The sequence below is a fragment of the Streptomyces sp. NPDC094448 genome, from assembly GCF_044763775.1.
GTDB lineage: Bacteria > Actinomycetota > Actinomycetes > Streptomycetales > Streptomycetaceae > Streptomyces.
Map to the genome: position 1 here is coordinate 57672 of NZ_JBIWGU010000014.1, position 57671 is coordinate 115342.

44 protein-coding genes, 2 CRISPR repeat arrays and 2 riboswitches (2 of these 48 cut by a window edge) are annotated in these 57671 nt (G+C 73.1%); of the genes, 17 read left to right on the forward strand and 27 right to left on the reverse strand.

The features are described 5' to 3' along the window. The 5 genes from lanKC to ACIQ9E_RS25430 form a co-directional block, all read right to left on the reverse strand. Nucleotides 1–751, reverse strand: partial view of a class III lanthionine synthetase LanKC gene (gene lanKC, locus ACIQ9E_RS25410; RefSeq protein ID WP_403710712.1) — the 5' portion only. 1865 nt of this gene lie to the left of the window's left edge; the window shows 751 of its 2616 coding nt (coding positions 1–751); its start codon is at nt 749–751; its stop codon lies beyond the left edge, outside the window. Between the two features lie 374 nt (nt 752–1125). After that, nucleotides 1126–2223 (reverse strand): calcium:proton antiporter, encoded by a 1098-nt coding sequence (locus ACIQ9E_RS25415; RefSeq protein ID WP_403710715.1) that lies wholly within the window; start codon nt 2221–2223, stop codon nt 1126–1128. A gap of 90 nt (nt 2224–2313) precedes the next feature. Continuing rightward, a complete protein-coding gene (locus ACIQ9E_RS25420; RefSeq protein WP_403710717.1) occupies nt 2314–3963 on the reverse strand; it encodes an AMP-binding protein in 1650 nt (549 codons plus the stop codon). Then, nucleotides 3963–5084: an NAD(P)H-dependent flavin oxidoreductase gene (locus ACIQ9E_RS25425; protein ID WP_403710719.1), complete on the reverse strand. Its 1122-nt coding sequence runs from the start codon at nt 5082–5084 to the stop codon at nt 3963–3965. Before ACIQ9E_RS25425 ends, ACIQ9E_RS25420 begins: the two co-directional genes overlap by 1 nt. 127 nt (nt 5085–5211) lie before the next feature. Continuing rightward, a CRISPR array of direct repeats spans nt 5212–5910; the repeat unit is 28 nt; unit sequence GGAGCACCCCCGCATGCGCGGGGACGAG. A gap of 137 nt (nt 5911–6047) precedes the next feature. Next, nucleotides 6048–6314, reverse strand: coding sequence for a hypothetical protein (locus ACIQ9E_RS25430; RefSeq protein WP_403710721.1), 267 nt, complete (start codon nt 6312–6314; stop codon nt 6048–6050). Nucleotides 6315–6543: 229 nt separating this feature from the next. Between ACIQ9E_RS25430 and ACIQ9E_RS25435 the strand changes: the two genes are divergently transcribed. Continuing rightward, complete coding sequence (locus tag ACIQ9E_RS25435; protein WP_403710906.1) at nt 6544–8373, forward strand: serine hydrolase; 1830 nt, start codon at nt 6544–6546, stop codon at nt 8371–8373. Nucleotides 8374–8438: 65 nt separating this feature from the next. Here the strand turns inward: ACIQ9E_RS25435 and ACIQ9E_RS25440 are convergent, their stop codons facing one another. The 8 genes from ACIQ9E_RS25440 to ACIQ9E_RS25475 all read right to left on the reverse strand — a co-directional run bounded on the left by ACIQ9E_RS25440 (nt 8439) and on the right by ACIQ9E_RS25475 (nt 19018). Beyond that, nucleotides 8439–9446 (reverse strand): hypothetical protein, encoded by a 1008-nt coding sequence (locus ACIQ9E_RS25440; RefSeq protein ID WP_403710723.1) that lies wholly within the window; start codon nt 9444–9446, stop codon nt 8439–8441. Between the two features lie 31 nt (nt 9447–9477). Further along, nucleotides 9478–10254: a 3-oxoacyl-ACP reductase FabG gene (gene fabG, locus ACIQ9E_RS25445; protein WP_403710908.1), complete on the reverse strand. Its 777-nt coding sequence runs from the start codon at nt 10252–10254 to the stop codon at nt 9478–9480. A 218-nt stretch (nt 10255–10472) separates the two neighbouring features. Further along, entirely contained in the window at nt 10473–12008 is a 1536-nt protein-coding gene (locus ACIQ9E_RS25450; RefSeq protein ID WP_403710725.1) for a phytoene desaturase family protein, read from the reverse strand. Between the two features lie 9 nt (nt 12009–12017). Then, nucleotides 12018–12971, reverse strand: a complete 954-nt coding sequence (locus ACIQ9E_RS25455) for a LysR family transcriptional regulator (protein ID WP_403710910.1) — start codon at nt 12969–12971, stop codon at nt 12018–12020. A gap of 508 nt (nt 12972–13479) precedes the next feature. Then, nucleotides 13480–13797 (reverse strand): hypothetical protein, encoded by a 318-nt coding sequence (locus ACIQ9E_RS25460; RefSeq protein ID WP_403710727.1) that lies wholly within the window; start codon nt 13795–13797, stop codon nt 13480–13482. A gap of 51 nt (nt 13798–13848) precedes the next feature. Continuing rightward, the gene (locus ACIQ9E_RS25465) at nt 13849–15081 is read right to left on the reverse strand and encodes a TolB family protein (RefSeq protein WP_403710729.1); all 1233 of its coding nucleotides are present in this window, start codon (nt 15079–15081) and stop codon (nt 13849–13851) included. Nucleotides 15082–15162: 81 nt separating this feature from the next. After that, entirely contained in the window at nt 15163–17436 is a 2274-nt protein-coding gene (locus ACIQ9E_RS25470) for a tetratricopeptide repeat protein (protein WP_403710731.1), read from the reverse strand. A gap of 151 nt (nt 17437–17587) precedes the next feature. Next, complete coding sequence (locus ACIQ9E_RS25475; protein WP_403710733.1) at nt 17588–19018, reverse strand: hypothetical protein; 1431 nt, start codon at nt 19016–19018, stop codon at nt 17588–17590. A gap of 134 nt (nt 19019–19152) precedes the next feature. Next, nucleotides 19153–19227, reverse strand: a riboswitch (cobalamin riboswitch). Between the two features lie 109 nt (nt 19228–19336). Next, nucleotides 19337–19466, forward strand: a riboswitch (cobalamin riboswitch). A gap of 126 nt (nt 19467–19592) precedes the next feature. On the opposite strand from ACIQ9E_RS25475, the gene ACIQ9E_RS25480 reads away from it, so the two are divergent. The 7 genes from ACIQ9E_RS25480 to ACIQ9E_RS25510 all read left to right on the forward strand — a co-directional run bounded on the left by ACIQ9E_RS25480 (nt 19593) and on the right by ACIQ9E_RS25510 (nt 28870). Then, nucleotides 19593–22340 carry a prenyltransferase/squalene oxidase repeat-containing protein gene (locus ACIQ9E_RS25480; protein ID WP_403710735.1) on the forward strand — a complete coding sequence of 916 codons (2748 nt, stop codon included), beginning with the start codon at nt 19593–19595 and terminating at the stop codon, nt 22338–22340. Beyond that, complete coding sequence (locus tag ACIQ9E_RS25485; protein WP_403710737.1) at nt 22337–23263, forward strand: hypothetical protein; 927 nt, start codon at nt 22337–22339, stop codon at nt 23261–23263. Before ACIQ9E_RS25480 ends, ACIQ9E_RS25485 begins: the two co-directional genes overlap by 4 nt. Before the next feature lie 14 nt (nt 23264–23277). Continuing rightward, nucleotides 23278–24558, forward strand: a complete 1281-nt coding sequence (locus ACIQ9E_RS25490; protein ID WP_403710739.1) for an energy-coupling factor transporter transmembrane component T — start codon at nt 23278–23280, stop codon at nt 24556–24558. After that, nucleotides 24555–26210, forward strand: coding sequence for an ABC transporter ATP-binding protein (locus ACIQ9E_RS25495; protein WP_403710741.1), 1656 nt, complete (start codon nt 24555–24557; stop codon nt 26208–26210). The genes ACIQ9E_RS25490 and ACIQ9E_RS25495 overlap by 4 nt, the downstream gene beginning before the upstream one ends. 95 nt (nt 26211–26305) lie before the next feature. Further along, entirely contained in the window at nt 26306–27157 is an 852-nt protein-coding gene (locus ACIQ9E_RS25500; protein ID WP_403710743.1) for an ECF transporter S component, read from the forward strand. Nucleotides 27158–27292: 135 nt separating this feature from the next. Then, nucleotides 27293–27700: a YciI family protein gene (locus ACIQ9E_RS25505; protein ID WP_403710745.1), complete on the forward strand. Its 408-nt coding sequence runs from the start codon at nt 27293–27295 to the stop codon at nt 27698–27700. A 15-nt stretch (nt 27701–27715) separates the two neighbouring features. After that, complete coding sequence (locus ACIQ9E_RS25510) at nt 27716–28870, forward strand: RNA polymerase sigma factor (RefSeq protein ID WP_403710747.1); 1155 nt, start codon at nt 27716–27718, stop codon at nt 28868–28870. Between the two features lie 105 nt (nt 28871–28975). Here ACIQ9E_RS25510 and ACIQ9E_RS25515 read toward each other — a convergent pair whose 3' ends face one another. Further along, nucleotides 28976–29794, reverse strand: coding sequence for a hypothetical protein (locus tag ACIQ9E_RS25515; RefSeq protein WP_403710912.1), 819 nt, complete (start codon nt 29792–29794; stop codon nt 28976–28978). Nucleotides 29795–30058: 264 nt separating this feature from the next. Here ACIQ9E_RS25515 and ACIQ9E_RS25520 point away from each other — a divergent pair, with 264 nt between their 5' ends. Continuing rightward, nucleotides 30059–30805 carry a rhomboid-like protein gene (locus ACIQ9E_RS25520; protein WP_403710749.1) on the forward strand — a complete coding sequence of 249 codons (747 nt, stop codon included), beginning with the start codon at nt 30059–30061 and terminating at the stop codon, nt 30803–30805. A 333-nt stretch (nt 30806–31138) separates the two neighbouring features. Here the strand turns inward: ACIQ9E_RS25520 and ACIQ9E_RS25525 are convergent, their stop codons facing one another. Next, nucleotides 31139–32215: a winged helix DNA-binding domain-containing protein gene (locus ACIQ9E_RS25525; protein ID WP_403710751.1), complete on the reverse strand. Its 1077-nt coding sequence runs from the start codon at nt 32213–32215 to the stop codon at nt 31139–31141. Between the two features lie 23 nt (nt 32216–32238). Further along, nucleotides 32239–32970: an alpha/beta fold hydrolase gene (locus ACIQ9E_RS25530; RefSeq protein ID WP_403710753.1), complete on the reverse strand. Its 732-nt coding sequence runs from the start codon at nt 32968–32970 to the stop codon at nt 32239–32241. 79 nt (nt 32971–33049) lie between these two features. On the opposite strand from ACIQ9E_RS25530, the gene ACIQ9E_RS25535 reads away from it, so the two are divergent. Both ACIQ9E_RS25535 and ACIQ9E_RS25540 read left to right on the forward strand, forming a co-directional pair. Then, the gene (locus tag ACIQ9E_RS25535) at nt 33050–34024 is read left to right on the forward strand and encodes a helix-turn-helix transcriptional regulator (protein ID WP_403710755.1); all 975 of its coding nucleotides are present in this window, start codon (nt 33050–33052) and stop codon (nt 34022–34024) included. Nucleotides 34025–34426: 402 nt separating this feature from the next. Next, nucleotides 34427–35185, forward strand: coding sequence for a hypothetical protein (locus ACIQ9E_RS25540; RefSeq protein WP_403710757.1), 759 nt, complete (start codon nt 34427–34429; stop codon nt 35183–35185). Nucleotides 35186–35208: 23 nt separating this feature from the next. Here the strand turns inward: ACIQ9E_RS25540 and ACIQ9E_RS25545 are convergent, their stop codons facing one another. Continuing rightward, on the reverse strand, nt 35209–36399 hold the full coding sequence (locus ACIQ9E_RS25545; protein ID WP_403710759.1) for an acyl-CoA dehydrogenase family protein: 1191 nt from the start codon (nt 36397–36399) through the stop codon (nt 35209–35211). A 177-nt stretch (nt 36400–36576) separates the two neighbouring features. On the opposite strand from ACIQ9E_RS25545, the gene ACIQ9E_RS25550 reads away from it, so the two are divergent. Beyond that, the gene (locus ACIQ9E_RS25550; RefSeq protein ID WP_403710761.1) at nt 36577–37635 is read left to right on the forward strand and encodes an enoyl-CoA hydratase/isomerase family protein; all 1059 of its coding nucleotides are present in this window, start codon (nt 36577–36579) and stop codon (nt 37633–37635) included. A 237-nt stretch (nt 37636–37872) separates the two neighbouring features. Here the strand turns inward: ACIQ9E_RS25550 and ACIQ9E_RS25555 are convergent, their stop codons facing one another. The 8 genes from ACIQ9E_RS25555 to ACIQ9E_RS25590 all read right to left on the reverse strand — a co-directional run bounded on the left by ACIQ9E_RS25555 (nt 37873) and on the right by ACIQ9E_RS25590 (nt 51758). Beyond that, the gene (locus ACIQ9E_RS25555; protein ID WP_403710763.1) at nt 37873–42024 is read right to left on the reverse strand and encodes an amino acid adenylation domain-containing protein; all 4152 of its coding nucleotides are present in this window, start codon (nt 42022–42024) and stop codon (nt 37873–37875) included. Between the two features lie 328 nt (nt 42025–42352). Next, nucleotides 42353–42919, reverse strand: a complete 567-nt coding sequence (locus ACIQ9E_RS25560; RefSeq protein ID WP_403710765.1) for a hypothetical protein — start codon at nt 42917–42919, stop codon at nt 42353–42355. A gap of 10 nt (nt 42920–42929) precedes the next feature. Continuing rightward, the gene (gene htpX / locus ACIQ9E_RS25565; RefSeq protein ID WP_403710767.1) at nt 42930–43844 is read right to left on the reverse strand and encodes a zinc metalloprotease HtpX; all 915 of its coding nucleotides are present in this window, start codon (nt 43842–43844) and stop codon (nt 42930–42932) included. Between the two features lie 101 nt (nt 43845–43945). Beyond that, the gene (locus ACIQ9E_RS25570) at nt 43946–46012 is read right to left on the reverse strand and encodes a SpoIIE family protein phosphatase (RefSeq protein ID WP_403710915.1); all 2067 of its coding nucleotides are present in this window, start codon (nt 46010–46012) and stop codon (nt 43946–43948) included. A 258-nt stretch (nt 46013–46270) separates the two neighbouring features. Next, nucleotides 46271–49816: a phosphodiester glycosidase family protein gene (locus ACIQ9E_RS25575; protein WP_403710769.1), complete on the reverse strand. Its 3546-nt coding sequence runs from the start codon at nt 49814–49816 to the stop codon at nt 46271–46273. Between the two features lie 103 nt (nt 49817–49919). Beyond that, nucleotides 49920–50317: direct repeats of the CRISPR family, unit length 29 nt; unit sequence GGGACCATCCCCGCGCGTGCGGGGAGCAC. Nucleotides 50318–50414: 97 nt separating this feature from the next. Continuing rightward, nucleotides 50415–50612, reverse strand: a complete 198-nt coding sequence (locus ACIQ9E_RS25580) for a hypothetical protein (protein ID WP_403710771.1) — start codon at nt 50610–50612, stop codon at nt 50415–50417. Next, on the reverse strand, nt 50606–51154 hold the full coding sequence (locus ACIQ9E_RS25585) for a hypothetical protein (protein WP_403710773.1): 549 nt from the start codon (nt 51152–51154) through the stop codon (nt 50606–50608). The genes ACIQ9E_RS25580 and ACIQ9E_RS25585 overlap by 7 nt, the downstream gene beginning before the upstream one ends. A gap of 352 nt (nt 51155–51506) precedes the next feature. Then, nucleotides 51507–51758, reverse strand: a complete 252-nt coding sequence (locus tag ACIQ9E_RS25590) for a DUF6158 family protein (RefSeq protein ID WP_403710775.1) — start codon at nt 51756–51758, stop codon at nt 51507–51509. Between the two features lie 359 nt (nt 51759–52117). Between ACIQ9E_RS25590 and ACIQ9E_RS25595 the strand changes: the two genes are divergently transcribed. Further along, a complete protein-coding gene (locus ACIQ9E_RS25595) occupies nt 52118–52918 on the forward strand; it encodes a VOC family protein (protein ID WP_403710778.1) in 801 nt (266 codons plus the stop codon). Nucleotides 52919–52929: 11 nt separating this feature from the next. Here the strand turns inward: ACIQ9E_RS25595 and ACIQ9E_RS25600 are convergent, their stop codons facing one another. Next, nucleotides 52930–54132 (reverse strand): aromatic acid exporter family protein, encoded by a 1203-nt coding sequence (locus ACIQ9E_RS25600; RefSeq protein ID WP_403710917.1) that lies wholly within the window; start codon nt 54130–54132, stop codon nt 52930–52932. 308 nt (nt 54133–54440) lie between these two features. Between ACIQ9E_RS25600 and ACIQ9E_RS25605 the strand changes: the two genes are divergently transcribed. The 4 genes from ACIQ9E_RS25605 to ACIQ9E_RS25620 all read left to right on the forward strand — a co-directional run bounded on the left by ACIQ9E_RS25605 (nt 54441) and on the right by ACIQ9E_RS25620 (nt 56829). Then, on the forward strand, nt 54441–55487 hold the full coding sequence (locus ACIQ9E_RS25605; protein WP_403710780.1) for a PHP domain-containing protein: 1047 nt from the start codon (nt 54441–54443) through the stop codon (nt 55485–55487). A 193-nt stretch (nt 55488–55680) separates the two neighbouring features. Beyond that, on the forward strand, nt 55681–56043 hold the full coding sequence (locus tag ACIQ9E_RS25610; protein ID WP_366258601.1) for a DUF2089 domain-containing protein: 363 nt from the start codon (nt 55681–55683) through the stop codon (nt 56041–56043). 11 nt (nt 56044–56054) lie between these two features. Next, nucleotides 56055–56318: a hypothetical protein gene (locus ACIQ9E_RS25615; RefSeq protein WP_403710782.1), complete on the forward strand. Its 264-nt coding sequence runs from the start codon at nt 56055–56057 to the stop codon at nt 56316–56318. 79 nt (nt 56319–56397) lie between these two features. Then, nucleotides 56398–56829, forward strand: coding sequence for an SHOCT-like domain-containing protein (locus ACIQ9E_RS25620; protein ID WP_403710784.1), 432 nt, complete (start codon nt 56398–56400; stop codon nt 56827–56829). A gap of 278 nt (nt 56830–57107) precedes the next feature. Here the strand turns inward: ACIQ9E_RS25620 and ACIQ9E_RS25625 are convergent, their stop codons facing one another. Further along, nucleotides 57108–57671, reverse strand: partial view of a universal stress protein gene (locus ACIQ9E_RS25625; RefSeq protein WP_403710786.1) — the 3' portion only. Its footprint extends 336 nt past the window's final position; 564 of the gene's 900 nt are visible here — the last part of the coding sequence; its start codon lies off the right edge, out of view; it ends in the stop codon at nt 57108–57110.

Below are 57671 nucleotides of genomic sequence, written 5' to 3' on the forward strand. Positions count from 1 at the left end.
GGCTGTCGCGGGCCCGGTAGACGCCGCCGCCGTTGGAGAAGTGCAGGGCGGCTTCGATCTCGTACGGTGTCCCGGTGGTGCCGAGGGCCTCGCGGGCGTCGAGATGCGGGCGGAGGAAGGCGGGCGGGGTGACCCAGCCCGGTATGCGCAGGAAGGGGCCGCGCGGATCCGGGACGAGGGTCCCCTCGGGGTCGGCGACGGCGGGCACGGGGCGGCCGTCGGGGCCGAGGCAGTAGCGGGCGGCGAAGGCTCCGTACCGTACGTAGACCGGTCCTTCGCCGAGCCGCAGGTCGCTCAGGACGTACGGCCCGTGCTCACCGTCGAGGAGTCCGGTCAGCGCCTCGCAGATCTCCTGGAAGGAGTCCTCGGCGGGGGGATAGACGGTGATGAACTTGCCGCTGCCCGCGCGGTCGGCGTACTTGGCGTTGCGTACGTGGAGGAGGCGGGGGGCCGGGACGAACTTGTGCGGGATCCGGTGGGCCAGACAGTGGTCGTGGACCCGGCGGAGGACGGAGGCGGCGTTGTCGGCCGCGGCCGAGACGTGGATCTTCCAGCCCTGGGCGGGCAGTTCGGCACCGGCGGGGTAGAAGCTCAGCCAGTCGCCGCTGCGGTGGGTCTCCCAGCCCTCGGGGGCGGGGTGGCGGGCCGGCTCGAAGAGGGAGGCGTCCGGGGTCGCGGTGCCGTCGGCGCGGTGCGGTGCGTCGTAGAAGTCACCGTCCGTCTGGCAGTACACGCCGTACTCCGGATTCACCTGGCCTCCTTCACGGATCGTCGGTGCGGTACGGGCTGCCGCCCGAGGGGGTCCGCCGCGGGGGCCGGCCGTTCGCCGGGGGCTCCGTGGCGTGACAGAGATTTCCATCCGGGCGGCGGGGCGGGACAGTCACTTATGTCATGTCTAGTTCATGCGCCGTTCGCATATGCGGTGTGTGCGTTGCACACGCACGCTCAACGGAGCCTCCGCTTCCGGTCGGAGCCGGGGTACGGGAGGGGCCGGGCAGCGGGAATCGACCAGGTCACGGGCCGGAGACAGGAAAAGGCACCCGGGCGGGCGCGGGGCTGAAGGGCTTCCGGTCCCGGGGCGGGGCAGCGGAGAAGGACCTCAGGGGAGGGCCTCGGAAGAGGGCCTCAGGGGCTGAACGAGAGGAAGATGAACGCCGCGAAGAGCACCAGATGCACCCCGCCCTGGAGGAGCGTGGCCCGGCCGGGTACCACGGTCAGCGCGCTGACCACCGCGGTCAGCACCAGCAGGACCATATTGGTCGGCCCCTCACCGAGGATGAGCGGACCGGACAGCCAGATACTGGCCAGGGCGATGACCGGGATGGTCAGTCCGATACTGGCCATGGCGGAGCCGTAGGCGAGGTTGAGGCTGGTCTGCGTGCGCTCGTTGCGGGCGGCCCGGACCGCCGCGAGGGTCTCCGGCAGCAGCACCATCAGGGCGATGACGACCCCGACCGCGGAGACCGGCAGCCCCGCCGCGTCGATGCCGCGTTCGATGGAGGGCGAGATGAGCTTGGCATTGCCGACGACCCCCACCAGCGCCACGATCAGCAGGGCCAGACTGACCCAGGTATCACGGATGCTCGGCGGCTCGGCGTGCTCGTCGGGGCCGCAGGGCGAGCCATCGGGCCGTACCGGGAGGAAGTAGTCGCGGTGGCGTACGGTCTGGACGCCGATGAAGAGCCCGTACAGCAGCAGCGAGGCCACCGCGGCGAAGGCGAGCTGACCGCCGGTGAACTCGGGACCCGGCTTGCTGGTGGTGAAGGTGGGCAGGACGAGGGTCAGCGTGGCCAGCGCGCAGCCGGTGGCCAGGGCACCGCCGGTGCCCTCGGCGTTGAAGAAGGCGACCCTGTTGCGCAGGGTGGCTACCAGCAGGGAGACACCGACGATCCCATTGCAGGTGATCATGACGGCGGCGAAAACGGTGTCCCGGGCGTAGGTGGAGGCCTTGTCGCCGCCGCCGATCATCAGCATGACGATCAGTCCGACCTCGATGACGGTCACCGCGACGGCCAGCACGATCGACCCGAAGGGCTCGCCGACCCGGTGGGCGACGACCTCCGCATGATGGACCGCGGCCAGAACGGCGGCGAACAGACAGATCGTCAGGATCGCCACCACGAATCCGGGCAGCTCCCGGCCCCAGGCAGCGGCGAGGGCGATCACCGCGAGCACCGGCGCCAGGGTGGTCCACTGCGACAGAAGCGCTGTGCCCGATTTCATGAGACCACGCTGCCACCGCGGGGGCGGTGGCGCGCGCGGGGTTGCGCCAACGGTGGCGCGCGGCCGGGCAGGGTCCGGGCGGGTGCGCTGTCACAGGGGCCGCTGGTGCCCCTCCCAGTACGGGTCCCGCAGTCTGCGCTTGTACAGCTTGCCGTTGGGGTCGCGGGGCAGGGCCGCCGTGAAGTCGATGCTGCGGGGGCGTTTGTACGAGGCCAGCAGCCCGGCGCAGTGCGCCAGCAGCTCCCCCGCCAGCGCCTCGCCGGGCTCCGCGGCCGCGGCGGGCTCGACGACGGCCTTGACCTCCTCGCCCCGGTCGGGGTGCGGCACCCCGAAGACGGCGGCGTCCGCCACCGCCGGATGCGCGAGCAGCGCGGCTTCGATCTCCGCGGGGTAGATATTGACCCCACCGGAGATGATCATGTCGATTTTGCGGTCGCGGAGGAAGAGGAACCCGTCGTCGTCGAGGAGTCCGAGGTCGCCGACGGTGAACCAGTCCCCGATACGGTTCTTCTCGGTCTTCTCGTCGTCGCGGTGATAGCGGAAGCCGCCCGTCCGCATGGTCAGGTAGACGGTTCCGACGGTGCCGGGCGGCTGCGCGTTCCCGTCGTCGTCGAAGATCGCGATCTCGCTGATGGGCCAGGCCCTGCCGACGGTGCCGGGCTTCTTCAGCCAGTCCGCGGCGCCGGCGAACGTACCGCCGCCCTCGCTCGCGGCGTAGTACTCCTCGACACAGGGGCCCCACCAGTCGATCATCGCCCGCTTGACCTGCTCGGGGCAGGGGGCGGCGCCGTGGACGGCATGGCGCAGCGAGGAGACGTCGTACCGGCTCCTGACCTCGTCGGGCAGGGCGAGGAGCCGGTGGAACTGGGTGGGGACCATATGGGTGTGCGTGCAGCGGTGGTCCGCGATCAGCCGCAGCATCTCCTCCGGCGTCCATCCGTCCATCAGGACCAGGGGGTGCCCGATATGGAGGGACGCGGCCGCGAACTGGAGCACGGCGGTGTGATAGAGCGGCGAGCAGACCAGATGGATATGCCCGTCGAAGGGCCGGATGCCGAAGAAGCGGAGGAATCCCCCGAGATGGGCCTCCTCGGGGGGCCTGCCACTGAGGGGACGGCGGATACCGCGGGGCCGTCCGGTGGTTCCGGAGGTGTAGTTCATCACCCAGCCGAGGCGGCGGTCGGCGGGCGGGGTGTCCGGCTGTCCTTCGAGGAGCAGATGGTACGGGCTGAAGCCGTCGATCGCGCCGACGGCACGGCGGGCCGCGGGCGGCAGGCCCGCCAGCTCGGCGGCCTCGGCGACCGGTCCGGCGAACCGTTCGTGGGCGATGAGGACCCGGGCGCCGGAGTCGGTGAGGATATGCGCGATCTCGGGGGCGACGAGATGGTGGTTGACGGGGACCAGGTACATCCCGGCCTGGGTGGCGGCGAGATGGGCGGTCAGCAGTTCGGCCCCGTTGGGAAGGACGGCGGCGAAGGCGTCGCCGTGGGTCAGTCCGGCGGCGCGCAATGCGTGGACGAGCCGGTTGGCGGCGGCGTGGAGCCGTCCGGCCGTCCAGGTCTCGCCGCCGGGGGTCACGAGGACGGTCCGGCCGGGGTCGGCGGCGGCCTGGGCCCAGAAGCCGTTGGGCGGCGCGGGGGCCTCCGGGCGCCGGACCGGCGGATGCTGCTCGGCCGGGCTCCGGCCGCCCGCACCGGTTGCGGCGGGCGGTTCCGGCGCTCCGGCGGGGGTACGGGGCATCAGCGGTCCCTCCCCGCGATGCGGTTGACGCGGTCCACGGCCGTCTCGAACTCCCGGGTCAGCTCGTCGACCAGTTGCCGTACGGACCGTTCCGAGGTCATCCGGCCGACGATCTGCCCGACCGGGGTGCCGAGCAGCGGGGCGACCTCGTACCGCTGGATCCGGGACACGGCCTCGGCGACCAGCAGTCCCTGGAGCGGCATGGGCAGCGGTCCGGGCCCGGCCGGGTCGTCCCAGGCGTCGGTCCACGCGGTGCGCAGTTGCCGGGCCGGTTTGCCGGTCAGCGCCCGGGAGCGGACGGTGTCGCCGGAGCCGGCGGCGAGGAGCTTCGCGGTGAGGGCCCGGGAGTGGAGGTCGGCCTCGGTGGCGGTGAGCCAGAGCGACCCGAGCCACACCCCCTGGGCACCGAGGGCCAGGGCGGCGGCGATCTGCCGTCCGCTGCCGATGCCACCGGCGGCCAGGACGGGCAGCGGGGCGACGGCGTCGACGACCTCGGGGGTGAGCACCATGGTCGCGATCTCCCCGGTATGGCCGCCTGCCTCGTACCCCTGGGCGACGACGACGTCGATCCCGGCGTCGGCGTGGTGGCGGGCGTGGCGGGCGCTTCCGGCGAGCGCGGCGACCCGTACGCCCCGCTCGTGCGCTCGGGCGACGACATCGGCGGGCGGCGAGCCCAGCGCGTTGGCGAGCAGCCGGATCGGATAGTCGAAGGCGACGTCGAGCTGTCTGCGGGCGACCTGCTCCATCCAGCCGGTGATCCGCCAGCCGGAGGCCTCGCCGTCGGGGAGTCCCGGGACGTCGTGGCGGGCGAGTATCCCGTCGACGAAGCGCCGGTGTCCGTCGGGGATCATCGCCTCGGCATCGGCTTCGGCAAGGGTCCGGTTGCCGGGCCCCTCGGCGGGTTTCGCGGGCATGACAACGTCGAGCCCGTACGGCTTTCCGCCGGTGTGCTTCTCCATCCAGTCCAGATCGCGCCGGAGGTCGTCGGGCGCGGTGTAGCGGACGGCACCGAGGACACCGAGACCGCCGGCCCGGGTGAGCGCGGCGGCCACCGCGGGGAACGGCGTGAAGCCGAAGATGGCGTGTTCGACGCCGAGGGCTGTGCTCAGCTCCGTCTCCATGGGCGCAGGATGCCGTAGGGGCGCGGAGACGGGAAGACGTTTTCTGATGCTGCGTCAGATTGCAGGGAGGGGGCGGGACCGGCCGGATGCCGAGTTCACCGATTCAACGCGGGACCGACCTGGTCGGGGGCGTTCCCCGCATGCGCGGGGACGAGGGCGTGCCCATCGCGTCCGCCAGCCGCGCCACCGGAGCACCCCCGCATGCGCGGGGACGAGGAAACCTCCGGCCGCCGCGAACACCGAACCGGCGGAGCACCCCCGCATGCGCGGGGACGAGACCACCCCGGGCGCCGCGACCGGGCTGCTCTACGGAGCACCCCCGCATGCGCGGGGACGAGGCGGCCTTGAGTGCCTGCTCAACCTCGTACCGGGGAGCACCCCCGCATGCGCGGGGACGAGGTCGGCCGGGCGCGGGCCTGGATCCAGCTGCTCGGAGCACCCCCGCATGCGCGGGGACGAGTTTCCGGCGCCTGGCTTGGTGGGCAGGTCTTTGGGAGCACCCCCGCATGCGCGGGGACGAGTGTACTGGACTGCTATGGGCCGCTCACACTGGAGGAGCACCCCCGCATGTGCGGGGACGAGAAGCGGCTGGCAAGTTGCAGTGCATCGTCGGGGGGAGCACCCCCGCATGTGCGGGGACGAGCACCCGTACGGAGCCGTGTCACGGTCGTCGCAGGGAGCACCCCCGCATGTGCGGGGACGAGGCCACCGTGTCCGTCCAGATGGAGCGGCGCCGGGGAGCACCCCCGCATGTGCGGGGACGAGGCCCGCTTCTTGCACGCCTCCGAGCAGTAGATCGGAGCACCCCCGCATGTGCGGGGACGAGGCTTCCTCACCAGCGGTTTTGTCAGCGATCAAGGCCACTTTCATTCAGTTGCTTCAGAGGTGGCCGCCTTGCAGCGGCCCGGTCTCCAAGGATTCCACGGGGCCGACTCCCCCGTCGAGCCACCCCCCGGGGATCAGTTACCCGACACGTTCGAGCCCCGCCGCCGAACGTTCCCGGGCGTACAGCGACATACCGCCCCCGTCCTCCTCCCGACCGACCGGACAGGGCGGGAGCGGCAGCCGGACGGCGTGTTCCTCCAGTAGCTCGATATGCGTGTCGTCCGGGTTCAGGAAGGCGCGCAGACGACCCGGGGCGCGCGGCGAACCCCGGATGAACTGCCATGCGCCCGCCCGGTCCGCGACACCCCGGGCAAGGGACGGAGCCAGGTCGAACTCCCCTGTCATGGCTGTACGGATATACGCGGCCATACGGACTCCGGAGGCCGGAAGCCCCGTTGCGGACCGCCAGGAAGGTCTTGGGGAGGATCGACCATCACCCTGCCCGGTTTCACGATCCGCCCCGTTGACAGCGGCAACTCACTGAAAGAACGTTTCACTACCGCTCGGCACGTCGAAAGATACTTTCGGCGGCAGAGGTTTCAGTGACGCGGAGACGCAGAGACGGGGCGTGCGGGTGACGAAGGACGCGGTGGCGGACGGCAGCGGGATCAGCCGGCGGAGACTGGGCGGCGGGGTACTGGCGCTGGGCGGTGCCCTGGCGCTCGCGCCCGTACCGTTCGCCCGTGCGGCCCCGGCACCCGCCGGTACGGGTACGGCAGCCGTCCGCCGCGCCCGGCCCACGCTGCGGCGCGGCAGCCCCGCCCGCGCCGGGCTGATCGCCGCCCGGCTCGACGACCTCGTCGCCGACGCCGAGTCCTACCTCCGCCCCTCCCCCACCCGCCCCCGGCCCTGGTACGCGGGCGCCGTGCTGCTCGCCGGGCGCGGCGGCACGGTGGCGCTGCACCGGCCGATCGGGCTGGCCCGGCGCTACGCCGCGTACGACGAGAAGACCGACACCGCGGTGGAGCTGCCGCAGCACGAGCAGATCCCGATGACCGAGGACACCGTCTTCGACCTCGCCTCCGTCTCCAAGCTGTTCACGTCGATACTCGCGGTGCAGCTCGTCGAGCGGGAGGCGCTGGAGCTGGACGAGAAGGTGGCCGCGTATTTGCCGGAGTTCGGGGCGGCGGGCAAGGAGGCCGTCACCGTACGGCAGTTGCTGACCCACACCTCGGGATTCCGGTCGTGGATCCCGCTGTACCGGGAGCCGACCCGGGAGGGAAAGCTGCGGATGCTGTGGGCCGAGCGTCCGGCGTCCGCGCCCGGTTCGGCGTACCTCTACTCCGACCTCAATCTGATCTCCCTCCAGCTGATCCTGGAGAAGCTCACGGGGCGCCCGCTGGACGCCCTGCTGCACGACGAGATCACCGCTCCGCTCGGGATGCGCCGCACCCGCTTCAACCCGCCGCTCTCGTGGCGCCCGGCGATCGCGGCCACCGAGGACTCCCGGCCGCCGTGGTCGGGGCTGGACCGGGGCATGGTGTGGGGCGAGGTCCACGACGAGAACGCGTACTCCTTCGGCGGCGTCGCGGGCCACGCGGGTGTCTTCTCCTGCGCCTGGGACCTCGCGATCCTGGCCCGTACGCTCCTCAACGGCGGCTCCTACGGCCGGGCCCGCATCCTGCGGCCCGACTCCGTCGAGCTGATGTTCACCGACTTCAACACCGCCTTCCCCGGGGACGAGCACGGCCTCGGCTTCGAGCTGAACCAGCACTGGTACATGGGCGCGATGGCCACGCCGCGGACCGCCGGGCACACCGGTTTCACCGGGACGAGCCTCGTACTGGACCCGACGACGGACTCCTTCCTGATCGTCCTCGGCAACTCCGTGCACCCGGTGCGCACCTGGCGCTCCGGCAGCGCGCCCCGGGTCGCGGCGGCCGACCGGCTGGCGCGGGCCGTTCCGGTACGTCCGGCCCACGGCCGTACCGCCTGGTTCTCCGGAATGGCCTCCGGCACCACCGCCACCCTCGCACTTCCCCCGCTGCCCGCCTTCGGCGGCGGCGCGGCGCGCCCGCGGCTGCGCTGCTCGCTGTGGTGGGACACCGAGCCGTCGGCCGACACCCTCTTCCTGGAGGCCACGTCGGACGGCGGCGCCACCTGGACCGCCGTGCCGTTCCGCACGGCCCGCGCCGGGGCCCCGGACCGCGAACACCCGGCGGGCACGGCGACCGGCTTCTCCGGGCGGTGCTGGCACCGGATGACGGCCGACCTGTCCTCCTGGAGCGGCACCGGCGGCCTGCGGCTGCGCTGGCGGTACACCACCGACCAGCGGTATGTGGGGCGGGGCGTGTACGTGGACGGGATACGGGTCGAGGACGGACACCGGACGGTCTTCGACGAGGCGCGGTCTGCGGACGCGGCCCGGATCGAAGCGAACGGCTGGACGCCTTCGGAGGACTGAGCCAAGGGAAAGACCGAACCGGCGCAGGCTGAGCCGACCGGGTGGTCGGCCGCCGGGCCGGGTAATCAGCCGCCGGGCCGGGCGGCGGCGAGAGTCCCGGGTCCGGTACCGCTCAGCGGATCGGTGGCCCAGGGCCACTGGTGGGTGTCGTAGGGGGCGACGGTGGGAAGCGCCGCCTTCCTGCCGCGCCGGGCCATCTCGCGGCGGACGGCATCGCGGGCGGCGTCGCCCATGAGTTCCACATCCATGATCCGGCCGTTTCCGAAGAACGCCCGCCCCAGTTCGCGGTCCGTGACGACCCGGGTCAGGAGGTCGAGCATCCGGTCCGGGGACGTGGTGAACTCCGGTGTCTCGAAGAGGAACAGCCGCTCCCCGATCGCCTCCTCCCCGAGATACTGGGCCAGGATGGTGAAGAGGACGTTCTTGCACCGCGTGACGTACAAGGTGTTCGCGGCCGCGTACACCCCCTCGAAGGAGCCGCCCAGCCGCTTCTGCCACCGGTCCAGCACAGCGGTCCAGTGGCCGACCTGGACGGCGGCGGCCCGCTCTACCAGGTGGAGTACGAGCGGCGCGCAGGCGCGGGCAAAGCGCGCGGCGTCGGCTTCATGGGCGCGCGTACCGGAGTCGAGGCGCGCAAGGAGCCTGTCGCAGAGGCCGAGGAGGGTCCGTCCGATCCGGGCGTCCTCGGGGCCGAGCCCGCTGAGGACCTGGTCCCGGGTGCCGTGCGCCATCGCAGCAGTGAACCGGGCAGACGGCTCTCCGGCAGACGGCTCCCCGGCGGCCGGGACGGGCGCCGCGGCGAGTTCGAATACGGCGACGGGCGCGTGCGCAAGCCCCTTCAACTGCCGGTATTCGGCGGGCACGGACGGCGCATGGGCAACCGGCCGGCCGGGGGTGCGCAGGCACATCCGACCGCCTGCGCCGTCGAAGAGGGCCAGCACCACGGGCGCCGAAGCAAGGAGCTGCTCGCGCCGGGCCGCGGCCGCCGCGGCGTAGACATCCTGCATCGTGTCGGCGAGTCCGGTGGCGACCGGTCCGTCTCCGACGCGTCCGCGTTTCGTACGCTTCCCCATCCCGTGCTCCTTCCACTCGGCGACCGGCTTCTCAGGCGAGGGCGTCGAGGGATTCGGGAAGCGTCTGGCCGCCGTCGACGGTGAGGGTCTGGCCGGTGATGAACGACGCCTCGTCCGAGGCGAGGAACAGCACCGCATGCGCGATATCGGCGGTCTCGCCGAGCCGGCCGGCCGGAATCGACGCGGTCATCCGCCGCAGATAGTCCTCGCCCAGCTCGGCCAGGCCCTCGGTGCGCACATTGCCGGGCAGGACGGCGTTGACGGTGATCCCGGCCGGCGCCAGCTCCAGTGCCGCGCTCCGCAGGAATCCGAGCTGACCGGCCTTGCTCGCCCCGTAATGGGACCAGCCGCTGTAGCCGGTGACGGGACCGGTGATGGAGGATTTCAGGACGATCCGGCCGCGCCCGGCGCGCTCCAAGGCGGGCAGGAACGCCTTCGTCACCAGGATCGACCCGCGCAGATTCACGGCGAGGACCTCGTCGACATCGGGGGCCGTCAACTCCCGCAGCGGCTTGCCGGGGAAGATCCCGGCGTTGGCGCAGACGACGTCCAGCCTCCCGTGGCGCCGCTCGACCTCCTCCGCCAACGCCTCGGCGGCATCCGGATCCCGCAGGTCGAGCGCCAGCCCGGTGACCCGGCCGCCTGTGGCGGCGGCCAGCTCCTCGGCGGCCTTCCCGGCGGTCGCCGCGTCCCGGCCGGTGACGGCCACGGCCGCGCCCCGGGAGGCGAACAACTCCGCGATACCCCGTCCGATTCCACGGGTCGCACCCGTCACCACCACGGACCGCTCGCGCCACTCAGTGCCCATGTCCCGCTCCCGTACCTCGTCCGGCTGTTCGACTCTCCGCGCGCCCGTCGCCACGGACACGACCATGATCGTCACGGTAGGGGTCGTCGCCTCGGTAGCGGCCGGGAACGGGGCAGGACGGCTGAAACTGGCCGCACCCGGCGCAGCTCTCCGCCGCGGTGCCGGAGCCCGGCCTGCCACCCGTCTCCGGGCCGGGCATTCCGCCGTGCGGCCCGGGTTCAGCGGCCGAGGGCCGCCATGGCCGCGTTGTGTCCGGGGATCCCGCTGACACCACCGCCGCGTACCGCGCCCGCCCCGCACAGCAGGACGTTGGCGTGCCCGGTCTCCACACCCCAGCGGCCGGTCTCCTCCGTGGCGTACGGGAAGGCGAGGTCGCGGTGGAAGATGTGCCCGCCCGGCATGCCGACCTCCCGTTCCACGTCGAGCGGGGTCTTCGCCTCGACGCACGGTGCCCCGTCGGCGTCGACGGCGAGACAGTCCGCGAGGGGTTCGGCGAGATGGGAGTCCAGTTCGGCGAGGGTACGGGCGAGGAGTTCCGCACGCGTGCGGTCGTTGTCCCCGGCGAACAGGCGTGCGGGCGTGTGCAGGCCGAACAGGGTGAGCGTGTGGTGCCCGCGGGCGGCGAGACCGGGCCCGAGGATGGAGGGGTCGGTCAGCGAATGGCAGTAGATCTCCGACGGGGGCGCGCTCGGCAGCCGCCCGGCCGACGCCTCCCGGTAGGCGGTCGCGAGCTGCTCGTACCCCTCGGAGATATGGAACGTGCCGGCGAAGGCGTCGCGCGGGTCGACCGATGTGTCCTTCAGCGCGGGCAGCCTGTGCAGCAGCATGTTCACCTTGAACTGGGCGCCCTCGGGCGCCGGGCCGGGCGGCTCTTCACCGAGCAGGCGGGCGAGTTCGCGCGGGGCGGCGTTCACCAGGACGTGGCGGGCGGCGACCGTACCGTCCCGGCCGTCCGCGGTCCAGCCGATCTCGGCGGTGGTGCCGTCGGTGTCGATCCGGGTGACCTCGTGGCCGGTCAGCAGTTCGGCGCCCGCGGACCGGGCAGCCGCGGCGAGGGCGTCGGTGAGGGCACCCATACCGCCGACCGGGACGTCCCAGTCGCCGGTTCCGCCGCCGATGACGTGGTACAGGAAGCAGCGGTTCTGTACCAGACCGGGGTCGTGGGCGTCCGCGAAGGTGCCGATCAGGGCGTCGGTCAGCACCACGCCCCGGACCAGGTCGTGCCGGAACCGCTCCTCCACCGCGACTCCGACGGGCTCTTCGAAGAGCGTGCGCCAGGCCGTGTCGTCGTCGATGCGCGACCGGAGTTCCCCACGGGTCGGGAGCGGTTCGGTCAGGGTGGGGAACACCCGCTCTGCGACCCGTCCCGTCATTCCGTAGAACGCATTCCATGCCTCGTACTCGCGGTCTCCGCCGGTCAGCGCGGCGAAGGAGTCCCGGGTCCGGCCGGCCCCGACGAGCAGTCCGCCGGTGCCGGACGGGGTGTAGGAGGAGACCGTCCTCTTCCGTACGGCGAAGGCGAGGCCGAGGTCGCGGACGATCGTGTCGGGCAGCAGGGACACCAGATACGAGTAGCGCGAGAGGCGGGCGTCGACCCCGGCGAAGGGCCGGGTCGAGACGGCCGCGCCACCGGTGACCGGGGCCCGTTCGAGGAGGAGTACGGAGCGGCCCGCGCGGGCCAGGTAGGCGGCGGCGACGAGGCCGTTGTGGCCGCCACCGACGATGACGGCGTCGTACGAGGTCTGTGCGGGCATGCCCGGACCCTAACCCGCCGGGGCCGGGCGCGGGACCCTCGGCCCGTCCGCACGGGGTGCGGCGACGGGGCGCCGCGGAGTACGGCGGCCGGTGCCGCGGGGTACGGCGTCGTGGAGGGCGTCGAGCAGGAACAATACGGCCGGATGGCCACCGGGCGCGGTCCGCAGCGCGGCGTGGACCGGCCGGACCGGGCCGGGGTTGCGCACCCGGCGCACGACGACCCCGGGATGCCGGGTGCCGAGACCCAGCTGCGGGACGAGCGCGATGCCGAGGCCCGCGGCGACCAGGCTCTGCACGGCGGCCTGGTCCTCGCCGGTCACCACGATCTCAGGTCCGGGGGCCGGGGCGGCGTGGTGCAGCCCGTCCGGTCCGGGTCCGGCGGAGCTGATCCACGGTTCGCGGGCGAGTTCGTCGAGGCCAACCGTGCGGCGGGTGGCGAGGTGGTGTCCGGCGGGCAGGACGGCCCGGTAGGCGTCGTCCATCAGATGCTCCAGCCGCACCCCGTCCGGTACGGCGTCGGGCGGGCCCGGCGGGCGGGTGACGACGGCGAGGTCGACCAGTCCGCGGGCGACGTCGGCAAGGGCGGAGCCGTCGTCGGCGGGCCCGAGGTCGATCCGTACCTCGGGATGCGCGGCCCGCAGCCGCGCCACGGCGGGCGCGACGAGCCCGGCGCCGGAGCCGGGCGCGTACCGCACGACGAGCAGTCCGGTGCGCCCGGCGCGGAGATCGGCGAGCGCGGTCTCGGCCTCGGCGAGCTGCCGCCCGATGAGTACGGCGTGCTCCGCGAGCAACCGTCCGGCGGCGGTGGGCCGCACCCCTCGTCCGACCCGCTCCAGCAGTGCCGTCCCGGTCTGCCGCTCCAGCGCCGCCACCTGCTGGCTGACGGCGGACGGCGTGTACCCCAGCCGGGCGGCAGCCGCGGTGACCGAACCTCCTGCGACCACAGCGCAGAGCACCCACATACGCCTCACGTCGAGCACACGGCAGAGCTTAGGCCCCCGAAGCCGTGGGTGCACGAATCGGGGTCCGTGGCGGAGGAGGGGTCGGTCGGGGGCGTACGACCGTACGGGGAGGGGGAGTTCGGCCCTGATCGACCGCCTCCGGGGCGGGAGGTCCGCCCCGGACGCGGGAGCCCCGCGGGGCGGGGAGCACCAGGAGGCCACCTCGTCCGGTGTCAGGAGCCGGGGACCATCCCCGCGTCCGCGGGGAGCGCACCGGCGGGTCCATCCGGCGGCGAGGAAGTCCCGGGTCCGGGCGAGTGCCTGCTCGACTCGGGCGGTGGTCATCCATCCGGTCGCCCTGGCCGGGGGCAGGGTGATCCCGGCCGTGCCGTTCGCCCGGCGCGCCGCGGGTGAGCCCCTGAACGGGTCCTCCGGCGTGGGCCGCAGGACCGGGCCCCGGGGCGGTGCCGCCGTGGGGCGTGCCGACTCGGCGGCGACCGGCTCGGCCGTCGTCCGCGGCCCCCGTCTGTCACATCCGGGACGCCAGGATCAGGATCAGCAGGGCGGGCGGTGCCAGCATCGTGGCCAGGTGGGCGAGGAGGGCCCGGATCGTGCCCAGCGCGGCGAAGAGGAGCAGACCGCCCGCGAGCCAGCAGCCGAAGATCCGGGCCGCCGACCCCTGGACGGCGGATTCCTGCTCGCGGGTGCGCACCTCGAAGCCCGGCAGTACGCCGACCGCCATCGCCAGCAGCATCGTGAGCAGTACGACGTTCCCGATCGCGACAGCGGCGGCGGTCCGCCGGTCCGCCCGGCGGATGCGCCGCCGGAGCCTCAGTACAGCGTTCATGGGCACGGCAGCCTAAGGCATGGGCAGAACCTTCGGATGATCACGGGGGGTTCAGGGTGCGGGTGAAAGGGTCCGCAGGAAGACGTCCCCTGTGGCGTTGGTGTCGCCGGAGACGAGATTGCCGGCACGTGAGACGAAGGCAACCATGCCACCGTCGTTGGTGATCGACACCCGGCCCGGGAAGGAGTGGTCGGAACCCGGGCCGCCGTCCATCGCGGCGCTAGCGTTCCGCACCTCACCGGTTTCCAGGTTCCTGATGTGGAGCTGCCGCGGTCCGGCCGAACCGGGGAGGCCCGCGGTGTAGAGAGCGAACCGGCCGTCGGCGCTCAGCGAGCCGTCGCCGGCAGCGGCCCCGGGTCCGGTGGCCGGGATCGGCCGGGTGGTACCCGTTGCCAGATCGCGGATGAAACTCCGTGAGTACTGGTCGTCCGCCGTCACCGGACTCGCGTCGAAGAGGTTGAAGAGCACCAGGTTGCCGTCCGCACTCAACGACAGCCCGCCCAGCCGCCGCTCGGGCGTCGGCCCGTTCTCCGAGACGTCCACCGTCTGCCGCTGTCCGGTGCTCCGGTCGAGGAGGTGGACATTGCCCTGGGAGGTGCCCTCGGGCAGGTATCGGAAGGAGGTGTACGCGATGCGCTGCCCGTCGTCGCTGATGACGGGGGCGCCCGCGTAGTAGGTGGCGGCCGAGGTGTTGGGGTGACTCACCCACTGCGTCGTACCGGCCTGAAGGTCCCGTACGTACACCCTTGCGGCCTCCGCTGCCGTCGACCCCTGCGGGCGGTACGTTACGAACACGACATAGCGTCCGGAGCCGCTGATCCGGGGGAACAGCGGGCTGCCACCGGTGAATTCACCGAGACCGACGTCCACCCGCTGTGTGTGGCCCGTGGACAGATTGCGCACATGCAGTCCACCGTGTGCCGTGATCACCATCAGGTTCTCCGATGCACTGAAGTCGTGTACATCGGCCGGGTGGCCCTGGGAGGTCACCAGCTCCACTGTCCCCGTCTGCCGGTCACGCAGGTACGTCCCGTGCCAGCCCACAGGTGCGACCGGACCGGGCAGCAGGTTCCGCGCCCGCGACATGAAGGCGACATAGCGGCCGTTCCTGCTGATCACCGAGACGAACGACGGCCCGTCGCCCTGCGTCCCGTCCGCGGCCGCACTGATCCGCTCCGTCGCCCCACCGCTCACGGGGGTGGCAGTCGCCGTCCCCATCGGCAACAGCGCCGCCAGCAGACAGGCCCCCGCCGCAGCCGTCACCGCGCGTAAGATCCGTCTCATTCGTCCTCCAGGACACTCACGGCCCCAGCCCCCTGGCGAGGCCTTTCCACGATGCAACCGCACCCCGTCCGGGACGGGCAATCACCCCGGTTGTGTACAACCCTGGACGGGGTTCGCGCGTCCGGGCGCCCGGGGCGGGGGTTGCTCATGCCCCCGCCGCTCCCGGAGGGCCGCCACCCTTCGGTACAGCTCCACCGCCTCCTCGTGGCGCCCGAGCTGTTCCAGGCAGTGGGCCTGGTCGTTGCGGCTCGCCAGGGCGTCCGGGTGGTCCGGGCCGAGGACGCGGTCGCGGGTGTCGGCCACCGAGGTGTAGACGGTCAGGGCCTCGGGCCAGCGGGCCAGCCAGCCCAGGGCGACGGCGACCTCGCGCCGGCTGACCAGGGTGTCGGGGTGGTCGGGGCCCAGGGTCGTGGCGCGGCGGGTGCTGATGTCGCGGGCCTGTTCCAGGGCTTCCGGCCAGCGGCCCGTACGGCCGAGGTTGACGCCGAGGCCGTGGCGGGCGCGCAGGGTTTCGGGGTCGTCGGGGCCCGACAGCCGGGTGCGGTCGGCGATCAGGGCGGTGTAGAGGTCGACGGCTTCGGCGGCCCGGCCGAGGCGGCCGAGGCCGATGCCGACCTCGTAGCGCGCGGCCAGGGTGTCGGGGTGGTCGGCGCCGAGGGCGCGGGTACGGGCGGCGGCGACCTCGCGGTACGCGGTCAGGGCCTCGGTCCAGCGGCTGAGCCGGCCGAGGGCGTAGGCCACCTCGTAGCGGGTGACCAGGGTGTCGGGATGGTCGGCGCCCAGGATCCGGGCGCGGGCCTCGGCGACGTCGCAGACCATCCGGAAGGAGTCTTCGAGGCGGCCGAGCCTGCTCAGGTTGAACGCGAGGTTGTGGCGGCAGCGCAGGGTGTCGGGATGGTCGGGGCCCATGAGGTGTTCCCGGGCGGTGAGCACCTCCGTATAGCGTTCGTGTGCCTCCAGATGGCGGCCGAGCAGTCCGAGGACGTACGCGGTCTCCTGGCGGGCGGTCAGAGTGTCGGGATGGTCGGCGCCGAGGGCGCGTTCGCGGCCGTCGGCGACGCGGCGGAAGGCGTCGAGCGCATCCTCGGCGCGGCCGGTGCGGCTGAGGGTCAGGGCGACCTCGTAGCGGCTGGCGAGGGTGTCGGGATGGTCGGCGCCGAGGGCGTGTTCGCGTTCGGCGGCGACCGCGCGGTGGACCTCGCCGGCCTCCTCCCAGCGCCCGAGCCGGCCGAGGCTGAGCCCGGCGCTGTGGCGGCCGGCGAGGACGGCCAGGGCTTCCGGTGACGGGGTGGGGCGCTCGCGCCGTACCGGCTGCCCGGCGGGCGCGGGGCGGACGGCGGCGGTTCCGGTGGTCCATTCCCCGGTCAGTCCGGCGGTGTGGTCGGGCAGGACGGGCCGGAGCGCGGTGGCCGTCGCGCGGTGGCCGCCGGTCATCCGCCGGCCCCAGACGGGCAGGGGCACCGGGCCGGCAGGCCCGGCGGTGCTCCGGGCGGGTGCGGTGGGCAGGCCCTGGGGGCCCGTTATCCGCAGGCGCAGATCGCGGGCGTCGGCGGGGCGGCCTTCGGGGGTCTTGGCGAGCAGGTCGAGCACGGTCCGCTGGACGTGTTCGGGGATTTCGGGCCGGTGGACGCGGAGCGGCTGCGGGACGGTGTCGCGGTGGCCGATGAGGACGGCCCAGGCGTCGTCGTCGTCGAACGGCGGGACTCCGGTGGCGATCTCGTAGAGGACGCAGCCCAGGGAGTAGAGGTCGCTGCGGTGGTCGACGTGTCCGCCGCCGATCTGTTCGGGCGACATGTAGTGGGGGGTGCCCATGGCGATGCCGGTGCCGGTGAGCCGGGACGAGGTGCCGATGTTCTCGCCGAGTCGCGCTATGCCGAAATCGCAGATCTTCACCGTGCCGTCGGTGAGGCGGACGATGTTGGCGGGTTTCAGGTCGCGGTGGACGATGCCGCGTTCATGGGTGTACGCGAGGGCGTCCGCGACCTGGACGGCGATCTCGACGACATCGTCGACGGGCAGCGGTTCATGGGCGTTCTCCTCCAGCAGCTGGCTGAGGTTGCGTCCGTCGAGCAGCTCCATGACCAGGAACAGCACGCCTTCGTACTCGCCGAAGTCATGGACGACGGTCACTCCGCGGTGCTGGAGCGCGGCGGCGACGCGGGCCTCGCGGCGGAAGCGTTCGCGCAGGACGGTGGAGAAGGAGGCGTCGTGGTGGGGGCCTGCGGGCTTGAGGCATTTGACCGCGACGCTGCGTCCCAGGGACTCGTCGACGGCGCGCCACACCTCGCCCATGCCGCCGCGCCCGATCACCTCCTCCAGCCGGTACCGGTCCTGAATCAGCCTGGACTCCGCCATTGCCTTCCGTCGCCCCCGTCGGTCTTTCCGCTCCCCGGAGGTCCAGTATGGCGGGGCGGCCCGGCGGTGTGTACGGGCCGGTGGGCGGAGCGGGCGGGGCGGCAGAGGTACGGGCCGGGGCCGGCCGGCCCCGGCCCGTACCCGCTCCGGATCAGGAGCCGTAGCGCAGGGCGATGGTGTCGCCGATGCCGATGACCCGGTCGCGGGCGGCCGCGGTGAAGGCGGATCCGTCGACGCTCGCCTTCCAGGTGCTGCTTCCGCTGTTGGCCGTGCCGTTGACGGCGGTGACGGTGCCGGTGCCGGAGGACGGGGTCACCGAGGTGACGCAGCCCGCCGGGGTCGCGGCGCCGGCCGCCGCGTCCAGGACGGCCCCGAGGGTGGTCGTGCTGCCGGTGGGCGTGAAGGCGACCGAGCAGACCTTGAGCGCACCCGTACCGTCGTCGACGGTGAGGGCGAGTTCGGTGGCGGTCCCGGAGGTGAAGGCGCTCTGGGCGACCCAGCGGGGGGCGCCGCCGGTGGGGATCGGCGGGGCGGCGGTGAAGCCGCCGCCCGCGACGGCCCGCAGGGCGTCGGTGGAGGAGTAGGCGGAGGGGCTGCCGTCTGCGGGCTTGTAGCGGAAGCCGCCGCCGGGGTTGAACTGCTGGGCGATGAGGAAGTCGACGGGGGTCTTCCCGGCGGGGGTGAGGAAGTCGCCGGTCTGGGGGTTGATACCGCAGGCGTTGAGGCCGGAGACGGCCCAGCCGTTGGAGCTGGAGTTGATGCCGTACATGGCGGTGAACGCGCCGGATGCGTTGACCAGCTTGTTCTTCAGGAAGGTACGGGCCTGGACGATATCGGGGTCGGTGGCGGGCACGCCCGCGGCGCAGAGCGCGGCCATCGAGGCGCCGGTCATGTCGACGTCGCCGGGTGCGGCCAGCCGGACGGGGTCGCCTTCGGCCTTCTGGTAGTCCCAGCCGCCGTCGGTGTGCTGGTTGGCGCGGATGCGGGTGACGATCGTGTCGAGGAGGGCCTGCGGTACGCGCTGTCCGCCGGTCTGGGTTCTGGCGCCGGCGAGCGCCAGGCCGGCGAAGACGGTGCCGTTGTAGTTGGCGCTGTTGCCGAAGTATCCGGCCTCGGCGGTCTGCCAGTAGCCGTAGACGTCGGCGATGAGGTTGCGGGAGGCGGAGACCCGGGCCGGGTCGATTCCGGCGGCGTAGGCGTTGAGGGTGCCGCGTTCGTAGTCGGTGACGACCGGGGTCGCGGACGGCCAGGCGGCGGTGGCGAGGAGGTTGCGGTAGACGGTCCGGGCGTTCTTGGTGGTGTCGCCGCCCGGGGCGACGTCCACGACGGCCGTACCGGCGGCGGCGAAGGCGCTGAACGCCCATTCGCTGGAGAGTCCGGAGCCCGCGTAGGAGCCGTCGGCGGCCTGGAGGGTCTTCAGATAGGCGACGCCGTTGGTCTTGGAGGTGGCTATCTGGGCGGGGGTGGAGGTCGCCGTGGCGGGCAGTGTCGCGGCGGCGAGGGCGGCGGCCGCGGCGGTGGTGGCGACCAGGGCGCGCAGTGCGGCGCGGGGCATCGGTGCGGTGGTTGCGCTACGGGGCATGTGGCCTGCTCCTGTGATGGGGGACGCCGGCCGGGCGCACCGTCCGCCGGGCCCGGGGCTCACCGGGGCCGTGGGGGCCGCTGGGCCGCCGTCCGAACGCGAGGTAACGGCTTCCTGAGTGGTGCGAGCCGCATGGGCATTCGGACTCGGCACGGTTTCCGCCGTCCCACACCGTTGCGCGTCAGTTCCGGATTCACACCGGATTCCCCCATGTGACAGCCCTGGACGGTACCTGAGGCGCAACTGCCGCGCCACCGTGCCGGTTTCACCGGAGGCCCCGCGGGGCGGTGGGATTCAGGTCACCTTGACGCCCCCTTCGGCCACATGTTCCAATCCGGCTGATACATGCTCATGTCCAGGGGAAGCCGGTGGAAATCCGGCGCTGACCCGCAACCGTGAGTCCGCCGGGCGGCGGACGAGCCGGACTGCCTGGGACGGGCGCTCGATGCAGCGAGAAACGCCGTCGCGGACTACGGCGTGGTCGACCGGCCTCCGGCGGAGTGACGCACTCCGGCCCGTGCGGGGCCGCCCCCGCCACGTGCCGTGCCCGCGCGGACGAAAACGGGGGGCCGGGGTGGGGACGAACCAAGGGACAGACGGGCGCGGCGGCCGGTGGCGGAGCCCGCGCTCCTGGGCGGCCGGGGCGGTGGCGCTGCTGGTGCTCTGCTCGGGCGGGCTGTACGCCGCCGCTCCGCCCGCGGCCGCCGACGCGCCGGAGAAGTGCACTCCGTCGAAGGGCGCGATCGTTGCGGTCGACTTCGGCGCGTTCGAGGGGCCCGTGGTCCGCGGCTGCGACCCGACTCCGACGACGGGGTACGAACTGCTGAAGACCGGCGGGTTCAGCACCGCGGGCACCGAGCACGACGGTCCCGCGTTCATCTGCCGGATCGGTCATGCCGCGGCCCCGGACGGCAAGCAGTTTCCGACGCCGGACCGGGAGAAGTGCAAGGACACCCCGGGCGCCGACGCCTACTGGTCTTACTGGGTGGCGGCGAAGGGCACCAAGGACTGGCGCTACAGCAGTCTGGGGGCAATGTCCCGGCAGCTGAGGCCGGGCGATGTGGACGCCTGGGTGTTCGGTGCCACGGAGATCGGGGGCGGCGGTGCGAAGCCGTCGTTCAGCCCGGACCAGATCCGGGCGGGCAACGGCCCGGCGGAGGTCCGCACCCGGGCGGCGGGCGGCTGGGTGCAGCAGCGGCTGACCGGCGGCGAGCGGGTGGAGACCTCCCCGGGCGAGCCCAGTGACCTGCTGACCGTCAAGGCGGCCTATGCCCTGGCCGCTACGGTGGGCAAGAGCGCGGTCCTGGACCGGGTCTCGGCGTATCTCCGCGGCCGTACCACCGCCTATGCCTATCCGCAGGGCACCGACCAGCCGCCGAACGCGGAGGCCGCGGCCCGGCTCGCACTCCTGGCGAAGATCGTCGAGAAGGATCCGCGGGACTTCGGCGGCCATGATCTGATCGGCGGTCTGCTGGCGGCGGTCTGCCCCGAGCCGGCGCCCGGAGCCCCACAGGAGGGCTGCTCGGCCGCGGGCGACTTCCGCGGGGCCGGGACCACCGAGGCACAGGCGATGGCGGTGCTGGCCCTGGTCCGTGCGGGGGTGGAGCCCCCGGAGTCCGCGGTCGCCCGGCTGACCCGGCTGGACTGCCCCGGCGGAGGTCACGGCAGCATGCTGAACCCGCCCGGCCAGTACTGCGACGGCGAACCGGCCGCGACCGCGTGGATCGCCCTGGCGCTGCACGCGGCGGGCGGCTTCGACGGGGCCCTGGCCGAGACCCTGGAAGAACTCAAGGGACAGCAGCGGGCGGACGGTTCCCTCCCCGGCTACACCGACAGCACCAATGCCGCCGATGTCACCACCACGGCCCTCGCCGCGCAGGTGCTGCGGGCGACGGGCGACAAGGCCCGCGCGGACAAGGCCGTCGCCTGGCTGGCCGGCCGGCAGTTCCCGCTCGGTGGTTTCAGCTCCGACGAACTCGCCCTGGAACCGCATCTCTACCCCACCGAACCGGCCGCGCTGGCGGGCACCGGCACCGATCTGCTGAACCTGGTCGCCAAGGTGATCCCGGCGGATCCGGAGAATCCGGCCGAGCCGGGCGGGCCGGACCCCGGCGGCCCCGGCCCCGGTCCCGGCAAGGGCCCCGACCTGAAGAAGGGCGTGGCCTATCTCACCGCCCCGAAGCAGCTGGTCCGCGGCCGCTACTACCCCGTACCAGCCACCGGGCGCGCCGATTTCGGACTGACCATCGACGGTGCCTTCGCGCTCGCCGCCACCGGGCACGACAACGCCAAGCTCCGCGGGATCGTGGACTTCCTCGACCAGGGCGGCAAGGACGGTGAGGGCCGCAGCCTGCACAGCTGGACCCTGACGGGCACCCAGCACGCCTCGGGCGGTTCGATCGGCAAGGCCGCGCTCCTCGCGCAGACGGTCGGCCGTGATCCGCGGGCGTTCGGCGGCCGTGATCTGATCGCCGCGCTGGCGGAGGAGACCTGCGCCGCAGCGGGTCAGGGCTGCGACGCGAAGGGCAACTACCGCAACGCGAGGTCCGTGTTCGGCCAGTCGCTGGGCATCATCGCGCAGGTGCGGGCGGATGAGCGGGAAGCGGCCGCCGTCCCGGTGGAGTATCTGCTCTCCCTCCAGTGGCCGTCCGGCGCCTTCCCGAGCGTGATCCCGGTGAAGAACTCTTCGGACCAGGAAGTGGACTCCACGGCGATGGCCGCCATGGCGCTCCACCTGGTGGGCGGCGAGAAGGCCGACGCGGCCGTGGCGCGCGCCCTGAAGTGGATCGCGGGCAGGCAGCTCGCCGACGGCGGCTTTCCGGGCGCGTCCGGGAATTCGGTCAACTCGGCGGCGCTGGCGATTCAGGGGCTCGCGCTCGACGAGCCGGAGTACCGCGACCGGATCGCCCGTGCGCAGGTGTTCCTGGCGGGCCGGCAGAACACCGACGGCGGATTCGACGTCGCCGTCGACGAGCCCGGTTCCGACGTGAGGGCGTCGGCGCAGGCGGTCGGCGGTTCGACCACCGTCTCGTTCGCGGTGCTGAAGCGGAGCCTGGCGGGCACGTCCCCGCAGCCGGACCCCGGACCGGGCCACGATCCGGACGGCGGCGCCCCGCCGCAGATCGTCACCCCCGGGGAGGGCTCCGGCGGAACGGACGGCTCCACAGGTGCCACGGGCTCCGGAGGCTCCGGCGGGGGCCGGCTGGCCTCGACCGGTACGGACCCGATGCCGTTGGCCGGTCTCGCGGCCGCCCTGCTGGCCGCCGGTACGGCCGCGGTCGTCACGGCCCGCCGCCGGATGTCCGCGGGGAGCCGCGGATGACCCGGGTACGGTTCGCCCGCGCGGCCGCGGCGCTCGCGCTGACGGCCGCCGCGCTGGGGGCTCCCCTGTCCCCGGCCGTAGCCGATCCGCAGCCGATGGGCCGCTGCACGACCTCGTCCGGTGCGGTCCTCGCGGTCGACTTCAGCCGCTGGGGCGGGCCCGTATACCGCTCCTGCGGTACGACTCCGACCACCGGCTACGAACTGCTGAACCAGGGCGGCTGGCGGACCGCCGGCACGGGCCACGACGGCCCGGCGTTCATCTGCCGCATCGGCTACAGCGGCCACCGGGGCGGGAAGATGTTCCCGCCGCCGGACCAGGAGGACTGCGTCCTCACTCCCCCGGCCTCCGCCTACTGGTCGTACTGGCACGCCGATCCGGGCGAGAACACCTGGGAGTACAGCACCCTCGGCGCCATGCTCTACAAGCCGAAGCCCGGCAGTGTCGACCTGTGGATCTTCGGTGGGACGGACATCGGCGGCACGAAGGGACGGCCGAAGGTCACCCCTGATCAGCTGCGGGCGCACAACACCCGGCCGGTGGGCGGCGCACCCGCGCCCACCGCGAAAGCACCAGCGGTACCGCCGGGTACGGACACCGGCCCGGCTCCGGTCCGTACCACCGCACCCCCGACCCCCTCACCTGCCACCACACCGTCCGCCGCACCCTCCACCCGCACGCCGACCAGCGCCGCCCCGTCACCGTCCCCGTCGCCGTCCACCGCTGCTCCGTCGCCCACCGCGTCGGCGCCGGACGCGGTGGCCGCCGCGAGCGGGGCCCCGAAGGTCGTGGACGCGGCCCCGGCCACCGACGCCCACCACGATTCGGGGTCGGCGCTGCCCGTCCTCGCCACGGTGGGCCTGGTCGTGGTGCTCGGCGGGGCGGCCGTGGTCACGGTCCGGCGCCGCCGGCGCACGGATTAGACGGAGCCGCCCACGTGTTGCGCAGCGCCACCGGCCCCGCGCCGGACCCGGGCGGCCGGAGGCTGCCCAGGACCCTGCACCCCGTCGCCTGGTGGATCTGGGCGCTGGCGCTGGCCACCGCGGTCAGCCGGACGAACAATCCGCTCCTGCTGTTTCTGGTCCTGGCGGTCCTCGGCTACGTCGTCACCGTGCGCCGTACCGAAGCGCCGTGGGCCAGGGGCTTCCACTACTACCTCTGTCTGGCGCTGATCGTGATCGCGATCAGAGTGGTGTTCCGGGCCGTCTTCGGTACCGGGATCACCCCGGACGACCACTTCCTGTTCTCGCTGCCGACGATCCCGACACCCGACTGGTACGCGGGCATCCAGATCGGCGGTCCGGTGTCGCTGGAGGCGCTGCTGTCGGCGGCCACGGAAGGGCTGCGGCTCGCATGCATGCTGTGCTGCATCGGGGCGGCGAACACACTGGCCAATCCGAAGCGGGCGCTGCGGGTGCTGCCGGGCGCGCTGTACGAGCTGGGGGTCGCGGTCACGGTGTCCATCAGCGTCGCGCCCCAGCTGGTGCAGAGCGTCCGGCGGGTGCACCGGGCCCGCCGACTGCGGGCGGGCCGGACGAAGGGGCTCCGGGCGCTGCGCGGGATCGTGGTGCCGGTGCTGGAGGACGCCCTGGAGCGGTCGCTGCGGCTGGCGGCGGCGATGGACTCGCGGGGCTACGGCCGGGCCGGTTCGGCGACACGCCGTTCGCGGCGGCTGACGGGGGCGCTGATGCTGCTGGGGATGTGCGGTCTCTGTGCCGGGGCGTACGGTCTGCTCGACGCGACGGCACCGCGACCGCTGGGGCTGCCCGCGCTGGCCGTCGGCGCCCTGCTCTGTCTGGCCGGGCTGCGGCTCGGCGGCCGGCGGGTGACGCGGACGCTGTACCGGCCCGATCCGTGGCGGTTTCCGGAGTGGGCGGTCGCCGGGTGCGGGGTGCTCTCGGCCGTGCTGCTGTTCAGCGGGACCGGGTTCGACGCGGCGGAGCTGAACGCGTCGCTGTATCCGCTGGGCTGGCCGTCCCTGCCGCCGGTCCCGGCCGTGGCGATCCTGCTCGCCGGGGCCGCCGGATTCCTGTCGCCGCCGCCGTCCGCCGTACCCGCGGAGGCTTCACCCCGCGCCGCCGCAGGTGCCTCGGCCGAGGCTTCGCCACGGGCCGCCACCGCTGCTTCCGCCGAGGCTTCGCCCACCGCCGCCGGTGCTTCCGCCGAGGTTTCCGTCCCGCGCGCGGTCGCGCGCCGCACCGAGGATTCCGCCCTGTGATCACTTTCGACGAGGTGTCCGTCGTCTACGACGGTGCGCCGGAACCCGTACTCCGCCATGTCTGTACGACGGTGGAGGAGGGCGAACTGTGCCTGGTCACCGGGCATACGGGGGTCGGGAAGTCGACTCTGCTGGGGGCCGTCAACGGGCTGGTGCCCCATTTCACCGGCGGCACCCTGCACGGCCGGGTCGTCGTCGACGGCCGGGACACCGCACACCATCCGCCGCGGGAGCTGGCCGATGTGGTGGGCGTGGTGGGCCAGGATCCGCTGGACGGCTTCGTCACCGACACCGTCGAAGAGGAGCTGGCCTATGCGATGGAGCAGTTGGCGGTGCCGCCCGCGACGATGCGCAAACGGGTGGAGGAGACCCTCGACCTGCTGGGTCTGGCGGAGCTGCGCCACCGGCCGCTGTACGAGCTGTCGGGCGGGCAGCAGCAGCGGGTGGCGATCGGTTCCGTACTGACGGCCCATCCCCGGGTCCTCGTCCTCGACGAGCCGACGTCCGCGCTGGACCCGACGGCGGCGGAGGAGGTGCTCGCCGCCGTCACCCGGCTGGTGCACGATCTGGGGGTGACGGTGCTGGTCGCCGAGCACCGGCTGGAGCGGGTGGTGCAGTACGCGGACCGGGTGCTGCATCTGCCCGGAGACGGGCGGGTCGTGTCGGGGCCGCCCGCCGAGGTGTTCCGGGATTCGGGTGTGGCGCCGCCGGTGGTGGACCTGGGCCGGGTGGCGGGCTGGTCTCCGCTGCCGCTGTCGATCCGTGACGCGCGCCGGGCGGCGGCCCCGCTGCGGACCGCGCTCGCCGCCGCCGTGCCCCCGCCGGCCCGGCCCGCTCCCGCGGGCGGCGGGCACGGCGGATCGGTGGTGCTCGCCGCCCGGGGGGTGACGGTGAAGCACCGGAACGTACCGGCTGTGCGGGAGGTCGCCCTGGAGCTGCGGGCGGGCGAGGTGACTGCGCTGATGGGCCGCAACGGCTCGGGGAAGTCGTCGCTGCTGTGGGCGCTCCAGGGGTCGGGGCCGCGGCAGGCCGGAACCGTGGAAGTCTTCAAGGGGGGTACCGCCGCCGATCCGAAGAAGCTGCCCGCGGCCGGGGCCCGGCGGCTGGTCGGCCTGGTGCCGCAGACGGCGACGGACCTGCTCTATCTGGAGAGCGTCGCGCAGGAACTGGCACAGGCGGACCGCGAATCGGCGCCGGACGCGGGAACGGCCGTACCGGCGCGGGAGATCCTCGACCGGCTGGTACCCGGTATTCCGGGGAGCGCGCATCCGCGGGATCTGTCCGAGGGCCAGAAGCTCGCCCTGGTCCTGGCGATCCAATTGGCCGCGGCGCCGCCGGTGGTGCTGCTCGACGAGCCGACGCGGGGGCTGGACTACCGGGCCAAGGAGCAGTTGACGGGGATCGTGGACGGGCTGGCGCGGGAGGGCCGCGCGGTGGTGGTGGCCACGCACGATGTGGAGTTCGTGGCCCGCGCGGCGGACCGGGTGGTGGTGATGGCCGAGGGGGACGTCGTCGCCGACGGGCCGACTCCGGAGGTCATCACGGCGTCTCCGGTGTTCGCCCCGCAGGTCGCGAAGATCCTGGCACCGCTGCCGTATCTGACGGTGGGACAGGTGGCGGCGGTAGCGGGAGAGCGGAGGACGGCGGGATGAGCGGCGTTCCTACGGAACCGGGACCGGGACCGGGTCCGGAATCAGGACGGGGTCCGGGACGAGGACCGGGACCGGGTCCGGAACGGGAGTTTTCGGTGCCCGCCGCACCCGCCGCACCCGCCGCACCCGCCGCACCCGCGATCAGGATCGGCCCGCGCGCCGGAATCGTGATCGCCCTCGCCGCGCTTCTCGGCCTGGTGGCCTTCTTCTGGCCGTTCGTCGTCGCCCCCGGCACCTTCGCCTCCCACTACGCTCCCCCGCTGATCTTCGGCGTGCTGCTGGTCCTGGTGCTGTCCGTGGTGATCTCGGAGATCGCCGAGGGCGGGATCGACTCCAAGGCACTGGCCATGCTGGGCGTCCTGTCGGCCGTCAACGCGGCGCTGCGCCCGCTGGGGGCGGGCACGGCGGGCGTGGAGACGGTGTTCTTCGTCCTGGTGCTCGCGGGCCGGGTGTACGGGCCGGGCTTCGGCTTCACCCTGGGCTGTACGTCGCTGTTCGCGTCGGCCCTGATCACGGGCGGGGTCGGCCCCTGGATGCCGTACCAGATGTTCGGCTGTGCCTTCGTCGGCATGCTGGCGGGCCTCCTCCCGAGGGCCTCGGGCCGCCGGGAGGTCCTGATGCTCGCCGTCTACGGTTCGCTCTCCGGCTATCTCTTCGGCTTTCTGCTCAATCTGTCGTTCTGGCCGTTCTCCGTCGACCCGGGCAGTTCGATCGCCTATCTGCCGGGGCTGCCGTTCACCGAGCAGTGGCAGCGCTACATCGCCTTCGATATCGCGACATCGCTGGGCTGGGACACGGGCCGGGCGGTCACCAACTTCGTCTGCATCCTGCTGGCGGGCCCGGCGGTCCTGACGGTCTTCCGCCGCGCGGCCCGGCGGGCCCGTTTCCGGGCACCGGTACGGTTCGCACCGCCGGGCGCGCCGCGGCAGGACGGCCCGGGGGCGTGAGCGCCGGGCCGCGGGCACCCGGGCTGGTCCGTACGAGGCAAAAAACTTCGCCGGACCATGTCGAGAATCCGTGGCCCGCTCCGTCCCCGGGGTGAACGCGGCCAGAATGGCCGCACCAGCACCAAGGAGACCGTCATGGCGAAGTACCTGCTTCTCAAGCACTACCGCGGCGCACCGGCCCCGGTGAACGACGTGCCCATGGACCGGTGGACGCCGGAGGAGATCTCGGCGCACGTGCAGTACATGAACGACTTCGCCGCTCGTCTGGAGGGGACCGGCGAGTTCGTCGAGGGGCTGGCGCTCGCTCCGGAAGGGGCCTGGGTCCGGTACGACGGCGAGGGGCGGCCGCCGGTCACCGACGGACCGTTCGCCGAGACCAAGGACCTGATCGCGGGCTGGATGGTGATCGACGTCGACAGCTACGAGCGCGCCGTGGAACTGGCCGGGGAGCTGTCGGCCGCGCCCGGTGCGGGCGGGAAGCCGATCCACGAGTGGCTGGAGGTCCGCCCCTTCCTGAGCGCCCCGCCCACCATCACCGACTGACCCACTCCCACGATCATGGACGAAGCACTGCTCCGGAGTCTCACGCCGAGCGTGATCGGCGTCCTCGTCCGCCGTGGAGCCGATTTCCCGGCGGCCGAGGACGCCGTGCAGGAGGCGCTGGTCGAGGCGGTCCGCCGCAAGGAGGCCGGTGAGCCCGGTGCGGAGCCGGTACGGGATCTCCGGGGCTGGCTGACGACCGTGGCCTGGCGCAAGTTCCTCGACGCGGCGCGGGCGGACGCCGCCCGGCGCCGGCGCCAGGACCTGCTGTACGAGGAGCCGGCGCCGGGACCGGTGCCTTCGGTGGACGACACCCTTCGGCTCTACTTCCTCTGCGCCCATCCGTCGCTGACGCCGTCGTCGGCGGTCGCACTGACGCTCCGCGCGGTCGGCGGGCTGACCACCCGCCAGATCGCGCGGGCCTATCTGGTGCCCGAGGCGACGATGGCTCAGAGGATCAGCCGGGCCAAGCGGACGGTGTCCGGGGTCGGGTTCGACCGGCCGGGGGATGTCTCCACCGTGCTGCGGGTGCTCTATCTGGTCTTCAACGAGGGCTACTCCGGCGATGTGGACCTGGCCGCCGAGGCGATCCGGCTGACCCGGCAGCTCGCGGCCGCGATCGACCACCCGGAGGTGGCGGGGCTGCTCGCCCTGATGCTGCTCCACCACGCCCGGCGGGCCGCCCGGACCGCGCCGGACGGGGCTCTGGTGCCGCTGGCGGAGCAGGACCGCGCCCGGTGGGACACCGCCCTGATCGGCGAGGGCGTCATGATCCTTCAGGCCGCCCTCGCCCGCGACCGGCTGGGCGAGTACCAGGCCCAGGCCGCGATCGCGGCGCTCCACGCCGATGCGCCCGGCGCCGGGGAGACGGACTGGGTGCAGATCGTCGAGTGGTACGACGAGTTGGTACGGCTGACGGACAGCCCGGTCGCCCGGCTGAACCGGGCGGTCGCGGTCGGTGAGGCGGACGGCCCGCGCGCCGGGCTGAAGGCGCTGGCGGAGCTGGACGCCGCCCTCCCCCGCTACACGGCGGTGGCGGCGTACCTCCATGAACGCGACGGCGACCGGACGACGGCGGCCCGGCTCTACGCGGAGGCGGCCCGGAGCGCCACCGATCTGGCCGAACGCGACTATCTGACCCGCCGGGCGGCCCGGCTCAACGCCCTCGGGTAGCGGGTGCGGGGCGAGCGGTCGCGGCGTTCCCGCCGTACTTGGCCCCGGCCCCGGCCCGGCTCCGGCTCCGGGTGGGCCACCGCCCCGGGACGGCTGCCGGCCCGGCTAGGCCCCCGTATCGCCGAAGCGCGACAGGGCCAGCGCGCCCGTCACCGCGGCCGCGAATCCGGCGACGGCCACCCATTCGAGGCCCGCGTGCGGCCGGTCGCCCAGCCAGAGGACTCCGACCACGGCGGGCCCGGCCGATTCCGCGAGGATCATGCCCGCCGTCGCCACGATCACCGAACCGCGCTGGAACGCGGAGGTGAGCAGGGTGAACCCGGCGGCTCCCCCGAGCAGCAGCGCGTAGAGGGCCGGATTGCCGAAGAGCCGGGGCAGGGCGGGGGAATCGATCAGCCGGACCGCGACCGCCACCACGCCGAAACCCGCGCCCGCGCCGATGCCGAGCAGCAGCGCGCGTGGTCCGTCGGGGATCCGGCCCGCGAGCGCGCCGGCGAGGAGCACCGCCACCGCCGCGCCGAGCAGGCACCAGCGCAGCGCGGCCGGGGCGGGCCGGTTCCCCTCCGCCCCGGAGGCGAGGGCGATCATCGCGAGACCCGCGCAGACCATGCCGACCGCGCTCCACTCGGCGAGGGTCAGCCGGGCCTTGAGCAGCCAGGCGGCGACGACGGCGGTGACGGCGAGGCCCGCGGCCAGCGCGGCACCGACCGCGTAGAGGGGAATCGTCCGAAGGGCGACGATCTGGAGGGCGAACCCGGCGCAGTCGAGTACGAGTCCGGCGGCATAGGGGCCTTGGCGCAGGGCGCGCAGCGGCAGTACGGGGTCCACGCCGGAGCCGGGTCCGGACGCGACGGAGCGCGCCCCGATGGCCTGGAGGACGGAGGCCGTACCGTAGCAGCAGGTCGCAGCGAGTGCGCACACCATCCCCAAGGACACGGAACGACTGTAGGGGCCGGGCGCCGTGAGACGCCGGGGGCAGGGCCGACGGCGGGGCGGGGGCCACCCGTACGGGGTCTGCGGAGGGGTCGGGGAGGCCCGCGGCCCGCCCGTCGAAGGGGGGCCGTCCGCCCATCGAGGGGGGCTGTCCGCCCGTTCTTCCGCTCCGGCGGCCGGTGGCCGGCGCCGCCCTCCGCGCGACATGCCGTTTCAATCAGCGGGTTCCGGGCCCGGTCATGGGGGGATGTGTCCATGCGCGTGTTCTCCCGTCTTCTCTCGAACCACAGGGCCAGGGCCCTGGCCGCCGCCGTCCGTACGGGTGCCGCCCGGGGCCGGGCCTATGTGCGCAGCGCCCCGGGCACCTATCTCTGGCTGGCGGTTCTCTTCGTCACCACCGTCCTCGTCCATTTCATGTCGCCGGAGTTCGAGACCGAATTCCTGCGGCATCGTTCGACCAATATCGAGCAGCTTTCGACGGATCCGGTACGGGTGCTGATCTCCAGCGCCCTGTGGATCGACGGCGGAGGCTGGCTCTCCTATGCCGTGCTGTACAGCGTCTTCCACGCACCGGCGGAACGCTGGCTGGGCACCCTCCGCTGGCTGGTGGTCGCCCTCGCCGCCCATGTGCTGGCCACGTACGCCAGCCAGGGCACTCTGCTGTGGGCGATCCGTCATGGTCTGGCGCCGGAGTCCGCGGCCGACACGCTGGACTTCGGGGTGAGCTATGCGCTGGCGGGCGTCGTCGGCGTGCTGGTCTACCACATCGCGGCGCCTTGGCGGTACGTGTATCTGGCGGGGGTACTGGTCGTGTACGGGCTTCCGCTGGTCACCGGACACACCTTCACGGACCTCGGCCATTTCGTCGCCGTGCTGATCGGTCTGGCCTGCCTGCCGCTGACCTGGGGCCGGGGGCCCGCGTGGAACCCGATGGACACGGTCCGCCGGGTACGGGACGGACTGCACCGGCGGAAGGAGCCCGGCGGCGGGGCAGGGGGGTGACCGGTGCCGTGCCGATCCCGTGCGGGGACGGCCCGGCACCGGCGGGTGGGGCAGCGGGGCCGGCCGGTGGCCGCCGGCGGCCGCAGGGTGGTCGGAAGAAGCGGCGGACGAGTACGTCGGACGTGCCGTTGGTGTCGCCGGGCGGATGCGCCACTTCGCCGACGGGTGACCGCGGCGGCCGACAAGGCGGAGCCGTTCGATCCGTTCGGCCAGTGGATCGGCATCGCCCCGCTCCGCGCGCAGGACCTCGCCGCCGCCGGCCTCGGCCGGGCCGCCTGGCCAACCGTGCGCGCCTGCGCGGCCGCTCGCTTCTTGGATCAGGATGCGGCTCGGCTATGCGGTTGGCCGCAGAAAGCCGACGACGGCCTCCTTCTCCCTGTCGATACCCTGCTGGGTCCGAGGCGGGACAGGTTCGAACGCATCCACCTGGATGGAGCGCGCCCCGGAGCCACGGGTCCAGGTGGCGACGGCCAGGCCGTCGGCGATGACGGTGGGCCGGATGAGGCCGCCTCCGGGCCGGACGCGGGCCTGGTGGAGAGCGGGGACGGACATCTCGCGGGTGCAGTAGCCGATCAGGTAGTTGTCGTAGGCGGGCAGCATGCGGACGTCCGGGGTACCGGACGAGTCCGGGAGTTCCCTCATCCGCCCGGCGAGCACGGTCAACGCGCCGTACTCGGTGATCGCGCCCGATTCCGCCAGCAGTTTCCAAGCCCTGCGGGCCCAGCCGACCGGCAGCCCGGACCAGGCGGCGAAGTCCTCCGGGGTGGCGGGGGCGTGCGCGGCAAGGTAGCGGCGGGCCAGCTCGGCCAGAGCATCGTCGCCCTCCCACTGGAAGCGCGCGGTGGCGGGCAGCCAGTCTTCGAGCGGTACATACGTGGCTTCGCCGGCGCGCTGTGGGCCGTGGCAGAGGGTGCCGGTGAGTGCTGCGTGGCGGATCAGGTGGAAAGACGCCTGCCCGTCCGACGGGATACCGAGGGTGGTGAGGTGTTCGGTCAGCTCGGCCCGGGTGAGTGGTCCGTGCGCGGCAAGGACCCGCCGGATGAGATGGTCGGCGCGCCGGCGCAGATCATCGTCCAGGCCCAGCTGCTGGTAGCGGCGGCTGGTTGCGGCAAGGATCCGAGGGGCGAGCAGTTGCAGGACCCAGTGGGCGTCGTCGCTGGGGATGGTGTGCAGGGTGCCGCGCAGGTACCAGTTGCGGACGATGCTCCGCTCGTCCTCGTACGCGGTGCGGATGGCCTGGGCGGTGATGTTCGGCCCGCGTACCCGGATGCCCAGGTCGGCGGCCGTGGCGTCTTGGGCCTGGATGGCGAAGACTCGTCGGACGACCGCCTCGGCAGAGGCCTCTCGTGCCCCGCCGGCCAGGGCCTGCGCACAGGCCCGCAGCCGACGGACGCTTTCGTGGTCCGGCATCGTGTGCGTCTCGGCCGGCGCGGTCAGGAGACGGCCGCGTCGAGGATGGCGGCGAGTTCGGCGGGCGCGGAGAGCATCGGCCAGTGTCCGGTGGGCAGGTCGAAGCGCCGCCACGGCGGCTGGTTCAGGTAGGCCAGCATCGGCACCCCGGCTGCCAGCAGTCCCGTGAAGTCATGGCAAGCGACCAGGACACGGTCCACATCAGGGCCGGGCTCGGCCGGCCCGGTGAGAGGCTGGGTGAAGGTGCCGAACGGCTGCGGGGTGGCACCCGCGCGCAGTACGTCCCGCCGGCCCTCATCGAGCCCGTCGAGGCTGCTGGACAAGCCCAGGACCTCATACGGCGGCATCGGCAGCCGCCACCCGCCGGAAGCGTCGGCCTGCCGGCGCAGCTGGTCCGCTGCCTCCGGCGGCATCAGGTCGAGCATGCACATGCCCGCGGCGAACGGGGCGCTGTCCACGTACACCACGCGCTCCAGCCGGTCGCCGAGACGTCCGGCTGCCCCGGTCACCGGAGCGGCCGCATAGCTGTGGGCGACCAGCGTGACATCGCGCAGATCGTTCCGCTCGACACATCCCGTGATATCGGCGATATGCGTGTCCAGATCCGTCTCGGGTCCGCCCTGGCCTGCGTGCTCGGCCAGGCCCGTCAAGGTCAGCGGCAGCGCTGTGTGGCCGCGTTCCCGCAGAGCGCGGGCGGTGTCTTCCCAGGCCCATGCGCCGAGCCAAGCGCCGGGAACGAGTACGAAGGTGGCCATGCGATCTCCCAGAAGTAGGTGCTGCGGGGAGCGTAGAGTCCATACAGGACAGAATCCGCCCTGAAATGCCGAGTGATCCATGTCGCATCCCCTGACCCGTGTACTGACCCTGCTGGAACTCCTCCAGTCCAACGCCCGGCTCACCGGGACGGAGTTGGCCGACCGCCTGGACACCGACGTCCGCACGGTGCGCCGGTACACCGCCCACCTGCGGGAACTGGGCATCCCCGTGGAAGCCGAACGCGGCCGCTACGGCGGCTATCGGCTGGCCCGCGGCTACCGCATGCCACCCCTGGTCCTGTCCAACGACGAGGCCCTCGCCGTCGTCCTGGGCCTGCTCGCCGCAGAACGCCTGGGCATGGGCACCGCAGCACCGGCCGCGGCCGGTGCCCTGGCCAAGATCGAGCGGGTGCTTCCGCACGCCCTGCGCGAACCGCTCGCCGCCATGCGGGAGACCCTGTCGTTCACCGCCAACGCCGTGGCGGGGCAGGCACCCGGAACCGGCGTCCTGCTGGCACTGGCCCAGGCCTCTCGCGCCGGCACGACTGTCGGTATCAGCCACCGGTCCTGGCGCCAGGAACACACCGAACGCGATATCGACCCCTACGGCGTGGTCTTCCACACCGGCCGCTGGTACGTCGTCGGCCACGACCACCTCCGCGACAGCCTGCGTTCCTTCCGCATCGACCGCATCGCCTCCGTCACCCCCCGAGCCGGCAGCTTCACCGCTCCCGCCGGCTTCGACCCCGTGGCCCATCTGACCTCGACCCTCGCCCAGGGGCCGTACCGCTGGCGGGTCGAGGTGACAATCCATGGCCGCCTCGATGAGATCGCCCGCCGACTGCCTCACTCAGCGGTGACCCTCACCGCCCAGCCCGCCGGCGTTCTCATGCACGCACGGGCGGAACGTTTGGACGGCATGGCCCACCTGCTCGCCTCCCTGGAATGGCCCTTCACCATCCACCAGCCCGACGAACTGAGGCAGGCGCTCAGGAACCTGGCCGCCCAGCTCACCGCAGCCGCCCAGCGGGATCCGGAAGAACTGCCGCAGTAAATCCCGGATCCACTGCGGCAGAGCCCCCTACCGTGATCATCGCGACCTGCGGTCGGCCGTTCCCGCCGCCGGGGCGAGTTGCAGCATTCCAGTCGATTCCGCCGGTGCAGAGGTGCGGGAGGCGCTCCAGTCTCCGGCGGACCGGATATCCGGCGGCGGAGAGACCGGCGGCGGATATCCGCGCGGCCGGGCAGCCGTAGTGGCGGTCGTCGCCCCGCCGGGCGGCGAGGGCCGGCGGGTGAACCGGAGGCGCCGCTCCCGCGTCCTGGGCCGCCTCCTCCTGCGGGACCGTACCAGGCGTCGCTGTACGCCCGTGATCGCGGCCTGCTCTGACACGCGCGTGCCGACGGCGACGACGCAACGGGGTGGTCAGCGCCGTACCAACGCGATTACCGTGCGCTGATGTCGTACCGACTCCATGCCGCCGTCAGCGACTTCGACCGCTTGCGAAACCGGACTTCGGGGATGCCGTGGGCGGTGGTCGCCCCCCTCGCGCAGCGCATGGGGCTGCTGGTGCTGCCGGACGGGCTCCCGGCCGATCTGCCGCGAACCTTGAGCGACCTGTCGCAGGGCGGACCCGTCGCCCTGGTGGAGGCGGACTTCTGGGGCGGTGACGGGCATCAGACCGCTTCCTTGTGGCGAGCCGGTGTACGGGAATGGGGGCCGGTGCACACCGCGGAGTTCGGCGGCCCACGGGACGACTGGCCGATCAACGCGGCGCTGGCCCGGCTCGGCGCCGTACGGGCCGACCCCTGCGCGCCGGAGCACCGCGACCTGTTCGTGGAGGTGGGTCTCGGCCGGGGACGGGACGAGGAGGACTGGCGCCGGGCCGCTCTGCGGGCGCAGGACGCGGCCGACTGGGACACGTGGTACGCGGGAGAGCAGGCCGAGCGGGAACGCGAGGAGCGCGCCGCGGCAGAGCGGGCGAGATACCAGCGGCTGCCGGGGGTTCCCGCGGCGCTCGACGGCAGGGAGATCACCGCACTGCTCGGCATCCCGCAGGGCCGCACGGTAGGCGCGGCCGTCCGCGTTCTCCAGCAACTCCACCTCGACCGCGGCCCCCTCTCCCGTGAGGAGGCCGAGGCGGCGCTGCTCGCGTGGGCCGAGGACCGGGGGCCGGGGAGCGCGCCGGAGGGAAGCAGCGGCTCCCCGAGGCAGTGACCGGCCGCTCCGGCCGCAGTCGTTCAGCGGCGGACCCGGGGCATACCGAGGCCCAGCCAGGAGATGATCTCGCGCTGGATCTCGTTGTTCCCGCCGCCGAAGGTGAAGACGACGGCCGAGCGGTAGCCCCGTTCCAGGTCGCCCTGGAGTACGGCTCCGGCCGAGCCCTCCTTGAGCGGTCCCGCCGCGGCGACGACCTCCATCAGCCAGGCGTAGGCGTCGCGGCGGGCCTCGGAGCCGTACACCTTGACGGCGGAGGCGTCCTGCGGGGTGAGGCTGCCGTCCTCGACGGCCCCCACCATCCGCCAGTTCAGCAGTTTCAGCGCGTCCAGCCTGGTGTGGGTGCGGGCGAGCCGGCCCCGGACCCAGCCGAGGTCGATCACCCGCCGCCCGTCGGCGAGTTCGGTGTCCGCCGCCCAGCGCTGGACGTCGTGCAGGGCGCGGATCGCCATGACGCCGTGGGCGGCGAGGGTGACGCGTTCGTGGTTGAGCTGGTTGGTGATCAGCCGCCAGCCGCCGTTCTCGGGGCCGACGCGGCGGCTCGCGGGGACCCGTACGTCCTCGTAGAAGCCGGCGGTGGTGTCGTGGGAGGCGAGGGTGGTGATGGGGGTGCAGGAGTAGCCGGGGTCCGTGGTCGGGACCAGCAGCATGGTGATGCCCCGGTGCGGCGGGGCCTGCGGATCGGTGCGGACCGCGAGCCACACCCAGTCGGCGGTGTCGCCGTTCGTCGTCCAGATCTTCTGCCCGTTGACGGTGTACGTCCCGGTCTCCTCGTCGCCCTCCCGTACCGCCCGGGTCCTGAGCGCGGCCAGATCGGTCCCGGCGTCCGGTTCGCTGTAGCCGATGGCGAAGTCGATCTCGCCGGAGAGGATCCGTGGCAGGAAGTACGTCTTCTGCTCGTCGGTCCCGTACCGCATCAGGGTCGGGCCGACGGTGTTCAGTGCCATCAGCGGCAGCGGTACGCCCGCTCGCGCGGCCTCGTCGAAGAAGACGAACTGGGCGAACGCGCTGAGCCCCCGGCCGCCGTACTCCGTCGGCCAGCCGACCCCGAGCCACCCGTCGGCACCGAGCCGGCGGACGGTCCTGCGGTAGTACCGCTTCTGCTCGGCGGGATCCGCGAACCGGGCGCGGGCACCGTCCGGGACGACGGTGCGGAAGTACGCGCGCAGCTCGTCGCGCAACTCCTGTTGCTCGGGGGTGTGGTCGAGGTGCACGGCCCCTCCAGTGGCTGATACGGCCCGCCGGGCGATGCCGGGCGCGGCGCATACGGTAGAACGTGTTGCAGTAATGAGGAAGGTGCCCGGGACCGGGGATTGACGTCCGGCGCGTGCGCGAAAGGATGGCGGCAAGATCCGTACTCCTCGGTCCCCGGGATGAAAGGACACCGCCGCATGGCCCACGACGAGGTGGACCCCGCGCCCGTACTGCTCCGCACGGAGGGCCGCGCCGCGTACCTCACCCTGAACCGGCCGCGGGCCATCAACGCCCTCACCCACACCATGGTCCGTGACCTGGCCGCCGCGCTCGACCGCTTCGACGACGACCCGTCGGTGGCGGTGATCGTCCTGACGGGCGCCGGAGAGCGGGGCCTGTGCGCGGGCGGCGACATCCGCGCGATCCGCGCGGACGCGGTCGCGGGCGGCCGGGAAGCCCTCGCGTTCTGGCACGACGAGTACCGGCTGAACGCGAGGATCGCGCGCCTGCGGACGCCGTACGTGGCGGTGATGGACGGCATCGTGATGGGCGGCGGGGTCGGGGTCTCGGCCCACGGCTCGGTACGGATCGTGACCGAGCGGTCGGCGGTGGGGATGCCGGAGACGGGTATCGGCTTCGTCCCGGACGTCGGCGGTACGTATCTGCTGGCGCGGGCGCCGGGCGAGTTGGGCACCCATCTCGGCCTGACGGGCCTCCCGGTGGGCGCCGGGGACGCGATCCTGTGCGGCCTGGCGGACCACTACGTCCCATCGGGCGACCTGGCGGCGTTCACTGCGGAGCCGGCCGGGACGGACGTGCGGGATGCCGTACTGCGGTACGCGCGCCCGGCCCCGGAGGGCGTACTCGCGGCGCAGCGGGATTGGATCGACGCCTGTTACGGGGCGGGTTCGGTGGAGGAGATCGTGCACCGCCTGCTGACGCACGGCGCGCCGGAGGCGAAGGAGGCGGCGGAGACGATCCTCACGCGGTCGCCGACGTCGCTGAAGGTCACGCTGACGGCGCTGCGCCGGGCGCGGGCGCTGGATTCGCTGGAGGAGGTGCTGGAACAGGAGTACCGGGTGTCGTGCGCGGTGTTCGGCTCCCCGGACCTGGTGGAGGGCATCCGCGCCCAGGTCATCGACAAGGACCGCCGCCCGAGGTGGTCCCCGGCGCGGCTTGAGGATGTGGAGGAGGGGGCGGTGGCGCGCTTCTTCAGGGCGGGGAGCGGGAGCGGCCTCGGGCTGGTGGGGCGCTGACGGCCGGGACGGATCCGGGGCGTGGGCCGGGGTGCCGGGCGGACCCGGATCCCGCCGGAACACCCACCTCCGCGGCCGCGGGCAGCGGCCGGACTGCGCAGGCACGCCCCGCGGAGGTACGCCGGACACCCCGGCACGGCCTTCGGCCGGGGCTGCCGACGGCTGTCATGTCCTTCTGCCGTGACATATCGGCGGCGGGCTGCGGAGGACGAATTCCGGGGGGCTGCGGATCACCTGCTACTTCCGGGCCTCCAGGCTCTGTTCGGCCGTGGTGAGGGCATCGGCGAGGATCGGGCCGATCCGTGCCAGGGGGCGGGGATGCAGCATATGAAAGTGCTGGGCCGGTACGCCGTTGACGTGCACGGTCCCGTCCACATGACGCCGCCATGCCTGCGGGGTGTGTGCGGGCTCGGCGGAGTAACCGGGGATGGCTTCGTCCGCGGTGAACAGCAGCAGGTCGCCGCGGAAGACCTGCGGTGTGAACCGGCTCAGCAGGGTGACATTGTGATGTGTGACCTCCAGCAGCCGGGAGGCCGAGGCATCCCGCAGCAGATGCTCGGGCAGGCCCATCCGGCGCAGGGCGGCCATCAGCGCGCCGGTGCCTGCGGCGGTGTCCGCAGGGGGTGCGGATCCGGCCCGGCGGCCGTCGCCGGTGTCTTCCGGAGGGTGGCCGCCGATACCGTCCGGAGTGTGGATGCCGTCCACGGCGTCGATGCCGTTGAGGAGCAGCAGCCACTGCTGCTCGGTCAGTTCGGTCCGGTGGGAGAGGATGTGCCGGTTGTCGGGGTAGGCGTCGAGCACGGCGAGTACGCCGACGTCCTCGCCGTCGCTCTGGAGCCGGGTGGCCATGGCGTGGGCGACCAGGCCGCCGAAGGACCACCCCAGGAGGTGGTACGGGCCCGAGGGCCGGACCGTCCGGATGTGCCGGACGTAGTCGGCCGCCATCTCCTCCACGCTGGCGGGCGCGGCTTCGGTGGGGGCGCTGAGCCCGCGTGCCTGCAGTGCGTGGACGGGCCGGGACGGGCCGAGGTGGCGGAGCAGACCGGCGTAGGCGCCGCCGAGACCGCTGCCCGGGTGTACGCAGAACAACGGTGGTCCGCTGCCTTCGGCACGAAGGGACAGCAGCGGGTCGAGCCGGTCCCAGGGGGCGAAGGCACCGGCCGCCGGCCGCCCCGTGCGGGCGGGGGCCCGCTCCGAACTCCGCAGGTGTTTGGCGAGCTGTGCGACGGTCGGCGCTTCGAACAGGGTACGGATCGGCAGTTCGGTCCCGAACACCTCGTGGATGCGGGCCATGAGCCGGGTGGCGAGCAGTGAATGCCCGCCGAGCCGGAAGAAGTCGGCGTCGCCGGAGACGTCGTCGATTCCGAGGATCTCACCGAACAGCCCGGCCAGTCGTGCCTCGTGGGTATCGCGCGGTGGACGTGCGCCCGCTGCGGTGGGCTGCGGCCGCAGGGCGGGCAGCGCCTTGCGGTTCAGTTTGCCGCCGGCCTGCGTCGGCAGCGTGTCGAGGACGACGATATCGCTGGGCACCATGGGTTCGGGCAGGACGAGTGCCAGCCTTCCGCGTACCTCCGCGAGGTCGAGGCCGCCGGGCGGACCGCCGTCCGTCGCGGATTCGGTGATGTAGCCGATGAGCTGTTCGCCGACCACCGAGGCTGCAGCCTGCGCGATGCCGGGCAGGGCCCGCATCGCGGTCTCGACCTCGCCCAGTTCGATCCTCACCCCGCGCAGTTTGACCTGGTCGTCGGTGCGTCCGAGATACTCGACGCTGCCGTCCGGCAGCCATCGGGCCAGGTCGCCGGTGCGGTACATCCGGGAGCCCGGGGCACCGAAGAGGTGGGCGAAGGGATCGGTGGGGAACCGGTCGGCCGTGAGAGCGGGCCGCCGGTGGTATCCGCAGGCGAGTTGTACACCCGCGAGGTACAGCTCACCGGGCATCCCCGGGGCGCAGGGCCGGAGCGCCGCATCCAGCACGTACAGCCTGGTGTTCCATACGGGCCTGCCGATGGGAACCGGCCCCGGGTCGCCCGGCACGCACTGGTGGTGGGTGACGTCGACGGCGGCTTCCGTGGGCCCGTACAGGTTGTGCAGGGCCGCCTGCGGCAGCAGCGCGTGGAACCGTTCGGCCGTCGCGCGGGGAAGTGCCTCGCCGCTGCTGAAGACCTGCCGCAGGCCGAGGCAGCGAGCGGCCTCCGGGGCGGCGAGGAAGGCATCGAGTACGGACGGGACGAAATGCAGGGTGGTGATGCCCTGTTCCGGGATGACCCGGGCGAGGTAGTCCGGGTCGCGGTGGCCTCCGGGCCGGGCGAGGACGAGGACGGCGCCGCTGATCAGCGGCCAGAAGAACTCCCACACGGATACGTCGAAGCCGATGGAGGTCTTCTGCAGGACGCGGTCGCGGTCGGTGAGACGGTAGGTGTCCTGCATCCACAGCAGGCGGTTGACGATGGCGCGGTGGGGGACGAGGACGCCCTTGGGGGTGCCGGTGGAGCCCGAGGTGTAGATGAGGTAGGCGGGGTCCTCCGGCCGGGCGGCGGGCGCCGCGGCCGGGGTGCCGGAACGCGGTCCGGGCGGCCCGGAGCAGTCGGCGGCGGGGTGGCCGTCGAGCAGCAGCCAGGGCGCCCGGCCCGGCGGGGCAAGGGCGCCGGCCGCGGTGACGTCCGACCGCGAGACGACGAGCGCCGGTTCCGCATCGGTCAGCATCTGCCCCAGCCGCTCGGCCGGCTGCTCCGGGTCCAGCGGCAGATAGGCGGCCCCGGTGATGAGCACGGCCAGCAGCGTGACCACCAGGTCGGGGCAGCGGGGCAGTGCGACGGCAACGCAGTGTCCGGGCGCCGCACCGCGGGCTGCGAGCAGGCGGGCCAGGCGGTGGGCGGCGGTATGCAGCTCGGCATAGGTCATGCGCTGCTCGCCCTGGTCCGCGATCAGGGCGACCCGGTCGGGGCTGCGTCCGGCCTGGGCCGCGAGGAGTTCCACCAGGGTGCGGTCGGGCACCTCGCGAGCGGTGTCGTTCCATTCGATCAGTACACGGGAGCGTTCCCGGGCGGACAGCAGCTCGGCGCCTCCGACGGTGCGTCGGGGGTCGGAGTCGTCGCAGAAGGCGTCCAGCAGCCGCAGGAAGCCCGCGTGGTGCCCGGCGAGATCTGCGTCGGTGTACGGTCCGGCGGGGGCGTTGAGGTCGATCCGGAGGCCGGTCCCGTCCGATCGGTCGTACGCCATCACGGCCAGGTCTTCGACGATCCCATTGGACAGGTTGTGCGCGGTGACCGGGTGTCCGGCGAAGGTGAAGTCGTAGCCGAAGGACATGACGTTGACCTGCGCGCCGATGAAGTCCCGTCCCGCGTCGGGCAGCCGCAGGTCACGGACGAGGTCGACACAGCGGTAGCGCTGGTGCCGCAGGGCCCGGCGGGCTTCGCGGGAGACCTGGCGCAGCAGATCGGGCACGCGGGTATCCGCCGCGACTCGCAGGCGCAGAGGTACGACGTTCGCGAGCATGCCGGGCAGTGCGCGCAGTACGGCGTCGGTGCGGGCGGTGACGGGCAGGCCGAGGACGACATCGCGCGTGCCGGTGAGCCGGTACGTGTACGCCGCGGTCGCCGCGATCAGCATGATGGACCAGTGCACTCCGGCGGCCCTGGCCGCTGCGCGCAGCCGACCGGCCTCCGCTTCGGCCAGTTGCCCCGATGTCTTCAGGACGGCGGGCGGGAAGCCGGCCGGCGCAGGGCGCCCGAGCCGGGCCGGATCGGGCCGGTCCAGGAGCCGTTCGGTCCAGTAGGCGCGATCGGCGGCACGCTCCGGTGACGACTGGTAGGCCGCGTCGCGTTCGAGCAGCAGGCGCAGCGACCCGAAGGGCGATTCCGGTGCCGGGGTGCCGTGGACCAGCGCCGTATACAGCTCGGCCACCCGTCGCATGACGAGACCGCCGCCCGTCGCGTCGGTGACGATGTGGTGGAAGCTGTGGTAGAGCGCGGACCGATGCGGCGCGAGCCTGAACAGCGCGTAGGAGAACAGTGGCCCTTGTTCGAGATTTACCGGCCGGCGTAGGTTTTGAGTCATCCAGCTTTCCGCGGCCACGCGCGGATCGGGTTCACGGCTGACGTCGAGTACGGGGAATTCCCAGTCGCGTACGGTGTCGAGCTGCTGCCACGGCACCCCGGCGTCCGTCCCGAATCGAACATTGAGCGGTTCGGATTCCGCTACGGCTCTGCGGAGCGCGTCTTCCAGCAGGCGCGCCTGCAGGGGGCCGTGGATTTCGAGATACTCGCCGATCCGGTAGGCGGCGCTGTTTCCGTTCCTGAACTGGGCGAACCAGATCTCGCGCTGACTCGACGACAGGGGCAGGCGGACGCCGTGACCGTCGGGGCGGGGCAGGTGGTGGTCGGGTAGCAAGTCGCCCCTCAGAAATTGACGGCCCAAAATCATATTTTCGTTTACTTGAGCGATTTACTTGAGCGGGTGCGGATTATGGTCACCGCGGCGGGCCCAGAATAACGGAACGGATAGCGGTGGGCGCGCATCCGAGGTGAACCGCGGAGGGGGAAGGAACGGGGGTTCGATTATGTGGGCCGCGGGTTCCTGGCCGTCCGAGGGGCCATGGCCTCCACGTCTTTGGGCCATGGACTGGGGTCGTCCCCCGCGCGTGCGGGGAGCACCCAGCCATCCCACCCTCCGTATCGACGACCTGGGGTCATCCCCCGCGCGTGCGGGGAGCACCCCCTCACCCCTCCAGCCCCGGCGCCCCCCACACCGGGAACCATCTGTTCAGCTCCCCCTCCATCCTCAAATCCTCCGACAGCAGCGCCCTGACCTCCAGCTCCAGCGCGTTGTCCCTGCGTTCACCGCCGCCCGGGATCGGGGCGAACGGGTAGAACGTGCCCCTCTTGTACAGGTACACCAGCGCCAGCGCGCGGGCGTCCGGGGTGTGGAACGTGATCAGGGAGCACAGCAGATGGGGGCCGAAGCCCGACTCCTCCAGCAGGGTGTTCACCGCATGGAGGTCGTTCACCAAGGACGCCATGTCGTCCGGTGCGCGGCGCAGCAGCAGCCAGGTGTAGCCGTAGGCGTCTTCGCTGTACTCGGGGGCTTCCAGGAGGTCCCGGACGTCTTGGCGGACCCGGTGGAACGCGCCTCCCTCCACTCCCGCGAAGCACACCGACGCCGCGCCCGTCGGGACGAATCCCGTCGCCGCCTCCAGGGTGATCGCCGCCGACGGGAGGGCGAACAGGCGGTCCAGGTCCGGCGGGACCGGCCTGGTGCGGCCCAGGAGCTTGTCCAGGAAGCCCACGGCAGCGTGCCTACGGGCGCGAGAGCTGCGCGCTGATCGACGCGAGCTGGTCCAGGCGCTGTTCCAGCGTCGGGTGGGAGGAGAGCAGCCGGCCCAGGCTCTCGCGGGAGGAGAACGCCGGGGCGAACCAGAACGCGTTGTACGGCTCCGCCTTCCGGAGGTCCTCCGTCGGGATGTGCGCCATCTGCCCCGTGACCTTCGTCAGGGCCGAGGCCAGTGCCGAGGGGCGGCCCGTCAGCAGGGCGGCCGCACGGTCCGCGGAGAGTTCCCGGTAGCGGGAGAGGAGCCTCGTGAGGAGGAAGCTGATCGCGTACACCGCCGCGCTCACCAGCGGGATCAGAGCCATCGCCAGCGCGGCGTTGCTGTTGCTGCGGCCGGCCCGGCTCAGGCCTCCGTACAGGCCGACCCTCGTCATGATCCCGGCGAGGACACCGAGGAACGAGGCGATCGTCATCACCGCCACGTCCCGGTGGGCCACGTGCGACAGCTCATGGGCCAGCACACCCTCCAATTCCTCCGGCTCCAGTCTTCGCAGCAGGCCCGTCGTCGCGCACACCAGGGCCGTCTTCTCGTTACGGCCGGTCGCGAACGCATTCGGTACGTCGCTCTGCGCAATCGCGACCCGCGGTTTCGGCATATCGGCCAGCGCACAGACCCGGTCGACGGCGCCGTGCAGCGCCGGGGCCTCCTCCGGGGTCACCTCCACCGCGCCCATGCTCCGGGCCGCGATCTTGTCGCTGAACCAGAACTGGGCGATGAACATGCCACCCGCGACGATGAGGATGAGGGGCCAGGCGCCGCGCAGCAGCGCCAGGAGTACGCCGACGAAGACGACGTACAACAGCCCGATCAGGAACATCGTGGTCACCATGCGGGTGGTGAGTCCCTGGTCCGGGATATAGCGGGACCGGCGCCTTCTGGCCATGATCACCTCCGGCGAGGAGCTGTTCCTCCCTCGATTGTGCGCCTTTCGGCCGCCGCATGGGCGGCCCGGCAGCGGCGGAATGCGGCCGAAAGAGGTACGCGTCAGCCGCCGCGCGGGCGGAGCAGCAGCAGCGCCGTATCGTCGCCGCGGGCCTCTCCCCCGACCATGCCGATGAGCGCGTCGGCGATCTCCTCCAGCGGGCCGTCCCCGGCACGGGCGAGGCGATGTGCCAGTTCGGCGAGGCCCTCGTCCAGATCGGCGCCCGGCCGTTCGATCAGCCCGTCGGTGTAGAGGGCGAGTACGGCGCCGGGGACGAGCGGCACCTCGGTGACCGGATAGACCGCCTTGGAGTCCACGCCGAGCAGCGGACCCCCGGGCAGTTCCAGGGCCCGCACCCGGCCGTCGGGCTCCCGCAGCAGCGGCAGCGGATGGCCCGCCCTGGCGAGCACGGCGCGGCGGGCGTCGAGGTCCAGATGGAGGTAGGCACAGCTCGCGAGCATTTCCGCGTCGAGGTCGATCAGCAGCCTGTTGGTGCTCTCGATGACCCCGCCGGGCCCCTGGCCGACCGCGGTGAAAGCCCGCACGGCCGTCCTGACCTGCCCCATCAGCCCCGCGGCGGTCGCATTGTGCCCCTGGATATCGCCGATGACGGCCGCCGCGCCCCGTACGGGTGCCCGGCCGTCGCAGCCGAGGGGGATCAGATCGTAGAAGTCCCCGCCGATGTCCATACCGTGCGTGCCGGGCAGATAGCGGGCCGCCGCTTCCAGACCCGTGAGGGCGGGCAGCGAGTGGGGCAGCAGCGCGGACTGGAGTCCCTGGGCGAGGCGGTGCTTGGCATCGTACAGACGGGCCCGCTCCAGGGCCTGGGCGACGAGTCCGCCGAGGCTGGTGAGGACCGCGCGCTCGTCGGTGGAGAAGCGGTGCTCGCGGGCGTACCCGAGGACACAGGCGCCGACGGGCCGCCCGGAGGCGACCAGCGGCAGATAGGCCCATGCGGCCATCCCGTCCGGGGTGGCGAACCGCGCCGGATAGACCCGTTCCAGCTGCTCCCGGGATTCGAAGAACGACGGTACGCCGGTGCCGAGGATCTGTGCGCTGGGGATCTGGGCGCTCAGCGGGGTGCCGTCCCAGCGGTCCACGACGCCCGGATCGGGGTAGCCGCGCTGCCCGAGGACCCGGAGCCGGTCGTTCTCGGTGGACAGCAGTACCAGGGCGTCACTGCCGAGCGTCGGCATGATCTCGTCCGCGACGGTCTCGACGACGTCGTCGACGCCTGCGGCCTTGGTGAGGGCCCCGGCGAGGCTGAGGATATGGGAGATGGAGACGAGGCTTCCGGTGCGGGCGGCGGCCGCTTCCGGCGGGCGTTCGGCTCCCGGGACGGAGTCGACGGGGCTGATGTGGACGCTGATGCCGGTGCGGCCGGGGTGGAGCCGGAACATCAGCCACTGTTTCGGGGGCCGGAGGGCCGTGAACGAGGTGGTCTGCTGGCTGAGCAGGGCCGCGCGGTACCGGTCCTCGTACACGGGATCGTCCAGCCAGGGCTGTACGGTCCACAGCCGCCGGCCGGGAAGCCGGGCGGTGGAGACACCGAGGAGCCGTCCGGCGGCGGGGTTCGCGTAGACCACGCGGCCCTCGACGTCCAGGGAGCAGAGGCCGTCGGGCATCCGGGCGACCATACGGAGGGCGCGGGCCGCTGCACCGGGGTCGCCCGGCCCGGTGGGCTCGGCCTGGACGGGTTCCTCGTCGGCGGCGAGGACCACCCCGGTCGCCGCGGCCCGCCGCAGCAGCCGCGCCATTTCGTCACCCGCGGTGACCAGTGCGGTGCGTTCGCGGGCCGAGAGGGTGGCCGGGTGGGAGCCGGGCCAGGTCAGATAGACGGCTCCGTAGGTCGTATCGCCGTCGGCGACGGGGAAGGCGGTGAGGGAGTACGGGTACGGGAGGACGAGCGCGATCCTCGGATAGCGCCGGGCCATCTCCTGCTCACCCGACACCCACACCACGGTCCCCTCACGGACGGCGTCCGCGAGGGGCATCTGCGCGGTGAGCGGCACCCGCTCCCACGGCGCGGAGAAGGAGCGGGGCAGTCCGGCCTTGACCGCCATCTCCAGCACCAGCCGGTCGGCGGAGAGGAGGTAGGCCGCTCCGGAGTGGGCACGGACGGCCTCCATCAGGTCGGCGAGGACGCGTGACAGCAGCGCGGAGGGGCCTTCCCCGCCTGCCCCGCCTGCCCGGCCTTCTCCTTCGTCTCCGCTGTCCGCCGTGACGGTCCCCGGTGCGCGCGGACCGCCCACGCGCACCACCTCCTCCGTGACCTGTCGTCGTGTCGCCCCTTTCGGCCTGCTCGGTGAGCCCGGGCGCTCAGGACCACCCTGCCCGCGATCGGCGCGCGCCGCATGGCGAGGTGCCCCGGGGCACGCCGGGTGCCGCTACCGTCCCGGCTGCTCCGGTGAGTCCGGTGACTCCGCCGCCGTGATCGTGACCGTGGTCCGCCGGGTCACTCCCGAGACCGCGGCCGCGAGGGTGACGGTGCCCGGACGCAGGGCGGTCAGCAGGCCCGTCGCCGGGTTGAAGACTGCGACGGTACGGCTGCCGTCCTCCTGGTCGCCGGTCGTGCTGTCGATCCGGACCTGGGCGGACACCGTCCAGTCGGTGCTGACGGGGTACGACGCCGGGACCGTACGGACGCCCTGGACCACGGCGGCCCGGACCGTCGCCGTGCTCCCGGCGGGAAGCGCGGCGGGCGCGGTGAGGGTGAGGTCGTCCGTATGGGCCCTGGTCTGTACGGTCAGCCAGTCGGGGCCCGGCAGCCAGGGCCGGTCGCGGGCAGCGAGGCGTTCGGCGGGCGGGATCCGGTCGACACCGACGAGTGACCAGCCGGTGAAACCGCCGTCCCCGGCCGGGCCCGCGGGCGACTTTCCGGAGTTCCCGTTGATCAGATAGGGCACTCCGTCGACCCGGTCGGCGTGGAAGACCCCGGCATGGGCGCCGATGAAGGCCGCGCCCTTGCCCGTGGTACGGCGGAACTCCGCGAGCCAGGTCTCCAGCAGCGCCGCCTCCTTCCGGTCACCGAGCCGGCTGCCCTGCTGCGGGGTGGGATCGCGCGGCGGTACGTGTTCGACGACGAGGACCGAGTCGACGTCCTCGTCCCCGGCGGCGCCGTCCAGGGCGGCCCGTGCCGCGGTGATCTGGGCGAGTCCGCCGCCGCGGAGGGAGAGGGAGGAGGTGTCGAGGGTGACGATCCGGGTGCCCCGGTGGTCGAGGATCCGGCTCGCGGGCCCGAACTCGGCGGTGAAGTGGTCGATGCGGCCACCCATCACCTCGTGGTTCCCCGGCACGTAGTACCAGGGCACCTCACTGCCCAGCTCCTCGGTCAGCACACGCCGGGCGAAGGCCAGATCGGCCGGTGCCCCCTCGTCCACGAGATCCCCGTTGACGACGAGGAAGTCGGGCCCGGCGGCCCGGATCTCGCGCAGGGTGCGCCGGGCCTGGCGGACGATCCCGCTGTCGGGGTCGCGCGCCACGAACTGGGCGTCGGACATCACCGCGAACCGCCACTCCCGCGCCCCGGCCCGGGCCGCGGTCCCGATCAGCGGATCGGCGGTGCGCGGTGGTGCGGGCAGGTCGACCGTGGGCGGCACCCGTGCGGTGAGCGTGTCGATGGCGATACGGCCGGTGTACTGGCGGTCCGCCGCCGTCTCGGCCAGGTAGAAGCGGTGGACGGTGAGCGGGGTGGCCACGCCCGGCGGTACGGCGAAGGTGATGTGCCGCCAGCCCGTCCAGGTGATGTGGGGGCCGCGCAGGAGATGGTCCGAGCCCGCCGCGTCCTTCAGATGGAGGGTGGGCCAGGCGCCGCGGCCGTCGCCGTCGACCCGGAGTCCGAAGGACTGCGGCTGCCCGGGTACGGGCAGGGCCCGCGGCGGGTTGGCGTACGCGGCGCGGGTCGCGGTCGAGCGGGTGAAGTCGTATGTCAGCTCCAGGCCGGTGCCGGTGTGCCCAACGGGTGTGGCGGCGACGGAGCCGCCCGCGCGGGCGTGGCTGAAGGTCCAGGCCGCGGCGGAGTCGAAGCCCTCGGTGGTCTCCTCGGTGAGGCCGACGCCGACTGCGAGGACGGTGCTGATCCCGGCGGCGGTGGCCGTGATCCGTCCGGCGGCGCCCGGGGCTGTTCCGGGACGGGCGGTGACGGTGAAGGAGCCGCGGCCGTCATCCCGTACGGTGAACCGCTCGCGGTCGTAGTCGAGTCGTACGTCGGCGGGTTCGACGGGTGCGGTGTTGCCCCGGGTGTCGCGGCCCAGCAGCCCGAACGCGCCGCGGGTGGCGGGGTCGGCGAGGGAGACGCGGCGGGTGGTGGGTTCGAGGGCGGCGAGGGGCCCGAGGACGGTGAGCCGGATGTCGCCGTATGCGCTGCCGCGTTCGGCGCGTACGGCGGCGGTGCCGCCGCGCAGGGCCCGGAACACTCCGCGGCTGTCGACGCGGCCGACGGCGGGGGCGGTGGAGCGCCAGCGGGGGGTGCCTGCGGCGGGGCCGTACGTCTCGTCGTATCCGGCGGCGGTGAGCGCGCGGGTCAGCCCGGGGAAGACCCGGTCGGGCCGGCCGCCGCGCACCGGGGAGGCGGTGGGGGCGTCGGCGGGCGGGGTACGGGTCTCCACCCGGTAGCCGTGGAGCCGCCCGCTGCCGTCGGGGGCGGTGAACGCCAGCCCGTTGGGCACGGGCCGCTGGGAACCGTCGGAGGGGCTGTTCTCGATGCGGAGGGTGTCGCTGCCGGGCGCACGTGCGGCGAGGGTGGTCGACCCGCCGCCGTCGAGGTTGAGGGCGTTGTGCGCGCCCGCTCGGGCCATCATGCGGCCGAGTTCGGTGAGGGTGACACCGCCGCTGTCGGCCTGGCGTCCGTCGACCGTGACGACCCGCATGGTCCGGCCGTCGGCGGAGAAACCGACGGCGGTACGGGGTGCGGCGGCGTTGTTGGGCTGCCCCTCGTGGCTCCGGGCCGCACCGTCGACGACGAGGAGTTCCCGGCCGCCGACGGCCGTCCGGGGCACGGGCCCGCCGTCGGTGCGCGGGCGGAAGGAGAGGGAGACCGGGTCGCCGGGGCGCAGGGCCAGCAGCTTCCCGGCTCCGGCGTCGCGGCCGACGAGGGCGGTGGCGCCCGCGGGGACGGGCCCGGTGCCGGTCCGGTCGCTGACGGAGAGGACCGTACCGTCGCGGACGACTGCTTCGGCGACCCGTGTCGCCGGGGCCACGGTGAGGGCGCGGTCGGCGCCGCCCCAGGCGGGGGTGTAGGCGCCGACGCCGTCCACGGGGACCCGGGCCGCGTTGTAGGCGGTCAGGGGGCCGGGACCGGACGGGAGGGTGAGCGTGCCGTCGAAGTAGAGACCGAGGACGCGTCCGGCACCGCCGGGTCCGATACCGACGGCCCGGTGGGAGCCGGGCGCGGGCGAGTGCGTGGGCGCGCCGCCGCGGATCCCGGGGCCGAGGGGGGCGCCCGTCCGGTTGAGGTCGAAGAAGTCCCCGTTGACGGCGGCGACGGTACGGCGCCGGGGCCCGGGGTCGTGGGCGGCGGCGAGCGCGGTGACGGTGTCCCGGCCGGTGACGGTGGCGGAGGAGAGGTGGTCGACGCCCGCGCCGTGGCCGTCGAGTTCTACGGAGAGGGTGTCGACGCGGAGCCATTTGTCGGCTTCGAGGCGGTCGTAGGAGGTGAGGGTCATGCCGGGTGCGACGGGCCGGGAGGTGCGCGCGGTCTCGATACCGTCGCCGTCGGCGGTGACGGGCGCGGTCGAGACGGGGTTGCTGGCGGGCGGGGGCGAGACGGGCCTCAGGGTTTCGGCGGTGGACGCGGGCGGACGGTGGGGCTCGTGGGCAGGCACGGAGGAAGCGGCGGTGGCCGTGGCCGGGGAGAGGGTCCCGGCCGTGAGGACGGAGAGGGTGGCGAGGGTGGCGATCAGGAGGGGCGTGCGTCGGGTTCTGACTCGGTCCACGGGGTCTCCTGCACGGGGGATCACGGCGGATTGAACACACGCGCGCCGCCCGGATGGCGGCGGGCGGCACGGAGACGCTACCGCTTGGGGGGTGTGGGGCGGCGCGGAAACCCCGCGGGTAGCGGGGAACGCTCCCGGGGGCTCGTCGGCGGGGGCGGGGGTCCAGGGACCATCCCCGCGCGTGCGGGGAGCACAGCCGACCGTAGTACGGGCTGTTCGGGTTGCGGGGACCATCCCCGCGCGTGCGGGGAGCACGCAAGGTGGCGGCGGACGAAGCCTCGGCCGGGGGGGGACCATCCCCGCGCGTGCGGGGAGCACTGGTTGTCACCCTCACCCACGGACGTCATCGAGGGACCATCCCCGCGCGTGCGGGGAGCACCGTCCAAGGCCACGGCCTGCGACCGGTCAGGCGGGACCATCCCCGCGCGTGCGGGGAGCACCCCCAGGCCGCCACTCCCGCCGCCCTTCCGGTGGGACCATCCCCGCGCGTGCGGGGAGCACACTCACTGACCTGCCCCTTTGTCAGCGATCAGCGCCCCTCCCATGCAACTTCACCGACTCCGGCAAAACCTGCTGAAGGCATATCAGCTCACCCAAGTCACCCGCACAGCACCACACTCGGCAGTGAACCAGAGGTGCCCGGGTGACGACCCGGTTCGTTCCACTCGGGCACCCACGATCCGGCCTGCTGGTGCCGCGAGTTCCGGGCCTCGCTGCGGATGCTGCTGCGGGCCCCGGTCAGGGTGCCGGAGCCCTGCTTGCCGGTGCTGTGGCGCAGATACCGGCGGTCTACCATTCGGGCGCCTCCACCGTGTCGGCGAGCTGGGTGATACGGGCGGCAGCGTGCCCGATACGGTCGGCTTCCACCTGGAGCGATGCCATGGCCGGGTCGTCCTGCGAAAGCCATTTCGCGCCTTCCCCGAGAAGGAGCCCGACGTCCTGGAGCACACCGGTGAGGTCCTTGAGGCCTGCGGGAAGCTCCCGGCCGTCGAGGATCCGGGCGCCGGCGCGGGCCAGGGCGCTTTCCGGGAGGAGGTCGCGGCGGACCGCGGCAGCAGCCTGGGCCCGGTCGTCTCCGTCGGCAGGTACATAGACCTTGCCGAGTTGGAGCCCCGGCACCGTCTGACCGATCTCGTCGTTGAGCATCCCCACGAGACGAGGCGTGACGGTGTACACCTCGGTGGGCTCGGCGGGGTCTGCGCGCACGTGCTGATCAATTGTCAGGGCCATGTCCGGCGGAAGCTGGGAGAGCAGCCGTACGAGGTCTCCGACGGTGTCCAGGACGGGGTGCGCCGCGATGGCGGCGGCGAGCTGGTCGCCGTGCTCGTGAACGGTCATGGGGTCCCCCTCGGGTCGGGCCGGGCCGTGGCGGTGCCGGCTTCCGGTGGACACTCTAGGGAGGCAGAAAAAAAGGGGGGCGCCAGTACGGAAGGGAGTCCGTAGGATCCCGGCCCCGGAATGCCCGTGTTCTCCGCCCGCCCGGGCGACTTGGCCGATGGGATCGGCCGGCTCCCGGTGCCTGACGGGTCAGCCTCTCATGGCCGGAAATCCGGCTTGCGGATCGGCGGGGGCGCAGCAGACTCCCTTCATGTACTACTGACAGGTGCTGCCGGACCCGGCACCGCTCAGTGGCCCTCCTCCCGTACAGGCTCGTGCAGGAGGCCAGGAGCGCAGGCCCCCGGGTTCCTTCTCAGTCGCGGTGTTCCCGGGCCCGCGCGCCCGCCCGGGTGCGGCCCGCCGCCACCGGGCGGTCGGGGTGGCGGCGCAGATACTCCTCCTCCAGCTCGGCCATCCGGGTGGTGTGCGCGGAGAGCGCGGCGGCCGAGCCGTGGAGGAGGGTGTCGTGCCGGCTGCGGTGGATGTTCTCCAGCTCCCGGATCAGCTCGGACTCCCCGAGGCTTGTTGCTGCGATGCCCCGGTGCTGGTCGTCGGCGTGCGTCATACGGCCGTGCTCCTTTCCGGTACGTGGTCGGGGATGCGTACGGGCGCGTACGCGGACCCCTCCGGGCGACCTCGTACAGCCACCATCCCGCCCGTCGCGGGGCGCTCCCGCAACCCGGCCCCGAGCCGGGCGCCGTGCCACCGGGTGAACGGCCGGCCGCACACAGTGCCCGGAAGTCGCGCTCCGAACGGCGGGAGAGCACGATGGAGAGGGGCCGGTGACCCGGCTCGCAACGAGGCCTGCCCGCGGCCCGGCACCCGGCCGCCGCGGGGATCCGGGAATCGCCGCCGTCGCGCGGACCGCGGGGCTTCGGCGTACCCGGTCAGAGCTGTGCAACCTACGTCAGGGGCACCAACGCCATGAACCACCAGCGCCATGCGACCGCCACGACCGCCACGACCAGAAAGCCGGGGGCACCGTGCTGGGTCAGCCTGATGGCCCGGGACCTCGGAGCGTCACAGGCGTTCTACGGGGCGGTGCTCGGCTGGGAGTTCCACCGGGGCGGGCTCGGCGAGGAGTTCAGCGTTGCGGTCCTGGACGGCAGTCCGGTCGCCGGGATCGGGGCGCTGGCGCCCCGGCTGCAGGTGGCCGTGGCCTGGACGCCGTACTTCGCGACGCCGGACGCGGATGTGGCATCGGCCCGGATCCGGGAGCGCAGCGGAACGGTCGCGGTCGGCCCGCTGGCGTTCTCCCTGGGGCGGGGTGCCCTCGCCGCCGACCGGGACGGAGCGGTGTTCGGGATCTGGGAGGGCGCGCTGATCCCCGACTGGCAGTCCGGCCACAAGGACGCGCCCGCGTGGCTGCATCTGCGGGCCCGTAACGCCTTCGACTCCGCGATCTTCTACGGCGAGGTGCTGGACTGGGCGTCCGGGCTGCCCGGGTGCTGTGAGGTCGGGTACGAGAACGACGAAGTCGTGCTGATGAGCCACGGGCATGTGCTGGCGCGGCTCAGTTCGGGGGCGACGGGCCCGGCGCCCGATCCGCTGTTGCGGCCGCGGTGGGACGTGCACTTCCCGGTGGACGATGTGGCGGCCACGGTACGGGCGGTGGAGGCGAACGGGGGCACCGTGCTGGAACGGCGGACGACGTTCGAGGGGGCGGAGGAGGCGGCGCTGCGGGATCCGGACGGGGCGCTGTTCACCGTCACCGGGCGGATCTGACCGCCGCCCGTTCAGCTCCCGTGCCTGCGGCCGGTCAGCCAGCGGCGGGCGGCCTTCGGGGCGGGGAAGTGCACGCGCTCCTCGCGGGTGGTGCGGTCCAGTTCCTCCATCAGCCGCCGTGAGCGGTGCTCGGGGTCCAGTTCGGCGAGGACGCGGTCGATCTCGGCGAGCAGGGCTCCGTGCAGCTGCCAGTGCCGGGGCCTGCTCCGTACCCCCGCGAGGAGCAGTTCCGCGGCCCGTTCCCGGGCGGCGGCGGCCGCTTCGAGACCGGCAGCCAGTTTCCGTTCGGCCGTGGCCGCGTTCTCGCTGACCTGCGCGGTGACCAGTTCGGCGAAGGCGACGAGGGCTCCGGCGACCTGCCGGAGGAGCTGCTCCAGGGCGTGTCCGGTCTCCGCCGGGAAGAGTTCCTCGTCGCGGCGTTCCCTCGCCAGATCGGTCATGGTGCGGGCCAGGACCCGCAGGACGACGGCGCAGATCTCCAGGGTGTCGAGGCCGGTCCGGAGCACGACCCGGCTGAGCGGCCCCTCCTTCACCCTGGGGTTGAGCTTGAGGCTGTCCTCCGCCTGCCGGAGGGCGGCATCGACGTCGGCCACGTCGTTGTCGAGGCGCCGGGCCTCGCGGAGCCGGGCCGCCGCGGTCTCCACGGAGGCGGGGGCGGTCAGCTCCGCCCCGATATCGAGGAGGAGCGTCCGCATCCGCCGGGAGAGGTCGTCGATCGACTCGCCCGCCGTGCTCACCCACACCGGCGGCACGAAGACCACGTTGAACAGCAGCCCGACGACCGCGCCGATGAGGGTCTCCAGCACCCGGTCCCAGGCGGTGTCGGCCACCCGGGTGACGCCGAGGACGAGCATCGCGCTGATGGCGACCTCGGGCACGAACTCACTGACCCGGACCATGTGCCCGACGATCAGCGAGGCCAGGATGATCAGCCCCAGGCTCCACCAGCTCAGGCCCACGAGCAGGCTGAACCCGCTCGCGATCAGCACTCCGGCGATGACGGCGTTCACCCGCCGGATGCCGGTGGTGAGGGTGGAGTAGAGCGTGACCTGGACGACGAGGAGCGCGGTCAGCGGGGCGGTGAGCGGTGCGGGCTCGCTGCTGAGCCAGAGCGCGGCGACGTAGGCGATGGTGGCGGCCGCGGTGGAGCGCAGCGCCTGGACGACGACGGGGTCGCGGTAGAGGGCGCGGAAGGCACCCGTCAGGGCCGCGATCGGACCGCGGGACCGCGGGCGATCCTCAGTCACTGCCGGGGCGGGAGCGGAAGCGTCGGCGCATGCCTCTGGATCTGCCCGCTGGGGGTGCTCCCCGCACGGCACCACCGAGAATTCTGGCTGGTTTGCCCATATTTCATAGGAAACTACAAAGTCCGGGTTTCGGCTTGGGTCCCGGGTGCCGGGGGCGGGTCGCGGGAGGAGAGTGGGACGGGCCGTGGTGGCCTGCGGGCGGCGCCCGGGCGCGGGCCTTTCCGGCGGAGGATTCGGAAGGGGCGGGGAGGGGGGCGGAGGAGGCGGAGGACCGGATGGAACCCGTGGAGGCCCTGGACCGGATCGCGTTCCTGCTGGAGCGTTCCCGGGCGGAGACGTACCGCGTCAAGGCATTCCGTACGGCCGCCGCCGTGCTCGCCGGGATGTCTCCCGGCGAGCTGGCCGCCCGGACCCGCAGCCGGCGCTCCCTGGAGTCGGTGAAGGGCCTCGGGCCGAAGACCGCGGGCGTGGTGATGGAGGCCATCGCCGGAGACGTGCCCGAGTACCTGCGGAAGCTGGAGGAGGGGGCGGAGGCGCCGCTCGCGGAGGGCGGGGAGGCCCTGCGGGCACTCCTGCGGGGTGACTGCCACCTTCATTCGGACTGGTCGGACGGCGGCAGCCCGATCGGGGACATGGGCCGTACGGCGATCGCGCTCGGCCATGAATGGGCGGTTCTCACCGACCACTCCCCCACGCTGACGGTGGCCCGGGGACTGACCGCCGGGCGGCTGCGGGAGCAGCTGGCGGTGGTGGCGGAGCTGAACGGCCGCTGGGCGCCGTTCAGGCTGCTGACCGGCATCGAGTGCGACATCCTGCCGGACGGCCGGCTGGACCAGGATCCCGGGCTGCTGGCCGAGCTGGACGTGGTGGTCGCCTCGGTCCACTCGGAGCTGCGGATGGACGGGGCACGGATGACCCGCCGCATGGTGAAGGCGGTGGAGAATCCGCTGGTCGATGTGCTCGGGCACTGCACGGGACGGCTGCTGATCGGGCGTGAGCACATGCGTGGGGGCCGCCGGTCCACCAGTGGTACACGTCCCGAGTCGTCGTTCGACGCGGCCGAGGTGTTCGCGGCCTGTGCCGCCTCGGGCACCGCCGTCGAGATCAACAGCCGGCCGGAGCGGCTCGACCCGCCGATGCGGCTGCTGGCCCCGGCGGTGGAGGCCGGGGTCCATTTCGCGATCGACACGGACGCTCATGCGCCGGGACAGCTGGACTGGCAGATCATCGGCTGCGACCGGGCCGAGCGGGCGGGGGTGCCGCCGGAGCGGGTGATCAACACCTGGGGTGCGGACGAGCTGCTGGCCTGGACGGAGGCATAGCCCCCGCCCCGCGAGCGAACCCGGGCGGCACGAGCACCGGAGCGGATCGGCGTACCCGTACCGCTCGCCGCGGCGCCGCACCCAGCCGACCTTCCGTCAGTCTTGATAAACTTAAGCCCTGTTCGTTGCTACCTTAAGAATCTCAAGGTACAAATGAATGACAGGGCGTCGTCGAGTGCAAGGGAGCCACGGGGTGGACTGGCAGGAACTGACGGACCTGACGCGCGGACAGCCGTTCACGGTCGAGCGCGTCCGGCTCTCCGGCAACGGCGTCGCGATCGAAGGAGACTTCGAACCGCCGCAGCTCGCCCGCCTCGGTGTCGACGACCAGGTGTTCGTGGCCGCGTTCGTCCGGGCACACGGTTCGATCAAAGAGATGGAGCGGATCTTCGGGGTGAGCTACCCGACGGTCAAGGCCCGGCTGAACCGGATCGCCGAGCAGCTCGACTTCGTCGACACCGACCCGGCACCCCGCGGCGCCGACACCGTCGACCGGCTGCGGCGGGGCGAGATCAGCGCCCAGGAGGCACTGGCCGAGCTGGAACGGTCCCGTTGATCTCCCTACTGGTGACGGTACGCCTGAGCCGTCCCGGCCGGCCCAGGCTGAGCCTGCACATCCCCGTGCTGCCCCTCCTGCTGCTGGTCTCGCCTCTGCTGCTGCTCCTCGCCCTGGCCTTGGCGGCCGCCTGCCTCGCCGCCCGAGCCGCACCGATGGGCGTACTGCACGGCATCGGGCAGTTGCTGAGGGCCCTGCCCGGCTCCCGGGTCGAGGTCGAACAGGGCCGGACGGCCGTCCTGGTGAGCGTCAGCCGAGTCCCTGGAATCCCATGAGCCCGTCGAGCCCGTCGAGCCCGTCGAGCCCGTTGAAACTCTTGAGTCCCTTGAGCCTTCCGAGGAGTACGGAACCACGATGAACGAACAGCGCCGCCAGATCCTGGAGATGCTGGCCGAGGGCAAGATCACCGCGGACGAGGCCGGGAGACTGATCGACGCCCTCGAACGACAGCGGCCCGAAACCGCACCCGACACCACGCCGGGTCCGCACCCCCGGCCCAGGTACCTGCGGGTGGTGGTGAACTCGACCGATGGCACCGGCGGCGACGGCGCGAGCCGGGTCAACGTCCGGATCCCCTTGCAACTGCTCCGCGCCGGGGTACGGCTCACCAGCCTCGTCCCCCCGCAGGCTCTTACCAAGATCAACACAGAGCTGAACCGGTCGGGCGTGCCGATCGACCTCACCCAGCTCAAGCAGCAGCACATCGAAGACCTCATCGAGCAGCTCGACGGCGTCGACATCGACGTCGACGACATCGACGGCACGGTGCAGGTGTTCTGCGAGTGACACCAGGGCGGACACCGGAGCCGGCCGCCCGCCGCGCTCCTTCCGCGGCGCGGCGGCCGCGCCGCGGAAGGAGCCCGGGGCGGCGCAGGGCCGTCCGTCCCAGCTACGACGGCGGTGCCGCGGGGATATCCGGGCGGCACAAGGCGCCGGATCCGGGCGGCGGAAGGCGCGTGAGGGGTCGGTGCGCGGTAGAGAACCCGGCCGGGAGCGCGGCCTGGGCCTGCGGCGGGGCGGGTACGGGCCCGGGGCGGCTGCCCCGGGCCCGTACCCGCTGATCGTCAGCTGTGCGGAACGACCGCGACCGGTGCCGAGGAGTGGTGCAGTACGGCATGGGCGACGGAGCCGATCCGGCCGCCGAAGGGCGCCCGGCGCATCCGGCGGCCGACCACCAGCAGGGACGCGCCGCGTGCGGCCTCGACCAGGACGTCGGCCGTCTTGCCGACCGTCGGCGCCTCGGTGACCGGGACTCCGGGGTGCTCGGCCCGCCACGGCGCCAGCACCTCGGTGAGCGTGGCCGCCTCCTGCTTCGCCAGTTCGGCGTCGAGGACCGGGTCCTGCGGCAGCCCGTAGGCGAAGTAGGGCGGCAGGGACCAGGCATGGACCACGCGCAGGGGCGCGCCACGCCGGGCCGCGTCCTCGAAGGCGTACCGGAGGAGGACGTCGTCGGGCTCGTGCGCGTCGATACCGAGGACGACCGGCCCCTCGGCGGGGTGCTTCGCGCCGTCCGCGGATCCGTCGCCGGGCACCCGGACGAAGACGACGGGACTGGTGGTCTCCGCCAGGACGGCCTGCCCTACGGAGCCGACGAAGAAGCCGCCGAGGCCGCTCAGCCCCCGGGAGCC

Bases quoted from the DNA above. Each gene is read 5' to 3' on its own strand.
- ACIQ9E_RS25415 (WP_403710715.1), bottom strand. From the start codon at position 2,223: ATGAAATCGGGCACAGCGCTTCTGTCGCAGTGGACCACCCTGGCGCCG.
- ACIQ9E_RS25420 (WP_403710717.1), bottom strand. From the start codon at position 3,963: ATGCCCCGTACCCCCGCCGGAGCGCCGGAACCGCCCGCCGCAACCGGT.
- ACIQ9E_RS25425 (WP_403710719.1), bottom strand. From the start codon at position 5,084: ATGGAGACGGAGCTGAGCACAGCCCTCGGCGTCGAACACGCCATCTTC.
- ACIQ9E_RS25430 (WP_403710721.1), bottom strand. From the start codon at position 6,314: ATGACAGGGGAGTTCGACCTGGCTCCGTCCCTTGCCCGGGGTGTCGCG.
- ACIQ9E_RS25440 (WP_403710723.1), bottom strand. From the start codon at position 9,446: ATGGGGAAGCGTACGAAACGCGGACGCGTCGGAGACGGACCGGTCGCC.
- fabG (WP_403710908.1), bottom strand. From the start codon at position 10,254: ATGGGCACTGAGTGGCGCGAGCGGTCCGTGGTGGTGACGGGTGCGACC.
- ACIQ9E_RS25450 (WP_403710725.1), bottom strand. From the start codon at position 12,008: ATGCCCGCACAGACCTCGTACGACGCCGTCATCGTCGGTGGCGGCCAC.
- ACIQ9E_RS25455 (WP_403710910.1), bottom strand. From the start codon at position 12,971: ATGTGGGTGCTCTGCGCTGTGGTCGCAGGAGGTTCGGTCACCGCGGCT.
- ACIQ9E_RS25460 (WP_403710727.1), bottom strand. From the start codon at position 13,797: ATGAACGCTGTACTGAGGCTCCGGCGGCGCATCCGCCGGGCGGACCGG.
- ACIQ9E_RS25465 (WP_403710729.1), bottom strand. From the start codon at position 15,081: ATGAGACGGATCTTACGCGCGGTGACGGCTGCGGCGGGGGCCTGTCTG.
- ACIQ9E_RS25470 (WP_403710731.1), bottom strand. From the start codon at position 17,436: ATGGCGGAGTCCAGGCTGATTCAGGACCGGTACCGGCTGGAGGAGGTG.
- ACIQ9E_RS25475 (WP_403710733.1), bottom strand. From the start codon at position 19,018: ATGCCCCGTAGCGCAACCACCGCACCGATGCCCCGCGCCGCACTGCGC.
- ACIQ9E_RS25485 (WP_403710737.1), top strand. From the start codon at position 22,337: ATGACCCGGGTACGGTTCGCCCGCGCGGCCGCGGCGCTCGCGCTGACG.
- ACIQ9E_RS25505 (WP_403710745.1), top strand. From the start codon at position 27,293: ATGGCGAAGTACCTGCTTCTCAAGCACTACCGCGGCGCACCGGCCCCG.
- ACIQ9E_RS25510 (WP_403710747.1), top strand. From the start codon at position 27,716: ATGGACGAAGCACTGCTCCGGAGTCTCACGCCGAGCGTGATCGGCGTC.
- ACIQ9E_RS25515 (WP_403710912.1), bottom strand. From the start codon at position 29,794: ATGGTGTGCGCACTCGCTGCGACCTGCTGCTACGGTACGGCCTCCGTC.
- ACIQ9E_RS25520 (WP_403710749.1), top strand. From the start codon at position 30,059: ATGCGCGTGTTCTCCCGTCTTCTCTCGAACCACAGGGCCAGGGCCCTG.
- ACIQ9E_RS25525 (WP_403710751.1), bottom strand. From the start codon at position 32,215: ATGCCGGACCACGAAAGCGTCCGTCGGCTGCGGGCCTGTGCGCAGGCC.
- ACIQ9E_RS25530 (WP_403710753.1), bottom strand. From the start codon at position 32,970: ATGGCCACCTTCGTACTCGTTCCCGGCGCTTGGCTCGGCGCATGGGCC.
- ACIQ9E_RS25535 (WP_403710755.1), top strand. From the start codon at position 33,050: ATGTCGCATCCCCTGACCCGTGTACTGACCCTGCTGGAACTCCTCCAG.
- ACIQ9E_RS25540 (WP_403710757.1), top strand. From the start codon at position 34,427: ATGTCGTACCGACTCCATGCCGCCGTCAGCGACTTCGACCGCTTGCGA.
- ACIQ9E_RS25550 (WP_403710761.1), top strand. From the start codon at position 36,577: ATGGCCCACGACGAGGTGGACCCCGCGCCCGTACTGCTCCGCACGGAG.
- htpX (WP_403710767.1), bottom strand. From the start codon at position 43,844: ATGGCCAGAAGGCGCCGGTCCCGCTATATCCCGGACCAGGGACTCACC.
- ACIQ9E_RS25570 (WP_403710915.1), bottom strand. From the start codon at position 46,012: ATGGAGGCCGTCCGTGCCCACTCCGGAGCGGCCTACCTCCTCTCCGCC.
- ACIQ9E_RS25580 (WP_403710771.1), bottom strand. From the start codon at position 50,612: ATGGTAGACCGCCGGTATCTGCGCCACAGCACCGGCAAGCAGGGCTCC.
- ACIQ9E_RS25585 (WP_403710773.1), bottom strand. From the start codon at position 51,154: ATGACCGTTCACGAGCACGGCGACCAGCTCGCCGCCGCCATCGCGGCG.
- ACIQ9E_RS25590 (WP_403710775.1), bottom strand. From the start codon at position 51,758: ATGACGCACGCCGACGACCAGCACCGGGGCATCGCAGCAACAAGCCTC.
- ACIQ9E_RS25595 (WP_403710778.1), top strand. From the start codon at position 52,118: ATGAACCACCAGCGCCATGCGACCGCCACGACCGCCACGACCAGAAAG.
- ACIQ9E_RS25605 (WP_403710780.1), top strand. From the start codon at position 54,441: ATGGAACCCGTGGAGGCCCTGGACCGGATCGCGTTCCTGCTGGAGCGT.
- ACIQ9E_RS25620 (WP_403710784.1), top strand. From the start codon at position 56,398: ATGAACGAACAGCGCCGCCAGATCCTGGAGATGCTGGCCGAGGGCAAG.